This is a genomic window from Streptomyces sp. JJ66 (genome assembly GCF_019303495.1).
GTDB lineage: Bacteria > Actinomycetota > Actinomycetes > Streptomycetales > Streptomycetaceae > Streptomyces.
The window spans coordinates 1-47,663 of sequence record NZ_JAEVFI010000039.1; the positions used below are offsets into that span (position 1 = coordinate 1).

Genomic DNA, 47,663 nt, shown 5'->3' on the forward strand with positions numbered 1-47,663 from the left:
CGGATGCGGCGCCCGCCGTCGCGTCCGGGGCGGCGCCCGGGGCCGGGGCGGCGCCCGCTGTCGCGTCCGGGGTCGCGCCCGCCCGGCTCGCCGACATCGGCGCGCAGGCGCGGGTCAGCGAGGCGACCGTCAGCCGGGTGCTGAACGGCAAGGCGGGCGTCGCGTCCGGGACGCGGCAGAAGGTGCTCGCCGCGCTCGACGTGCTCGGCTACGAGCGCCCCGTGCGCCTGCGCCAGCGCAGCGCGGGCCTGGTCGGCCTCGTCATCCCGGAGCTGACGAACCCGATCTTCCCCGCGTTCGCCCAGGTCATCGAGCAAGCCCTGGCAGGCTACGGCTACACCCCGGTGCTCGGCACCCAGATGCCCGGCGGCGTCACCGAGGACGAACTCGTGGACCAGCTCGTCGAACGCGGCGTCACCGGCATCATCTTCATGTCCGGCCTGCACGCCGACCTCGCCGCCGACCCGGCCCGCTACGCGCGGCTCGCCGGGCGCGGCGTGCCGTTCGTCCTCATCAACGGCTACAACGCGGCGATCAGCGGCACCTTCGTCTCCCCGGACGACGCCGCCGCCGCGCACATGGCCGTGCGTCACCTGGCCGACCTGGGGCACCAGCGCATCGGGCTGGCCGTCGGCCCCACCCGCTTCGTGCCCGCCCGGCGCAAGGCGGAGGGCTTCACGGCCGCCGTGACGGAGGCGGGCCTGCAAGGGGACGTCCAGCACACGCTGTTCACCGTCGAGGGCGGCCACGCGGCGGCGGGCGCGCTGCTGGACGCGGGCTGCACCGGCGTCGTCTGCGGCTCCGACCTCATGGCCCTGGGCGTCGTCCGCGCGGCCCGCCAGCGCGGGCTGGACGTCCCCGGCGACGTCTCGGTGGTCGGCTACGACGACTCCGAGCTGATCGCGTTCACCGACCCGCCGCTGACGACGATCCGGCAGCCGGTGCGCGCGATGGCCCACGCGGCGGTGCAGTCGCTGCTGGAGGAGGTCGGCGGAAACCCCGTCCAGCGCACGGAGTTCGTCTTCCAGCCGGAACTGGTAGTCCGCGCCTCCACCGCGCTGGCGCCGGGCCGGTAGCAGGCCGCGGACGCGGCCCGGCGGGGGACGGATGGCTCCCGCGCCGGTGGGCCGGGGTGAGCGAGCCGCACCGGCACGAGCCGGACGGCACCAGCGATGTGGGGGAGCGCGGGCGAGAGGCGCGGGTCGCGGGGACACGGGCGGCGCGGGACGAGTGGTGCGCGGGAGCGAGCGAGCGGGTGCGCGGGGGCGGGCAGGCACATGGGACGCAGCTCACCCGATGCGGCGCGGGCAGGCGGGTACGGGTCAGTAACACGTACCCGCACCAGCCCCTGCCCGCGACCGTGAGAGGCTTCCGATGCTCATCTCGTTCCTGGCGCTGCTCCTGCTGGAAGTGCTGCTGGGCGCGTCGGCACACGCACCCGTCCCGCTGACCGCCGCCACCGTCGCCGTCATCGCCTGCGTCCTGCTCGTCTTCGGCGTGCGCGAGCGCCGCGCCCACAGCCGGGCCGCGCCCGGCGGCCACGTGGAGATCACCCCGTCCGCGCGGCGCCGGACCGGCCCGCGCGACACCGACGGCATGGCCGTGGCCGCCTTCGTCCTCGGTCTGCTGGGCCTGCCGTTCCTCAACCTCGTACTCGGCCCGTTCGCCTTCGTCCTCGCCCTGCTCGCCCGCCACCGCCGCACCACCCGCCGCCTGCCCGCGCTGGCCGGGATGATCCTCGGCATCGCCGACGTAGCCGTCTACGCCGCCCTCGCCACCGCCGACAACACCGTGGTGTTGAGCCTGGCGTAACCGCCACAGCATGCCACGGCGCGAGGGCATCTATGCGGTTCCACCCGGCTGCGTGGTGGCGCACACCGCCACCGCCCTGCCCGGCGGTCAGGGGCGAACGTGTGGCCACGAGGGAAGCACCGTTTGCCCGCTGCAACCTGCTGCAACCAAGTGGATACACGCCGTGGCAGCCCCGTAATCTCGTCCGGGCAAGCCGATCACGTCACCGGCGGAAAGCGAGTCACTATGAGCAGGGGCGGACGCCACTCCGGTAAGCCCGACACCTCCGACAGCGATGGGAAGCGGGATCGCCCACCGGGTCCGACCAAGCCGTACGAGCCCCCGAAAAAGTAAGGAGCACACGGGAGATGGCGGACCAGCAGAGCCTCGCGCACCTCCTGCGCGAGCGGGGCGTCGTGCCCGCCGACTGGGCGGCGACCGTGGCCGCCGTCGATCGTGGGCTGTTCATCCCGGCGCGTTTCGAGGGGAGCGACCTCACCGCCGACCCGGAGGGCTGGCACAGCGCCGTCTACGCCGACGCCCCGGTGGTCACGCAGGTCAACGACGGGCGTCCGACAGCGGCCGGAGATTTCCGTCTCAGCACGTCGTCATCCTCCATGCCGTCGCTCATGCTGGAGATGCTGACACTGCTCGACGTCCACGAGGGGCACCGCGTCCTGGAGATCGGCACCGGCACCGGATACAACGCCGCCTGGCTCTCGCACCGGCTGGGCGCGGAGAAGGTCACCAGCGTCGAATGGGACGAGGGTGTCCTGGCGTCGGCCAGGGCCAGCTTGGCGCGAGCCGGTCTCCACCCCACCACGGTGCTGGGCGATGGCAGGCAGGGCCACCCGCCCCGCGCGCCGTATGACCGCGTGCTCTGTACCTGCACCATGCGCGACATCCCGGCGGCATGGCTGACCCAGTGTCCCACCGGACGCATCGTCACTCCCTGGGGGAGCAGCTTCTTCAGCGGCTCCTTCGCCACGCTCGACGTGACGGACGGAGAGGGGATCGGCACCTTCTCTGGCTATCCCGCGTTCATGTGGGACCGTGCCCATCGCGCCGGCTCCGGGGACATCGCAGCCCCCCACCCGGGCGAGGAGGGGAAGCTGACCACGACTGATATCCCTCCGCAGAATGTGATCCAGGACGCGCCCGCCTTCTTCACGAGCCTGTTCCTCACCGACGTCCGCTACCGCTGGTGCGAGGCGGACGACGGCAGCGGCGAGGCGACCTTGTGGTTCCGCACGGACGACACGCGGTGCTGGGCCGCTGTCGAGTACGCGCCGGGACAGAACGTGTACGAGGTCGAGCAGTACGGTCCCCGCGCGCTGTGGGATGAGGTGCGGCAGGCGTACCTCCGCTGGCACGCTCTGGGCTGCCCACCGCGGTCCCGGTTCGGCTTGCATGCGACCGCCACTGGGCAGACCGTGTGGCTAGACGATTCGGCCAACGTCATCACCCAGCCCACCCCCGAACGCCCCCGTTGACCATGGACCCAGGAGTTCGCCATGACATTACGGTTTCTCGGCAAGGACCCCGAATCCGGTGACCACGGATCACCGGCCGTGTGGGTGGATGAGGTAACGCGCGACCTCGTCTTCCAAGGCTGGAAAGCGGACACCCCCACGCTCAGCGCGAGCATGCGGGACGTGGTGTTGCCCGCACACGAGGCCGTGATCCGCGTCCCCGCGCGGATGGTTCCCCTGCTTCGGGAGGCGCTCGGTGTCGCAGAGCTTGACTGACTTCACCGATCTCCTACGGGCGGTGCGGAAGTCCGCCGTGCACGTGGAGATGCGGGACACTTACGGGATGGCCAACGAGAACGCGGCCTACGAGAAGTGGCGGCGGGGCCACCGACTCGACCCCGGCGACCGGGCGTCATGGTGGCGCCCCTGGCTGGACGTGGTACAGGAGGTGACCCGCAAGGGCGTCGTCATGCGACGCGCCCGGATCGTGTCGGAACCGGCGAGCGAGTACATCCGCTTCGAACACTCCGGCACGTTCACCAACATCGCCGCCGGTGAGCAGGTGCGGTGGCTACCACGGCGCCAGACGTCTGACTTGGCCCTGCCCGGCAACGACTTCTGGCTCTTCGACCAACGACTCGTCCAGTTCAACGTGTTCGACGGGGACGGACGCTGGGTCCACACGGATCACGTGAGCGACCCGGCGGTCGTCCGGCACTGCGCCACGGCGTTCGAGACGGTATGGCAGCGCGCCGTACCTCATGAACAGTACGGTCTCTGACGCCATCCTGTGCGTATGTCCTCTTCCCCGCTCTCCAGCGCTCACGTCGCCCGCTCGGCCGTCGCGATCCGCCTGCTCGGCATGATGAAGGACGCCGGGCTCACAGGACACGACATTGCCCAGCGTTGCGGATGGCACAAGTCGAAGTCGTCCCGCATCGCGCAGGGCAAAACGATGCCGTCGGACGCGGATATCCGGGCCTGGTGCACGGCCTGCGGGGCGGAGGACCAGATCGCCGACCTCGTCGCCGCCTCGCGGAATGCCGAAGCGATGTACGTGCAGTGGAAGCAGTTGCACCGGAGCGGCATGCGCAACGTCCACGAGCGCACCCTGCCGCTCTATCAGCGCACCCGGCGCTTTCGCGTGTACGCGTCCAACGTTCTGCCGGGGATGTTCCAGACACGGGCGTACGCGACGGGGCTGCTTCACGCCATCAGGGACTTCCAGGAAACACCCGACGACGTGAGGCAAGCGGTCGAGGCGAGGCTCGCCCGATCACGTGTCGTGGGCGAGGGCGGCCGCAGTTTCGCCCTCCTCGTGGAAGAGGCCGTCCTGTACTACCGGGTAGCCGACGACGCCGCGATGTCGGAGCAGCTCCACTGCCTGATGCACGCGGCTTCCCAGCCCAACGTCTCCCTCGGTGTGGTTCCGCTCACCGCCCGGCGCACTGTGTGGCCGCTGGAAGCTTTCTACGCCTTTGATGACGTGCAAGTAGCCGTGGAGACGCTGACTGCCGAGATCAATGTGTCCTCACCCGGCGAAGTGCGCACCTATCTGCGTGCCTTCGCGCGGTTGTCCCAGGCTGCCGTGTACGGCGCCCAGGCCCAGGCCCTCGTCCGGCGGGCGCTCGCCTCACTTGACTGACGGGAGGGCGCGGTCGCTCAGCATGGGCGCTCCCCGGGATACGCCCACCCCGCCAGGCAGTCAACCTCCCCATCGCCGAGGCACATGCCTCTGACTGGAGTCTTCTTGTGATGTTCCCCGACCACCAGGTTGCCGCGTCGCTGCGGGGCGCACTTGCCCAGCGGCTGGCGGAGGACGGTAGCATCCGGTCCCCGCAGTGGCGGGCAGCGGTGGCGGACGTTCCCCGGCACGTCTTTGTGCCTGCCTTCTTCCGGCAGGTGCGGGGCGAGTGGGAGCGGGTGAGCGCCGACGATCCCGGCTACCTCACCGCCGTGTACGGGGACCACCCGCTGACGACCCAGCTCACGGCCGGGAGGCCGACGTCGTCTTCGAGCCAGCCGAGCCTCATGGTGGAGATGCTGGAGGCGCTGGACGTGCGCGACGGCGATCGCGTGGGTGAAGTCGCCACGGGGACGGGCTATAACGCGGGGCTGCTCTGCCACCGGGTGGGGGACAGGAACGTCGTCACCGTGGAAGTGGACCCCGGACTGGTCCGGTTGGCGCGGGAACGCCTGGCGCGGGTCGGCTACCAGCCGGAGGTGATCGCGGGGGACGCCCGGACCGGGCTCGGCGCGACCGCCGGGCTTGACCGGCTGATCGTGACGTGTGGCTTCGACGCCTTCCCGCATGCCCTGGCCTCCACGGTGAGGCCCGGCGGGGTGGTGGTCTGCCCCATCGGCTGGGGCAACGCCCGGATGGTCCTGGGCCACGACGGGAGCCTGGAGGGCCGGTTCCTGCCCGGAGGGGCGTTCTTCATGAAAGCGCGCGGGAGCTCCGCGCCCGGCGCGGTGCCTTACCCCGGAGAGCCGGTGTCTACCCAGCGCGGTACGACCGACGTCGATCTGGCGGAGACGCGGCAGGACGGTTTCCGGTTCGTCCAGGCTCTTGCCCTGCCCGGCCTCGGAGAGGCGGACGAAACGGAGGGCGGGTCACTCGTCGGCTACCGCGTGTGGAGGCGTGACGGCTCCTGGGCGCACGTTCTGGGCGGGGAGGTACGCCAGGGCGGCCCCGTCCGGCTCTGGGACGCGCTGGTGGGGCTGTACCGGTGGTACGTCATGTACGACCGCCCCTCCCGTGAGCGGTTCGGTATCACGGTCACGCCCCACGGCCAGCGCTGCTGGCTCGACTTCCCGCTCAACACGCTGCCGGATATCAAGGGGTGGCAGCCGGTGCGGCGGTGACCACGGGCCGAGCCCGGCCAGCTCACCGCGTCAGGGTGTTCGTCAGCAGGGCGAGGGCGAGCCTGCGCCGTTGCCCAGGGCCAGGGTGACGGCGGCCGTGGGGAGGGTCGAACAGCGCTGCCCGTGCTCGGGCGGCGGAATCCGTCATCAGGGGCTCCTGGTCCGGCGGGTGGACGTGTTCAGCAAGGTCACCACGTCGTCGTCGGTGAGCTGGGCGAAGTCGTCGTACCACTGCCCGACGGAGCCGAAGTCCCAGGGCGTGGCCAGGGCGACTACCTCGTCGGCCTCGCGCTCCAGCGCCTCCACCGCCTGCCGGGAGGCGACGGGCACCGCCAGCACGACGGCGGCGGGGCGGTGGTGGCGCAGCGCGCGCACGGCGGCCGTGGCCGTCAGGCCGGTGGCCAGCCCGTCATCCACCAGCAGGACCGTGCGGCCCGCCAGCTCCGGCGCGGGCCGGTCGCCCCGGTACCGGTCCTCGCGACGGTGCAGCTCCGTGCGCTCCCGGGCCACGTCCGGCGCCATGCGGTCCTCCGAGACGCCGAGGAACTCCAGCGCGCGCGGGTCGAACACCGGCGGGTCCTCGCCCGCCAGCGCGCCGATGGCCAGCTCGGGCTGGCCCGGGGCGCCGATCTTGCGGGCCACGAAGACGTCGAGCGGCGCGCTGACGCGCTCGGCGATCTCGGCGGCCACGGGCACGCCTCCGCGCGGCAGAGCGAGCACGAGGACCCCCGGGGCTGGGCCGTGACCGGGGCTGTGGCCGCCACTCGGTTCCGTCCCGTCGCCCAGGCCGGGACGCCTGCCCCGGCCGGCACCTTCGTCCCGCCGGGCGCCCTCGCCCAGACCCGGCCCGGCGGCCTCCCGCAGGTGCTCGTGCAGCCGGTCGGCGAGCTGCCGTCCCGCCTCCCGCCGGTTCGCGAAGCGCATGCTGGGGTGCCCCTTCCTCCGGCGTGCCCGGCCGAGCCAGCGCCGGGCACGGGCGGACGCGCCGTGCTCGCCGACGCCGCGCCTCCGCTGTCACCTTCCTGTCCGCTGAACGGGTAGCCGCGCGAGCACCGGCTAATCCCGGTCGTCCCCGTCCGGCGCCCGCGGTTCGCCGTGGGACAGGAACCAGTCCCGGGCCGCGCGCGACACCTGGTCCAGGGCGCCGGGCTCGGGAAACAGGTGGGTGGCGCCCGGGATGACGTGCGTGGTACACGGCGCCGCCAGCCGGTCGGCGGCCCACTGGTTCAGCTCCAGCACCTGTGCGTCCCGGCCCCCGACCAGCAGCAGTACGGGAGCGCGCACCCGGGCCAGGGCGTCCCCGGCCAGGTCCGGACGTCCGCCCCGGGAGACCACGGACCGTACGCGCTCGGGACGCTCGGCGGCCCCCACCAGCGCGGCGGCGGCCCCGGTGCTGGCGCCGAACAGGTGCGTGGGCAGCCCGGCTGTCGCCGCCCGCGCTCCCAGCCAGTCCAGGGCCACCACCACCCGCCGCCCCAGCAGCCCGATGTCGAACCGGTGCTCCCCGCTGGCCGCGTCCGCCGCCTCCTCAATCTCGGTCAACAGATCCATCAGCAACGTGCCCAGGCCGGACGCCTGGAGCCGCGCCGCGACCTCGCGATTGCGCGGACTGTGCCGGGAGCTGCCAGTGCCGTGCGCGAACAACACGATCCCGCGCGCCGACCGGGGTACCACCAGGTCCCCGGCCAGCAGCGCGGCACCGTCCGCCACCCGCACCGCCTCCGCCGCACCGGACATGCGCCACCTCCCGTCCCGCGGGCGACGCCCGCCTCGGCGCCGTCCTCCCGCCCCGTAGTAGCCGCCACCCCACCCGGTCTAACCCCAGGGAACGTGCCCACCCGCTGCGACCAGCCCGCACCGCCACGACGGGGCGGCCGCTGGAGGACGCGCAGGTTCCCTGGGCACGGCTGAAAGTCCTTGCAAGAGCTGCCGGGGGGAGTGCTGGCGCTGTGTTTCCCGGGTTGGTCAGAAGTATTGACCGGCGGTAAGGAGTCTTCTACGGTCTCTCGACGGAAGAGTTTCCATCAGATTTCACTTTGTTTCCAGCAAGGTGTTGCAGCGGCCCGTGGGCAGGGCCGACCCCTCACCGGCCCCACGGGCGCGCCACGCTGCCCCGGGCCTCGGCATCCACAACTCCCTTCAGGCAGGAGCACCCGTGGGTTTCAGGAGCAGGAGTACAGCCGTCGCGTTGGCCCTGGTGGCGGGCGGGGTGGGCGCCGTCGTCCCGGGGGCGGCGGCGCAGGCTGCGCCACCGGGCGGCAAGGACGTCACGGCGGTGATGTTCTCGTGGAGGTTCGACTCCGTCGCGCGGGCGTGCACCGACACACTCGGCCCGGCGGGGTACGGGTACGTGCAGGTGTCGCCGCCGCAGGAGCACATCCGGGGCGGGCCGTGGTGGACGGCGTACCAGCCGGTCAGCTACGAGATCGCCGGCCGGCTTGGCGGTCGCGCTGACTTCCGCGAGATGATCGACGCCTGCCACGCGGCGGGGGTGAAGGTGGTGGCGGACGCCGTCATCAACCACATGGCGGCGGACAGCGGCACCGGAACGGGCGGTTCGCCGTACACCAAGTACGGGTACGCCAAGGCCGGTTACGGTGACCACGACTTCAACGCCTGCCGCGACGACGCCATCGACTACCGCGACCGCTACCAGGTGCAGAACTGCGAACTGGTGGGGCTGGCGGACCTCAAGACCGGCTCGGAGTACGTGCGCCAGCGCATCGCCGACTACTTCAACGACCTGCTGGCGCTCGGCGTGGACGGGTTCCGTGTGGACGCCGTCAAGCACATACCGGCCGACGACCTGAAAGCCATCAAGGCGGGGCTCGACGACCCGGACGCGTACTGGAAGCAGGAAGCCATTCACGGCGCCGGTGAGGCCGTGTCCCCGAGTGAGTACCTGGGCACGGGTGACGTGCAGGAGTTCCGCTACGGGCGCGACCTCAAACGGGTCTTCCGGCACGAGAAGCTGGCGTACCTGGAGAACTTCGGCGAGGGCTGGGGGTACCTCGGCAGCGAGCAGGCGGCCACGTTCGTCACGAACCACGACACCGAACGGCTCGGCGACACCCTCACCTACCGGGACGGCGCCGACTACACCCTTGCCCACGTGTTCCTGCTCGCCTGGCCGTACGGCTCGCCCGACGTGCACTCCGGCTACGCGTTCAGCGACAAGGACGCGGGCCCGCCGAACGGCGGCACGGTGACCGCGTGCCACCAGGACGGCTGGGAGTGTCAGCACGCGTGGCGCGAGATCGCCTCCATGGTCGGTTTCCGCAACTCCGCGCACGGGCAGGGCGTGACCGACTGGTGGGACAACGGCAACGACGCCATTGCCTTCGGACGCGGCAGCGCGGCCTACGTCGCCCTCAACCACGAGCCCCATGCGCTCACCCGCACCTTCGACTCCTCGCTGGCGGCGGGCACCTACTGCGACGTCCAGCGCGGCACCCCGGTCACCGTGGACCGTTCCGGGCGCTTCACCGCCACACTCGCCCCGGACACCGCGCTGGCCCTGCACACCGGCGCCCGCGACTGCCGCGACACCGGCGTCTCGTTCGCCGTCGAGGCCACCACCCAGTGGGGCCAGCACCTTCACGTCGCGGGTGACTGCGCCGCGCTCGGCGGCTGGGACACCGGCGCCGCGCCGAGGCTGGACCCGGATGCCTACCCGGTGTGGAAACACGAGGTCGCCCTGCCAGCCGGAACATCCTGCCAGTACAAGTACCTCCGCAAGGACGGCTCGGGCGGCGTCCACTGGGAGAGCGGCGAAAACCGCTCCTTCACCGTGCCCGACGACGGCCGGGTGGTGCTGAATGACACCTGGCGCGGCTGACCTGTCCGCGCCCTTCCAGAACGCCCGCCCGGCCCCCGGCCCCCGCCCTCGCCCCCGTCACGTCGTTCCGCTGACGGGGCCGGGCGGCCCGCACCCGCCCTCACCCATCGCCCTGCGAGGAGAAACGATCCCGTGAGAGCCCTGCCCGTGCCCCGCCCCGCCCCGGGGTTCCCACGCGTCCCGGAGCGTCGCCGCCGTCTCGCACCCGCCACCGCCGCCGTGGCCGGGATCATGGCGACGCTCCTGGCCGCCTGCGGCCCCGGCAGTGACGCCGCCGCACCGCCACCGCCGGATACCCAGCTCGTCGCCGCCGCTGAAGCCCGCCACGACCTCACGCGCGTGCGGTCCGCCACCCCCGGCCACCCGCCGCCCACCACCGCCAGCGCCCCGGAGCTGGACCTCACCCAGGCCAAAGCCCACTGGATCGACGCCGACACTGTCGCCTGGAACACCGAGGCCCGCGCCGGCACCAGGACCCAGCTCGCCTACGACCACCAGGGCCGCATCACCGTGGACGCGGACGGCGCCCTCACCCACGCGGGCCGCTGGCTGCGCCTGCACCCCGTCCCGGGCGGCCTCACCGGGGAGCAGCGCGCGCGGTACCCGCACCTGGCCGGGCACGCCGCCTTCACCGTGGACGCCCGCGACCGCGGCCGGGTCCACAAGGCGCTGCGCGGCCAGCTCGTCGCCACCCAGCACGCGGCGGGCGGCGCCCTGCTCGCCGCGACGGGCGTGCAGCTCCCCGGCGTCCTGGACGACCTGTACGCCACCCAGGCGGCCAGTGCTGACCTCGGCCCGGTCTTCGACACCAGGGGCCGCCCCACCCTGTCGGTGTGGGCGCCCACCGCGCGGACCGTGGCCCTGGAGCTGGACGGCCGCACCGTGCCGATGCGCCGCGACGACGCCACCGGCGTGTGGAGCGTGCGCGGCACCCGGGGCTGGACGGGCAAGCCGTACCGCTACCGGGTGACGGTGTGGGCGCCGAGCGTGCGGCAGGTCGTCACCAACCAGGTCACCGACCCCTACTCCACCGCCCTGACCACCGACTCCCGGCGCAGCCTCGTCGTCAACCTGGACGACCCCGGCCTCGCCCCGCCCGGCTGGGACACCCTCGACAAGCCGCCACCGACGCCGATCGAGGACGCGCAGGTCCAGGAGCTGCACGTCCGCGACTTCTCCGCCGCCGACGTCACGGCCGAACACCGGGGCATGTACCTGGCCTTCACCGAGGACGACAGCGACGGCATGCGGCACCTGCGCCAGCTCGCGGACGCCGGAACGACCCACGTCCACCTGCTGCCCACCAACGACATCGCCACCACCCCCGAGCGCCGCCGCGACCAAGCCGTGCCCTACTGCGACCTGCCCGCGCTGCCCGCCGACTCCCCACGGCAGCAGGAGTGCGTGGGCGCGGTCCGCGACGAGGACGCCTACAACTGGGGCTACGACCCACTGCACTACACCGTCCCCGAAGGCTCCTACGCCACCGACCCCGAGGGCGCCAGCCGCACCCGGGAGTACCGCGCGATGGTGCGCAGCCTGAACGAGAAGGGCCTCGGCGTCGTCCTGGACGTCGTCTACAACCACACCTACGCCGCCGGGCAGGACGAGAAGTCGGTGCTCGACCGCATCGTGCCCGGCTACTACCACCGCCTGCTGGACGACGGCACCGTCGCCACCTCCACCTGCTGCGCCAACACCGCGCCCGAGCACACCATGATGGGCAAGCTCACGATCGACTCCGTCGTCACCTGGGCCAAGCAGTACAAGGTGGACGGCTTCCGGTTCGACCTGATGGGCCACCACCCGAAAGAGAACGTCCTCGCCGTCCGCGAGGCGCTGGACGCCCTCACGCCGGAGCGGGACGGCGTGGACGGCAGCGGCATCATCCTCTACGGCGAGGGCTGGAACTTCGGCGAGGTCGCGGACGACGCCCGGTTCGAGCAGGCGACGCAGGCCAACATGGCCGGAACCGGCATCGCCACGTTCTCCGACCGGGCCCGGGACGCCGTGCGCGGCGGCGGACCCTTCGACGAGCACCCCGGCGTCCAGGGCTTCGCCTCCGGCCTGTTCACCGACCCCAACGCAACCGGCGCGAACGGCACCAGGACCGAGCAGCGGGCCCGCCTGCTGCACTACCAGGACCTCATCAAGGTCGGCCTGACCGGCAACCTGGCCCGCTACCGCTTCACCGACAGCTCCGGCCGCCAGGTCACCGGCGCCGAGATCGACTACAACGGCTCCCCGGCCGGGTACGCCGCCGACCCCGGCGACGCGCTCGCCTACGCCGACGCCCACGACAACGAAACCCTCTACGACGCGCTCACCTACAAACTGCCCGCCGACACCCCGGCCGCCGACCGCGCCCGCATGCAAATCCTCGCCCTGGCCACCGCCGCGCTCTCCCAGGGGCCCGCGCTCAGCCAGGCGGGCACCGACCTGCTGCGCTCGAAGTCGCTGGACCGCAACAGCTACAACTCCGGCGACTGGTACAACGCCGTCCACTGGGACTGCTCCCAGGGCAACGGCTTCGCCCGCGGCCTGCCCCCGGCCTGGGACAACCAGGACAAGTGGCCCTACGCCGCACCCCTGCTGACCAACCCGGCGGCGCTGCCCGGATGCGCCGAGATCACCGCGTCCGCCGCCGCCTACCGCGACCTGCTGACGATCCGCTCCACGGAGGAGGCGTTCTCGCTCTCCACCACCGAGCGGGTGCAGCGGGAACTGCGTTTCCCGCTCTCCGGGGAGGGGGAGACGCCAGGTGTCATCACGATGCGCGTGGCCGGTCTCGTCGTCGTCTTCAACGCGACACCGCAGGAGCAGGCGCAGCGGCTGGACCCCACCGCCGGAGCGCGGTGGACGCTGCACCCGGTTCAGGCCCACGGCGCTGACGCGACGGTGAAGTCCGCGACGCACGACTCCGCCTCCGGCACCTTCACGGTCCCGGCGCGGACGGTCGCGGTGTTCACCGCGCGGTAGGACAAGCGCCGCACGAGAAAGGCCGGCCGGCCCACCCGTCAGCGAAGCCCGGGGGCGTGCGCCCGCCTGGTCTGATCGCGTCGCGGAGGCAGGAAGCGGAGGGCACCGCACGGGGCCGCCCGGCACCGGGCACCGCCGGTCAGTCGATGCGCCGCATCGGCTGACCGGTGACGCGGGCCAGGCAATCGAAGTCGCGGTCGGCGTGCAGCACAGTCAGCTTGTGGTGGGCCGCGGTCACGGCGACCAGCAGATCCACCGGGCTGGCGCTCTGCTGCCACGCTTGCCGCGCGAGGCGTTGCTGGAGGCTGGCGCTGTCCTGCCATGCCGAGTCGGGCACCAGGTAGTACGGGTAGGTTTCCCGCAGGAGAGCATCGGCCTCGAAGTAGGCTGCCTGCGAACCGACAGCCCGCAGGTATTCCTGCCGCACCGGCTCGCAGATGCCGACGAGCCCGGCGCTGAACGTCTCGTCCCAGGCCGGGCTTGTCTGGCTGCGGTAGTACCGGACAAGAGCACTCGTGTCCACGAGGTAGAGCTCAGTCATGCTGCCGTGGACGCCCCGGTGCCCCACCCCTCGTCGAAGGCGGAGAAGTCGATCTCGCCGTCCGCGACCAGCTCGCGCATGCGTGCGATGGCGGCAGCTCTCCGCCGACGGTCGATGATCTCCCGCAACGCGGCGTTGACGGTGTCCTTCTTCGTGCTGGTGCCCAGATGACGTGCGGCTTCGGCCAGGGCTTCGTCGTCCACGTCGATGACTGTGCGAGCCATGCGGCCACTCCTCTGATATCTAAACCGAGAAAAGTATACCTCTCGGTGGGTGGACCTGCGCGGCACCGGAGGTTCACCCACCGTGCGGAGTCCCCTGGCTACCAGCGCTACGGCACCAGCGGCTTCAGTGTGCCGCCGTCCTTGAGGGTCGCCGTCAGCTCCGCCTTCGCGCCCTGCTCGGTCTTGGCGGCCAGCTGCCGGGCGTCGGCGGACGCGTTCACGTCACCGGACGCCGTGATGGAGGTGACGCCCTCGCTGGCCGCCGCCAACAGGTACCAGCTGTCGCCGGTGGACTTCCACAGCACCCCGCTCAGCACCCGCGGCTCGCGCGGGCCGCAGGCCGGATCGTCCTCCACCTGCGCGGCTACCGAGCCCGGTGTGGCCGGGTCCTCGACGGGGGCCTGGAACTGCAGCAGCGTCTTCGCCCCGGCGCCGCGCCACGTCTCCGCCCGGGTGCACACCCAGCGGGCCGTGCCGTTGCTCTCCGGCAGCTCCTGCTCGGCGAACGCCCAGGTGTTGACCGACCGCACCCCGGCGCCCGCCATCGACGTCAGGTGGCACGCGGTACGGGCCAGCGCCGCGCGCGCCGCCTTGCTGGTCGCCGGGGCCAGCTCGGCCGCCGGGTTGCCACTGGTGAGCGCCGCGGGCGCCAGCTCGGCGAGGTCGGTCAGCAGGTACGCGCCCTGCCCTCCGGCCGACGTCACCTCCAGCGCGGGCCACGTCGTACAGCTGTCACCGCCGAACGGGGGGCCGGTGACGGGCTCGGTGACGCCGTCCGTGCGGCGCTTGACGGCGGTGGCCTCGGCGCCGGGCTTGAGCAGGTCGGTCACCGCCAGCCCGCTGACCCACGGGGCGAGCAGATAGCGGGCGTTGCCGTCGCTGCGGGTGAGCAGCACCGCGCTCGCGTCCTGGGCCCCGGCGGCGTCGGCGCGGGCGAAGTCCAGCCCCACCGCGCCCTTCGCGCCGCCCCGTGGCTCGGCGTACCGCACGATGCGCAGACCGTCGTACAGCAGCACCACCGAGGCGCCGTCCACCTCGCCGGCGTACAGCAGTTGCGGGGGACCGGCCGCCGGACCCGCGTACGTGCCCGGGGTCGCCGTCACGGTCACCTCCTCGCCCGGGCGGGCCCACACCGCGAGCGCCCGGCGCAACAGCTCCTCGTCCCCGGCGAGTTCACCGCGTGTGGGCCAGGCGGTGTAGTCCGTGCGCGCGGAGTCCCGCCAGGCGGCGGCCTGGACGCGGACCAGCTCACCCGGGTCCAGCGCGCGCTCGGCGGCCGGGTTCTGGGCGTAGACCGGAGCGGCGGCACCGTCGCGGCCCCAGGTGTCGCCCGGCAGACCCAGCAGCGCCCCGCACACCCCGAGCGCCACCACCGCGACCAGCGCGGCACGCCCGTGCTGGCGGCGGCGCATCAGGTCGGTCGGGCGGGCCTGGAGGGAACAGGCGTCGAACTCCGGGGACTCCAGCAGCGCCCGGTCCCGGCTGCCCGGGGGCGCGCAGACACCGTCCGCCTCCCGCAGCGCCTCCTCCGGCTCGGCGATCCCGGCGGCGTCCAGCAGCCGCACCACGTCGCCATCGGACAGCCGCTCCAGCTCGCGCAGCACGTATGCCGCCCGGCCCGCGTCGCTGACGGCGGCGAGCGCCTGTTCCAGCGCCACCTCGTCCGTGCCGCCCGCGCCGGGGAACAGCCGCAACCCGGCCACCTGCGGCAGCACCGGGCGGACCTTGGGCATCCAGCCCAGCTCCCACCGGCCCACCCGCGCCGGACGCGCCTGCTCCAGCGCCCCGCGCACCACCCGCAACCGCAGGTAGGCGTACCCGGTGTCCACCGCGCCCGGGTCCCGGGCGTCCAGGTCTGCCGCCTTACCGGCCGTGTCGCCGTGCTGGGTACCCGGGGCCTGCGCGTCGGCGTCGCGTTCGTCCCCGTCCTGCGCGCCGGTGTGCTGCGCGGCCGGGTCCTGCGCATCCCCGGCGGCTCGCTGCCGGGGAACCGGGGGCTCCTCCCCGGCCGCCTTGCCGCGCGGCAGCGCCCGCTGCGCCAGCGCGTGCGCGGTGAGCGCGCGCCGGTGGCGGCTCAGCGCCGGCGGCAACAGCAGATAGCCGAGGCGCACCAGCCTCGGGTAGTGCTCGACGAGCGCCGCCTCGGCCCGCTCAACATCCACGGGACCCGCGGAGGAAGGCTGGGGGGAGGAAGGCTGGGGAGAGGTCGCGTCCTTCAGAGCCACGCGCTGCGCAACGAGCGGCACGCCGCCGGGTCACGCACCGGCGGCGGTGAACCGCGCCGACTGACGGTGACCCACATCAGCACCGATCGGCCAGTACCGGCGCCCGGACGGCCCGGGACGGACGGTACCAGCACGCGGCGGCCCGCCCGGCGCTGCGTGCCGGACGCCCGGCGGGGGTCAGCACGGGGGTGACAAAAAGCGGGGCGGACGTGCGCCTATGGCGTACCCACGTGCCATGATGCCGGACACCGCACAGCGGCGGCGCCGGGCTCCTCCCCACCCGGCGTCTGCCTGCGGTAGGTGCGGTATGTCACGCGCGGGGGCCGGGCGCGCGGACCGCTCTTCCCTGTTGGAGGCCCACGCATGTCCGTCGACAGTCCTGCCCGCATATCCGCTCCCGGCCAGGCGGCTCCGCCCGGCACCCGGCCTCGTCCCGCCGGATGGCAGGCGCTGCGTCCGCTCCTGCTGCGGCTCCACTTCTACGCCGGGGTCCTCGTCGCGCCGTTCCTGCTCGTCGCCGCGCTCACCGGCGCGCTGTACGCCGCCGCGCAGGTCATCGAGCGCATCGTGTACGCCGACGTGCTGCACGTATCCCCGGGTGAGAGCCGGGTCCCGCTCGGCCAGCAGGTGACGGCCGCGCTGGACGCCCGCCCCGGTGGCGAACTGGCCGCGGTGTGGGTGGCCGACGAGCCCGGCGAGACCACCCGCGTCCTGCTCGACCACCCCGATGCTGATGCCGGGCGGCAGCTCGCGGTGTTCGTGGACCCCTACACCACGGAGATCACCGGCACGCTGTCCAGTTACGGGGGCGCCGGAGCCCTGCCGTTCCGTGCCTGGGTCTCCGAACTGCACGCCAACCTGGGGCTGGGCGAGCCGGGCCGCTTCTACAGCGAACTGGCCGCCAGCTGGCTGTGGGTGGTGGTGCTCGGCGGGCTCGCGCTGTGGTTCGCCCGCCGCCGTAAGCAGCGCGCACTGCGCGGTACGCGCGGACAGCGGCGGCTGATCGCCTGGCACGGCACCCTCGGCGTGTGGGTCGCGCTCGGCTTGCTGGTGCTTTCGGCGACGGGGCTGACCTGGTCGCGCTGGGCGGGCGAGAACATCGGCGAACTGCGCGCCCAGCTGGGCGGTACGAGGCCCACCCTGGACACCTCCGGCTCCGGCTCGGCAGGCGGACACGAGGAGCACACCGGCGGCGGAGGCAGCAGCGCCGCCGATGGCGTCGGCCTCGACCGGGTGCTGGCCACGGCGCGTACCGGGGAAGGGCTCAGCGGGCCACTGAACATCAGCGTGCCGCCGACCGCCGCCGACGGCACCCCGGGCGCCTACCTCGTCCGGCAGGCCGACCGGCAAGTCCCGCAGCGCCTCGACCAGATCGCGGTGGACGCCACTACGGGCGAGGTCACCGGACGGCTCGCCTTCGCCGACTACCCCGTACTGGTCAAGCTCACCTCCTGGGGCATCGGCGCACACGACGGCAGCCTGTTCGGGCTGGTCAACCAGATCGTTCTGTTCGGCCTCGCCCTGGCCACCGTCGTCACGCTGTGCCTGGGGTACCGCATGTGGTGGCGGCGGCGTCCGCCCCCCGCCGGGCGGCTGGCGCTCGGCGGACGCCCGCCCGCGCGCGGCACCTGGCGCCGGCTGCCGCCGCGTCTGCTGCTGCCACTCGTCGCGGTGACGGTGGCCGTGAGCTGGTACGTGCCGCTGCTCGGCCTCACGCTGGTGGCGTTCCTGGCCGTGGACGCCACACTCGGCGCCCTCGCCCGCCGCCGCGCCGCCCGCCCGGCGGCCCCGGCCTCCCCGGAACCGGCCTCTCCGGCAGCGGACGGTACGGAGACGGGCCGGGACACTGACGCAGTACGCACGGAGTCGGAGTCGGGCAGGGGTACCGGCATAGGCTGAGGCCCGTCGCGCGACGTCAATCAGGAGGAACACCGTGCCGCAGATCACCATCGACTACGCCGCGCCGCTCGCCGCGTCCTTCGACCGCCACGCCTTCGGGCTGGAGCTGCACGCGATCACCGAGTGCACCATCGGCGCGTCCGTGGCCGCCTGCAAGACCCGCTTCCGGCGGATCGAGGAGAGCGTCATCGCCGACGGCGACGGCAGCGTCGATATGGTGCACATCGAGGTCGCCGTCCTGTCCGGACGTACCCAGGACGCCAAGACGGAGCTGGCGCGTGCCGTGCTCGACCTCGCCCGCGACCGCGTCCGCCCCGCCCCCGGGCGGCGCCTGGACCTCTCCGTCCACATCGCCGACATGGACCGGCAGGTCTATGTAGCCCACCAGGAGGACGCCCGCGGCCAGGGAGTGCCCGCCTGACGTTCGGCGAACGCGAGGCCCCCGCCGACGCCGCCTATGCCCACGCTGGCGGACGCCCTGCTCATGCCGCCTTCACCCCTGCGACGCGGGTTCGCTCCGCGCGTCACCACATCCTCGCGGCCGCAGTAACCCGGCCGCCCGCGCGCCCGGCACCGTGCCGTCACCGCGCCGCCGCGCCGCACCGGGCGGCGAAGTCCGCCCGGGCGGCCGACGGCAGCCCGTACTCGAAGTCGCGCACGGCCTCCTGGGCCCGCGCGGACCGCAGCTCCGCCGCCGCCCGTGCCGCCTCCGCGCCCACCGCGCACGCCGCGTCCAGCTGCCCCAGGCCCACCCGGGCCGTGGCCAGCGCGACCCGGGTCAGCACGGCATCGCGGGTGCGGCCCGGCCCGCGCAGCCGCAGCGCCCGTTCCAGGTGTTCGGCGGCCGTGCGGAACTGCCCCAGATCCCGGTGGCAGTGACCAGCGTCGTCGGCGAGCCGGGCGGCGTCGAACGAACGCGCCCAGGGCGGCACCCCGTCCCCGTCCCCGGCGTCGGCCAGGGCCGCTTCCGCGCGGGCGAGGGCCGTCGCGGCGGAACGGGCGTCGCCCAGCACCGCGTGCCCGCGTGCCTCGGCCGCGTGCGGCAGCGCCCGCACCGGCCCGGGCGCGGCCCCGCCCATGCCCTGCTGCGCGACGCGTGCCAGCTGCACCGCCTCCCGGCCGTGCCCGAGGTGGACGGCCTGCCAACTCATCGTGACCAGCACGTACGCCCCGTACGCCCGGTCCCCGGCGGCCTGCGCGAGCCGCAGCGCCTGCACGAAGTAGCGCTGGGCCAACCCGTGCGCGGCGATGTCGTACGCCGTCCAGCCCGCGAGCCGGGTCAGGTCGGCGGCGGCGGCGAACAGGCGGCGGCCCAGCTGTTCGTCGTAGCTGCCGCGCAGCATGGGCTCGGCCTCGTGCTCCAGGTACCGCACCAGGGCCTGGCGCGCGTGCCCGCCGCCGTACGCGCGGTCCAGCGAGCGGAACAGCTCGGCGACGGAGCGCAGCGCGGTGACGTCCCCGGGGGTGACGCGCTGGCCCGGTGACCGCTCACCGAGTTCCGCGCCCCGCACCGGTGACCGCTCGCTCTCGCGCGCCTGGGCGGGCAGCCGCACCGCCGCACCGCGCGCCACCCGCTCGTCCGGCCGTCCGATCAGCCAGTCCCGGCTCGGCACGACAAGACCGGCCGGGGTGAACGCGATCTTCCGCAGCTCGCGGTGGCTGCCCGCGTCCTTGCGCCACAGCCCGCTGACGATGTCCACCGCCTCCGCGCTCGTCGCGGCGAACTCCAGCCCCGCGTACACCGGCGCGCACGGGTCCAGGCCGACGTCCTGCGCGGACAGCCGCCGTCCCAGCCGCCGGGTGAACACCTCGGCGATCAGCGCGGGCGTCGTGCCGCGCGGCTGCTGCCCGCGCAGCCAACGGGTGACGGACGTCTTGTCGTACCGCAGGTCGAGCCCGTGTTCCAGGCCCAGCTGATCGACGCGGCGGGCCAGGCCCGCGTGGGAGAAACCCGCCTCGGAGATGAGGGAGGCCAGCTGACGGTTGGGGGTGCGGTGCTGGGCGGGGCGGTCCCCGGGTCGTTCCGTCGACATCGGCTGTGCGGTCTCCTGCCCGTCGGTCTCCCCTCGGCCGGCCCGACGCCCACTGGCGCGGCGTCGCAACCGGCGCGACTGTAACCCTGTGACCAGCACCGTCCGGAGTATGCGCCCGGTATTCATCCATACGTGTGAGCCGGGGTGTGGGGCGCGACCGACGCGGGTGGTCCGGCGAGCGTCCGTGAGCCGTGCGCACCCTCGCGGGGAGCCCCCTGGGTCGTGGGGGGTGCCGCCGTACAGTGGTCGGGGTACGCGCGCGGAGACCCCGTGCGGGGTCCGCGCGGGTAACGCGGGGGCCGGGGAGTCGAGAAGGAGAGCCGCCGTGAGCGAGCTGCGCTATGTCCACCTGGGCTTCGGTGAGGACGCCGTCGAGTACACGGCGGCCTGGCAGCGGCAGCGCGAGGTGCACGCCGCCCGGTTCGCCGACGAGATCCCCGACACCTGTCTGCTGCTGGAGCACCAGCCCGTCTACACCGCCGGACGCCGCACGCTGGACAGCGAGCGCCCGCTGGACGGCACGCCCGTCGTGGACGTCGATCGGGGCGGCAAGATCACCTGGCACGGCCCCGGCCAGCTCGTCGGCTACCCGATCCTGAAACTGCCCCGCCCCGTGGACGTCGTCGCCCACGTCCGCCGGCTGGAGGAGGCACTGATCCGCGCCTGCGCGGAGTTCGGCGTCGAGACGACCCGGGTGGAGGGCCGCAGCGGCGTGTGGGTACTCGGCGAGGCGACCGGGGAGGGATCGCGGCAGCCGTCGCCCGGCGGGCTGGCCCTTGACTTCGACCCGCGGCTGAAAGCCCAGGGCGCCGAGCAGGACGACGACTACGACCCGCGGCTGGTGGGCCCCGAGTACGCGCCGTCCAACGCGGGACAGCGCGGCGAGGACCGCAAGCTGGCGGCCATCGGCATCCGCGTCGCCAAGGGTGTCACCATGCACGGCTTCTCGCTCAACATCGCCGCCGACAACACCTCCTTCGACCGCATCGTTCCCTGCGGCATCCGCGACGCCGGTGTGAGTTCCCTCTCCGGCGAGCTGGGCCGCGAGGTCGCCGTCGCCGAAGTGGTACCCGTCGTGGAGAAGCACCTGCGCGCGGTGCTGGAGGAGGCCGTACCGCTGCCCCGGGCCGTGTGACGCCCCGCCCGGGACGGCCCCACGCCTCCGGGCGGCGCCGGGACTGTCGTCCACGGTGGGCTACCCAGCGGTAGTCCACAGCCTTGTTTCCCAACGTTTCCACCGGCCCACCGGGGTGGGAGGGGGTGCGAGCAGGGGGCGTACCCTGGGACGCGCCGAGGAATCGAAACCTGAGGAGCCGGACGTGTCCGCTGTCGCACCCGACGGTCGCAAGATGCTCCGCCTGGAGGTCCGCAACAGCCAGACCCCCATCGAGCGCAAGCCCGAGTGGATCAAGACCCGGGCGAAGATGGGACCGGAGTACAACGCCCTCCAGTCCCTGGTGAAGCGCGAGGGTCTGCACACCGTCTGCCAGGAGGCGGGCTGCCCCAACATCTTCGAGTGCTGGGAGGACCGCGAGGCCACGTTCCTCATCGGCGGCGAGCAGTGCACTCGGCGTTGTGACTTCTGCCAGATCGACACCGGCAAGCCCGCCGAGCTGGACCGTGACGAGCCGCGCCGCGTCGCCGAGTCCGTCCAGCAGATGGAGCTGCGCTACGCCACCATCACCGGCGTCGCCCGTGACGACCTGGAGGACGGCGGCGCCTGGCTGTACGCCGAGACCGTCCGGCAGATCCACACGCTGATGCCCGGCACCGGCGTCGAACTGCTGATCCCCGACTTCAACGCCGTCCCCGAGCAGCTGGCCGAGGTGTTCTCCTCGCGCCCCGAGGTGCTCGCGCACAACGTGGAGACGGTGCCGCGCATCTTCAAGCGCATCCGCCCCGCGTTCCGCTACGAGCGCTCGCTGGAGGTTCTCACGCGGGCCCGTGCGGACGGGCTGGTCACTAAGTCGAACCTGATCCTCGGCATGGGCGAGACGCGCGAGGAGGTCAGCCAGGCTCTGCGCGACCTGCACGAGGCGGGCTGCGAGCTGATCACCATCACCCAGTACCTGCGCCCCACGCCGCGCCACCACCCGGTGGAGCGCTGGGTCAAGCCGGAGGAGTTCGTGGAGCTCCAGCAGGAGGCCGAGGAGATCGGCTACGCGGGGGTCATGTCCGGGCCGCTGGTCCGCTCCTCCTACCGCGCGGGGCGCCTCTACCAGCAGGCGATCGACCGCCGCGCCGCGCAGGACGCCGAAACGGCCGCCTGACCCGGGCCGGTGCCGCTGGCTGCTCTCGCCCCCCAGAGCGGCCACCGGAGCACCGGAGCCGGAGGCTGACACCGGGGCGGGGAGCCGAGGCCGGGCTTCCGCGTCCGCTTGGCCTGAAGGACGCACCCCGTTTTGACCGTCAGCTCATCCGGTGGTAACACCGTAGGGTGATGCTGGGTTCACCGACCGCGCACGACGTGCCCGTGACGCCCACCGCGCCGGGGGCCCGCGTCGGACATCACGCACCACGTCAGCGCACCCTCGGCCACCACCTCCGGAGGTTCCCGCCATGGTCATCCAGGCTGCCGCGCCCACGCTGTCCGCGCACCAGCTCGACGCCGTCACGGTGACGGCGGACCGCCCCACCTTCTCCGACGCCCTGCGCGCCCTGGAGACGGTGCTGCTGCGCGGCTCCGGGCACCGCACGGCCCGTCGCAACGCCTGGACCGCCGTGCTGGAGGACCGCCGTCGGGCCCAGGACCGGCGGGAGGCCGCGCACGTGCTGGAGGCCGCGGCGGAAGGCTCCTCCCCGGCCACGTAAACTTCCTTCCATGGCGAGGAAGGAAAAATCCGAGAACCCAGGGCGTCTCAAGCAGATCGCCCTGACCTACAAGATGACCAGGCGGGCGGACCGCTGGATCGGGCTCATCCTGCTCGGCGTGGGGCTGGTCACCTTCGGCGTCGTCCTCGGGATCGGCTTCCTCATCGGGCACCCGGTCTACCTCGGCATCCTGGGCTTCCTGCTGGCCTTCCTCGCCGTCGCGATCATCTTCGGCCGCCGGGCCGAGCGTGCGGCGTTCGGGCAGATGGAAGGCCAGCCGGGCGCGGCCGCCGCGGTGCTGGACAACATGGGACGTGGCTGGGTGGTGACGCCGGCCGTGGCCATCAACCGCAGCCAGGACGTCGTCCACCGCGCCGTGGGCCGTGCCGGTGTGGTGCTGGTCGGCGAGGGCAACCCGAACCGGCTGCGCGGCCTGATGGGCTCGGAGCGCAAGAAGATGTCCCGCCTGCTCGGCGATGTCCCGGTGCACCAGGTGGTCGTCGGCAACGGCGAGGGCGAGGTGCCGATCAAGCGGCTGCGCCAGACGCTGGTCAAGAAGCCGCGCGTCCTGGCCGGGCACCAGGTCACCGAGGTCAACGACCGCCTGCGCGCGGTGGGCGACCTGATGAGCAACATGCCCATCCCGAAGGGCCCCATGCCGAAGGGGATGCGCATGCCCAAGGGTCCCAGCGGCGGCCGCCGCTGACCGGGCTTCTCGTTACTCGAACTCGTGGCCAGTGCTCCACCCTTCAGGGTGGAGGTGCAGGGCATCCTTGCGTCGGCGGCCCGGAGGGGCGCAGCGCCACTGCTAAGGTCGCCTGGTCCGACAACAGAGTTGTCGGACCTACCGCCGGACGGGCGGGAGGTAAAGCCTGTGGAGACCTGGTAAGGCCGCTCCTCACCGAGCGGCACGGGTCCGTGAAGCAGGAACCCGCGGTGGCACCGCGTAGCGGTGCGGACCGGAATCGTCGCCCCTTCAGGGCGACGAGGACGTCAAGAAACGCCAGCGTGCTCCCACGCTGGTGTTTCGCTTGCCCCAGGTACCAGCGCGGGGGCGAAGCCCATGCGGACGCGAACCGGGCACAGCGCACCGGGCGGGAGCCAGCACCGCTGCCCACAGCGCGCTCCCGGGGACGTACCCCGGACGATCGGGCCGATCCCGAATTTCAGAAGCGCACCTGCACCGCGCCCGCGAGCCGATCGTGCAGCCCGCGCGAGTCCCGGTCCCACACCAGTGCCGGGATGACCAGCAGCAGCAGGACCGTGCGCAGCAGGACGCGCGGCACCGAGAGCCTGCCGCCGTTCACGGAGACGACCCGCAGCCCCACGATGCGCTTGCCCGGCGTACACCCCACTGTGCTGAGGGTGAGGAACGACATGACGCCGAACACCACCAGCGCCCAGTTCCCCGCGTCGCGCGAGCCCTCGCTCGCGAGCAGGCCGTAGGCGATCAGCAGGCACAGCAGCCAGTCGATGAAGATCGCCGCGAAGCGTCGGCCCACCGGCGCGATCGACCCCGAGCCCTCTCGCGGAAGGCCGAGCCGCTCACCGCGGTAGCCGAAGTCGATCCCCATGTCCTCGGCCGCGGCACGCGGTCCCGAGAGCCATGATCCGATGGCCTGCCTTTTGTCCACCCGAACACGGTAACCCGGCCGCGCCATCCCCTGTCCGGCGGCCACCCGGGCTGACCGGACCACCCGTGCCACCGGGCCGACCGGCCGCGTCACCCCGGCCACCACCCCACCCACCTCACCTGAACGTATGCAACCGGGCCTGCCCGCGCCTGCGCCACTCCATCTGACCGCGCGGTAACCGGCGCCGGGCGGTTCGTCCGGTTAACATCGGCGAAACAATCGGGTCATGCTGGAGAAATCCCGCCTGCCTAGGGTCGAGGAACAGCGGACCACCGCACTTGGGCTGCGACCTTAAGCTGCAATCCCGTCCCGTCGCGGCGGGACTAGGAGGATTTGGATGTTCCAGAACGCCGACGACGCCAAGAAGTACATCGCGGACAACGACGTCAAATTCATCGACGTCCGGTTCTGCGACCTTCCCGGGATCATGCAGCACTTCACGGTTCCGGCCCCGACGTTCGACCCGGCCGAGAACCTGATGTTCGACGGCTCGTCGATCCGCGGCTTCCAGGCCATCCACGAGTCGGACATGGCGCTGGTGGCCGACCTGTCCACGGCCCGCCTGGACCCGTTCCGCAAGGACGCGACCCTCAACGTCAACTTCTTCATCCACGACCCGATCACCGGTGAGCAGTACAGCCGTGACCCGCGCAACGTGGCGAAGAAGGCCGAGGCATACCTCGCCTCCTCCGGCATCGCCGACACCGCGTTCTTCGGCCCGGAGGCCGAGTTCTACGTGTTCGACGACGTCCGTTTCGAGACCAAGGCGAACGCGGGCTACTACCACATCGACTCCGAGGCCGGGGCCTGGAACACCGGCGCGATCGAGGACGGCGGCAACCGCGGCTACAAGGTCCGCTACAAGGGCGGCTACTTCCCGGCCCCGCCGGTTGACCACTTCGCCGACCTGCGCGCGGAGATCTCCCTGGAGCTGATGAAGGCCGGTCTGGAGGTCGAGCGCCAGCACCACGAGGTGGGCACCGCGGGCCAGGCGGAGATCAACTACAAGTTCAACACCCTGCTGGCCGCCGCCGACGACCTGATGCTGTTCAAGTACCTGGTCAAGAACGTCGCCTGGCGCAACGGCAAGACCGCGACCTTCATGCCCAAGCCGATCTTCGGCGACAACGGCTCCGGCATGCACGTCCACCAGTCCCTGTGGAACGGCGGCGAGCCGCTGTTCTACGACGAGCAGGGCTACGCGGGCCTGTCGGACACCGCCCGCTACTACATCGGCGGCATCCTCAAGCACGCCCCCTCGCTGCTGGCCTTCACCAACCCGACGGTGAACTCCTATCACCGCCTGGTCCCCGGCTTCGAGGCCCCGGTCAACCTGGTGTACTCGCAGCGCAACCGCTCCGCCGCGATGCGCATCCCGATCACCGGCTCGAACCCGAAGGCCAAGCGCGTCGAGTTCCGCGCCCCGGACCCGTCCTCCAACCCCTACCTGGCCTTCTCCGCCCTCCTCATGGCTGGCCTGGACGGCGTCAAGAACAAGATCGAGCCCGCCGAGCCGATCGACAAGGACCTCTACGAGCTCGCCCCCGAGGAGCACGCGGGCGTCCCGCAGGTCCCGACCTCCCTCCCCGCCGTCCTGGACGCCCTGGAAGAGGACAACGAGTACCTGCAGGCAGGCGGCGTCTTCACCGCTGACCTGATCGAGACCTGGATCGACTACAAGCGCACCAACGAGATCGCCCCGATGCAGCTCCGCCCCCACCCCCACGAGTTCGAGCTGTACTTCGACATCTAAACCGATTGGCTCTCGGTTGGCCCGGACCCCTCGCCCTGTGGCGGGGGGTTCGTCGTTTCGGCGGACCCGTGTCGGGGGCGTAAACGGGGGGCGGTAGCATCATCTGAGCGCTGCCTAGCTCGAAAGATGAACTGTGACTGTCAACGACGACGCGTTCACCAACTGGAAATGCCGCGAGGAGATCGCGGAGTCAATGATCCCGATCATCGGGAAGCTGCACCGTGAGCGGGACGTGACGGTTCTGCTGCACAGCCGCTCCCTGGTGAACAAGTCGGTGGTCAGCATCCTGAAGACCCACCGCTTCGCCCGGCAGATAGCCGGGGAGGAACTGTCCGTCACGGAGACGATGCCGTTCCTCCAGGCCCTCACCGCCCTCGATCTCGGCCCGTCCCAGATCGACATCGGCATGCTCGCCGCGACGTACAAGACCGACGACCGCGGGCTGTCGGTGGCGGAGTTCACCGCGGAGGCCGTCGCCGGGGCGACCGGGGCCAACAAGATCGACCGTCGCGAGCCGCGGGACGTCGTGCTCTACGGGTTCGGCCGCATCGGGCGGCTGCTCGCCCGGCTGCTGATCGAGAAGGCCGGGTCCGGCAACGGGCTGCGGCTGCGGGCGATCGTCGTGCGCAAGGGCAAGGGGCCCGACCTCGTCAAGCGCGCCTCGCTGCTGCGCCGTGACTCCATCCACGGCCAGTTCCAGGGCACCATCACCGTGGACGAGGCAAACAGCAAGATCATTGCCAACGGCAACGAGATCAAGGTCATCTACTCCGATGACCCGACGGCGGTGGACTACACGGCGTACGGCGTCAAGGACGCCATCCTCATCGACAACACCGGCCGGTGGCGCGACCGCGAGGGGCTCTCGAAGCACCTGCGGCCCGGCATCGACAAGGTGGTGCTGACGGCTCCGGGCAAGGGCGACGTGCCCAACATCGTCCACGGCGTCAACCACGACACCATCAAGCCGGACGAGCGGATCATCTCGTGTGCGTCCTGCACCACCAACGCGATCGTTCCGCCGCTGAAGGCCATGGCCGACGAGTACGGCGTCGTGCGCGGCCACGTCGAGACCGTCCACTCGTTCACCAACGACCAGAACCTCCTGGACAACTACCACGGCTCCGACCGCCGGGGCCGCTCGGCGGCGCTGAACATGGTCATCACCGAGACCGGGGCCGCCTCAGCCGTCGCGAAGGCGCTGCCCGACCTGAAGGCGAAGATCACCGGCAGCTCGGTGCGGGTGCCGGTGCCGGACGTCTCGATCGCCATCCTCAACCTCCAGCTCGGACGCGGGGCCGAGCGCCAGGAGGTGCTGGACTACCTGCGCAACGTCTCGCTGATGTCTCCGCTCAAGCGGCAGATCGACTTCATCAGCGCCCCGGACGCGGTCTCCAGTGACTTCATCGGCTCGCGCCACGCCTCGATCGTGGATGCCGGTGCCACCAAGGTGGACGGTGACAACGCGATCCTCTACCTCTGGTACGACAACGAGTTCGGCTACTCCTGCCAGGTCGTGCGCGTCGTCCAGCACGTCTCCGGCGCCGAGTACCCGACGTACCCGGCCCCGGTGGCCTGACCCGCCGGACCGCTCCGGTCGTCACTCCGGTCGCCATGAGGGCCGCCACCTCCATACGGGTGGCGGCCCTCCGTGCGTCCTGGCCACGGTTTTGCGGGAACGGCAAGGCTGCTTGCCGGGGCCGTGGTGGGGCGCGCAGGCTCGGGGCGTCCGCAGGGCGTTCCCACGATGAGGAGCTTGGCATGGCGTCGCATCACCACCAGCACGACGGTGCTCACCACCCGTACACGGATAGCGAGTGGGAGGCCCTGGCCGAGCAGTTGGAGCAGGAGGCGGAGCTGTACGCGGGATGCTTCCGGGAGGCGGGCCAGTGGCTGCGGGAGCTGCGGGGGAGCGCGGCAGGGCGGGTGGTGGACGTCGGGAGCGGCCCCGGGGTCGTCGCCTGCGAGCTGGCGCGGGCGTTCCCGGACGCCGAGGTCGTCGCCGTGGACCAGGCGGAGGGGCTGCTGGAGCGGGCGCGTGGGCGGGCGCGGAAGCTGGGCTTCGGGGACCGGGTACGCACGCGGCGGGCCGAGCTGCCGGAGCAGTTCCGTCAGCTGCCGCAGGCCGACGTGGTGTGGTCCCGCCACGCCGTGCACCACCTGGGCGACCAGCAGGCGGCTCTGGACGCGCTGGCGGCGACGGTGCGGCCGGGTGGCCTGCTGGCCGTCGTCGAGCGGGGGCTGCCCGCGCGGTACCTGCCGCGCGACATCGGGCTGGGACGCCCCGGCTTGCAGGCGCGGCTGGACGCGGCCGCCGAGGACGGGTTCAGCGCGATGCGCGCGGAGCTGCCCGGCACGGTGTCCACGGTGGAGGACTGGCCCGGGATGCTGACGCGCGCCGGGCTCACGCACGCCGGAACGCGCAGCTTCCTCACCGAGTACCCGGCGCCGCTGGAGGAGCGGGTGCGCGCGTACCTGCACATGCGCCTGACCCGCACGGTGGAACAGTCCGGTGAGTGGCTTGACGCTGAGGACCGGGCCACCATCGAGCGCCTGCTGGACCAAAGCGATCCGGCCGGTCTGCCGCACCGCCCCGACGCGTTCCTCCTCACCGCCACCACCGTCCACGCCGCCCGCGCGGCGGGGTAGGGCCGGTCCACCCGGCAAAGGAGCGGCGGCGTACGATCGGCCGGTTCCCGCCTGTTCGAGGAGTTGCGTCCGGTGACCGCTGTCCTCCCGCCGCCGCGTGCGGCTTCCGGCCTGCTGTCCGTGCGGCGCGTGCCCCGGGTGGAGGACGGTGAGCGGCTGGACGCTCTGCTGTGGGAGGCCGGGCCGGGCTGGCGGATGATCAGCAGCGCTGTTCTGGGCGGCGGGCTCGGGGAGCGTGCCTGGGTCCTCAATGCGCAGGTCTCGCACGGTTACCGGCGTACCGATCCGGCCCGGCACCTGGCCGCGCTCGCGCACGGGGCGGGTGCCACGGGGCAGGGGGTGGGACTGATGACGGCGGCCGCGGTGTCCGCCTACGCGTGGGCGGGGGACGGCGGGACGGAGGCGGTCGCGACGGCGGGGGTGGACGTGCGCGGGTGGGCTGCCTCCCCGGTGCCGGGCAGCGCGGAACCGGCCGGTCCTGGCACGATCAACATCGTCGTCGCCGTGCCGGTGGCGCTGACGGACGCCGCGCTGGTCAACGCCGTCGCCACGGCGACCGAGGCCAAGGTGCAGGCCCTCCTCGACGCCGGGTACGACTGCTCGGGCACCCCCACCGACGCGGTGTGTGTCGCCGCGCGGACGCCGCTGCCCGGCGGTGAGGTGCACGCGTTCGCCGGTCCCCGCGCGCTGTGGGGCGCGCGGCTGGCGCGCGCCGTGCACCGGGCCGTGCACGCGGCCGTGCCCGCCTGCCCCTGACGCCGCCAAAGCCCCTGCGGCGCCCTACCCGAGCAGGGCGCCGAGCGATGGTTTTCAGCCAAGCGCGAAGGGGGCCGCATACCGGTGGATGGCACGGGCACACGGCTCCGCGTCAGAGAGGTTGACGGAAAGGGTGGGGTTCGCGGTGTTCGTGCGCAACAGGGTGGGCAGAACGGCGGCGCTCGCGGTGGCCGGGGTGGTGGCGTGTGTGCCGCTGGCCGCGTGCGGGAGCGACGACGGGGCCGAGGGCGGCGACGGCAAGCAGTCGAGCGAGCCGGCGGGTGGGCAGCAGGCCGGTGGCGACACCGAAGCGGTGCGCGCCGCCTACGACACGACGTCGAAGGAGGAGTCGGCCACTTTCACGCTGAAGTCGGTCACCGAGGCCGGGTCGGAGAAGGTGGAGGCCAGCGGCGAGGGAATGCTCGACTTCGCCAGCGGCGAGAGCGAGATGACGATCACCGCGGAGGGGACGGAGATCGAGCAGCGCGTGGTGGACGGCGTGCTGTACCAGAAGCTGCCGCAGGACCAGACGCCCGCGTCGGGCAAGCCGTGGGTGAAGATCGACCTGGCGGAGCTGGCGCAGACGCAGGGTGTGAACGGCGGCTCGCAGCCCAACAACCCGGCGGCGACGGCGGAGTTCGCCAAGGCGATTTCCGAGGAGGACGTCAAGGAGCTGGGCAGCGAGGAGATCGAGGGCGTCAACACCACGCACTACCGGGTGGAGATCGACGTCGCGGAGCTCGAACAGGGCGAGCAGCTGCGGAAGACGCTTGGCGAGGCGATTCCGATGGAGCTGTGGCTGGATGAGGACGGCTTGATCCGGCGCCAGCAGCTGGAGCTGACGGTGCGGCCTCCGGAGGGCGCCTCCCAGAGTGCCTCCGCCGCGCCCGACCAGGCCACGGTCCGCACGGTGATGACCTTCAGCGACTTCGGCACGGACATCTCCGTGGAGGCGCCGCCCGAGGGAGAGACCACCGACATGACCGAAGAGGCCGGGCAGCAGGGACAGCCGGAGCAGCAGTAGGGGACAGCCGCAGGACAGTACCGGAGCGAGCTGCCGCTCCTGCGTGCCGGCCACACGGCTGGAGCGCGCCTGCTGCCCCGCGCTGATGTCTGCGACAGCGGTTCCGCAGCGGTGCCGTGGCGGCCTTCGACGAGCTCGTCACGGCGCCGCGTGCGGCGCTGCCCGGGGTGGCGTGCGCGGTGTCTGCTACTTCGTGGCCACGATGAGGGGGGACGCGGCGAGGACGTCGAGGGTTTCGACCGTGCGGAAACCGGCGGCGGTGAGCCAGGCGCGGTAGGTGCTGAGCGGGAAGACGTCGCCGTGCTCGGAGAACAGCAGCAGGTCGGTGGCGGCGAACACCAGGGGGAGGTCCGGGGCGGTGCGGGCCTCGTTGGGCAGCCAGTCGCCGATCAGCAGCGTGCCGCCCTCGCGCAGCGCGGCGTACGCCTTCTCCAGCAACCTCGGACCCCACCGTGGCCCCTCGGTGTGGACGATGTACCCGAGGGTCACCAGGTCGTAGCCGGTACCGAACTCGACGTCGCGGAGGTTGCCGCAGCGGTGCTCGTAGCGGTCGGCGACGCCGAAGCGTGCGGCGTGGGCGCGGGTGACCTCGGTGACCTCCGCGTGGTCCACCGTCGTCACCCGGGCCTCGGGCTGGTCCAGGGCGAAGGCCAGCGACCACGCTCCGGACCCGGCGGCGACGTCGAGGATGCGGCGGATGCCCGCGCGGGTGGGTTCCGGCAGGGCGGCGACGGCGGCGCGCGCGGCGCCGAAGCTCATCGGGAACCAGGCGGAGACCAGGGCGGGGAAGTTGGCCTTCCCGTCCTGCTCCTCCTCCCAGCGCGCGGTGGGCTCGCCGGTGCGTACGACGTCCGTGAGGCGCGGCCACCGCGACCACAGGGTGCGCGTCTCGTGGCACAGGTCGCCCAGGTAGGAGGGCGAGTCGCGGACGAGGAAGCGGCGGGCGGCCGGGGTGAGGGTGTAACGGGGCTGCGTGATAGGGGTGTTGGTGCCTTCCCCGGCAGAGTCTGGCGGGGTCGCCGGGTCGAGGTAGCCGAGCGCGATGAGGGCGTCCAGCAGGCGGCGTACGCCGCGCGGGTGCGCGCCCGCCGCGGTGGCGACAGCCTCGGCCGTGCGGGCACCGGCCGCGAGATGGGAGAAGAGGTCGAGTTCGACGGCGGTGACCAGCACTTGCGTCGCGCGCGGAGCCCACAGGTCGTCGATGATCTGCTCCGGGGTGACGAAACCGCCGCCGGACGCCTCGCCGCCCTGGCTGCCGCTGCCGTCGTCGATCGCCTCGCTCACCACATCCGACTCCTTTCGACTTTGCTCACTTAACGCGCTTATCTTGCCTGACGATTACTGTTGATGATCGGATCGTTACGATACTGGTCGGCCGGTCGAACGCGGGGTGGGCGCGAGCGCGTTGCCGGGCCGGATGCCTGAGTCGTTGAGATGGGGATGAGACATGACCGCCAGGAGCCCGCACACCACCGGTCCCAGCGCGCTGAGCCTGCTGGACATCCTGCGTGACCGGGTGGAGGGGGACCCGGACTCCGTCGCCTTCACCTTCCCGCGCTTCGACGAGCGCACCGGGCTGGAGCTGCCCGCCACGCACCTGACGCGCGGGCAGCTCGACGCGCGCGCCCGTGCCGTCGCCGCGACCTTGCAGGCGCACGGCGCGGGCAAGGGCCGCGTCCTGCTGCTGCTCCCGCCCGGACCGGATGTCGTCGCCGCGCTGTTCGGCGGCTTCTACGCGGGCTGCTGCGTGGTCACCTGCGCGCCGCCGCAGGGCGAGGCCACGCGGGAGGAAAGGTATCTGCAGATCGGCGCGGACGCCGACGTGGCGGCCGTCGTCGTCCACAGCGCGCGGCGCGCCGAGTTGCAGGCGGCCTGGTCGGCGTCCACCGCGCCGGACGTGCCGTGGCTGGAGATCGACGGCAGCGGCGGGGCGGCGCCCCAGGACTGGATACCGCCCGTCGTCAGCGGCCGCGACCTGGCGCTCCTCCAGTACACCTCGGGCTCCACCGGCCTCCCCAAGGGGGTGATGGTCTCCCAGGACAACCTGCTCGAACAGCTCCGCGTCTTTAGGGACCAGGCCGAACTCCCCGACGGCGCGGACGTGGTGACGTGGATGCCGGTCTACCACGCGCTCGGCATCGCGGGCACGGTCACCCTGTCGCAGTTCGTCGGCGGCCGCTGCACCGTGCTGACGCCGGACGACTTCATCGCCGAACCGTTCCGCTGGCTCAAGGCCGTCTCCGACGCCACCGCGCCCGTCTTCAGCTGCGGCCCGAACTTCGCCTACGACCGCTGTGTCGAACGCGTCACGCCCGAGCAGCGCGCCCAGCTCGACCTCAGCCGCTGGCACTCCGCGTTCAATGCCGCCGAGCGCATCCAGCTCCGCACCATCGAGGCGTTCACCGAGACGTTCGCGCCGCACGGCTTCCGGCGCGAGGCGTGGTTCCCCGGCTACGGGCTCACCGAGGTCACGCTCGGCATCTGCGGACGCCGTGGCCCGAGGCCCCTGGCGCTCACGCTGGACGCGGCGGCGCTGGAAGCCGGACACGCGCGGTCTGCCGACGCGGCAAGCAGGGCGGACGCCGCCGGTGACGCGGCGCCTGTGGCCGACGTCGCCGCGCACCAGACCGACACCGCGCACCAGACCGACACCGCGAACCCGGCCGCCGCCGCGCACCAAGCCGTCGCCGCGACCCCCGCCGACACCGCGAACCCGGCGGACGGTGCCGCGCGCACCGCCGACGCCACCGCGCACCCGGCCGCCGCCGCGCGCACGGCCCACCTCGTCGGCTGCGGTGTGCCGCACCCGCGCGTGCGGCTGCGCATCGTGGACCCGGCCGCGTACACCGAGTGCGCCGAGGGCGAGGTCGGCGAGATCTGGGTGGCGGGCGCGGTCGTCAACCAGGGCTACTTCCGCCGCCCCGAGCAGACCGCCGAGACCTTCGACGGCCGCCTCGCTGACGGCGACGGCCCCTACCTGCGCACCGGTGACCTCGCGTTCCGGCACGGGGACGAGATCGTGGTGTGCGGGCGGCTCAAGGAGCTGATCATCATCCGGGGCCGCAACATCCACCCGCAGGACGTGGAAGCCGCCGCCCGCCGCGCCCACCCGGCGCTCGCGACGGCACCGGCCGCCGCGTTCTCGGTGGACGCCGACGAGGGTGAACGGCTCGTGCTGGTGCAGTCCGTCACCGACCCGGCCGGCCCGGAACTCGACCTGCCCGCGCTGGCCGCCGCCGCCCGGAGCGCGGTCGCCGCCGACCAGGCGGTCGAGCCGCACGCCGTCGTGCTCGTCACGCCGGACCAGATCCCGATGACCGGCAGCGGCAAGATCCGCCGCACCACCTGCCGCCAGAGCTACCTGGACGACGCGCTCAAGACCCTGCACGTGAGCGAGGCCCCCGCACCCGCCACCACGGGCGGCCCCGGCCCCGAGGCCGCCGGTCCCGCCGGACAGCCCACCACCGAACCCGCCGCCCCGGCCACCCCGTTGCGGTCCATGACGCTCGCGCTGCCCGCCGAGCTGCGGCCCCAGGTGCTGGCCGCCGAGATCCGGCGCCGTATCGCCGCCGGGCTCGGCGTGGAGCCGGAGGCCGTGGCCCCGGACCAGCCGCTCGTGCGGCTCGGCCTGGAGTCGCTGCGCACCGTCGAGCTGCGCCAGGCGCTGGCCCGCGACTTCCACGTCACCCTGCCGCTCGCCGAGTTCCTGCGCGGCACGGTCGAGGAGCTGGCGGCCCGTATCGACGCCGGGCTGCGCACCGACGCCCCCGGCGATCCCGGTGCCGACGCCGCCCCCCGCGACGCCACCGGTCCGCAGCTCACCCCCGACCCCGGCGCCCGGCACGAGCCGTTCCCGCTCACCGAGATCCAGCACGCCTACCTCGTCGGCCGGGGCAGCGGCTACGACCTCGGCTCCACCTCCATCCACCTCTACACCGAGTACGACACCCCCGCGCTGGACCTGCCCCGGCTGCGCGAGGCGCTGAACGCCCTGGTCCGGCGGCACGAGATGCTGCGGGCCGAGGTGCGCTCGGACGGCACGCAGCGCATCCTGCCCGCGTCCGAGACGGGTGAGGTACCCGTCACCGAGTACGACCTGCGCGGCACCGACGCCGACCGGCGCGCAACCCACCTGCGGGAGCTGCGCGCCGAGCTGAGCCACCAGGTCATGCCGCTGGACGCCTGGCCCCTGTTCGATGTCCGCGTCACCTGGACCGGTGGCCCGGGGGCCGAGGACACCCGGGCCCGGGTGCACATCGGCATCGACCTGCTCGTCGCCGACGTCGCCAGCGTCCGCCTGTTCTTCCTCGAACTCGGCGACCTCTACACCGACCCGGGCGCCGACCTCCCCCCGCTCACCGTCTCCTTCCGCGACTACGTGCTCGCGGCCCGGCACCTGCGCGACTCCGATGCCTACACCCGCGACCTGGCCTACTGGCGCGAGCGCGCCGAGACGCTGCCGCCCAACCCACGGCTGCCGCTGCGCGTCCACGGTGAAGTGGCCTCCGACGGCCCCGTCCGCCGCACCCGGCGCGCGGCCCGGCTGGACGCCGCCGCCTGGTCCCGGGTCCGCGAGCGCGCCGCCGCCCGGGGCCTCACCCCGTCAGCCGTGCAGCTCGCCGCCTACGCCACCGTGCTCGGCACCTGGTCCCGTGACGGCCACTTCACCGTGGACGTGCCGCTGTTCAACCGGCACCCGCTGCACCCCGACATCGACCGGATCATCGGCGACTTCACCACCGTCACCCTGCTGGAGATCGACCTGCGTCCCGGCGGCGGATTCACCGCGCTGGCCGAACGCGTCCAGCGGCAGCTGTGGCAGGACCTGGAACACCGGCTGGTCAGCGGCGTCGAGGTGATGCGCGAGATCACCCGCGAACGCGGGCTGCCTGCCACCGACTTCGCCTCCGTCGTCTTCGCCAGCGCCCGCGAGCAGGGCCGCGACCAGGAGTTCGCGCACGGCGAGCTGGGCGCGCGCTGGCTGGGGGAGACGGTGTACGCGGTCTCGCAGACGCCGCAGGTGCTGCTCGACCACCAGGTCTACGAGGACCGGGGTGCGCTGTCCTTCAACTGGGACGCGGCCGAGGCGGTGTTCCAGCCGGGCGCGCTGGACGCCATGTTCGACGCCTACACCCGGCTGCTGCACGCTCTCGCCGCCGAGGACGAGGGTGCCTGGGACGCGCACGGCGCCACCACCACCATGCCGGACGCGGACCGGGCGCTCATCGCCGCCGCCAACGACACCGGCGGCCCGCTGCCCGAGGGCCTGCTGTGCACCGGCTTCCTCCAGCAGGCCGCCGCCCACCCCGGGCGCACGGCGGTCGTCGCGGCCGGGCGCACCCTGACCTACGGCGAGCTGCACCGGCACGCCTGCCGCCTCGGGCACCGGCTGCGGGCGGCGGGCGCGGCCCCCGGGCGGCTGGTCGGCATCGCGCTGGGCAAGAGCGTGGAGCAGGTGGTCGCGGTGCTGGCCGTGCATCTCGCGGGCGCCGCGTACCTCCCCGTCGATCCGGGGCTGCCGCCCGCCCGGCAGGACTGGCTGCTGGAGCACTCCGGCGCGACGCTGCTGCTGACACCGGGCGAGCCCGCCGGGCGGACGTGGCCCACGGGCGTCACCACGCTGCCCGTCACGCTGGACGCCGATGATGCCCCGGAGCCGGGGGCGCCCGGGGAACAGGCGGAGCCGCTGGAGCCTGTGCAGGCGCCGGACGACCTCGCCTACGTGCTCTACACCTCCGGCTCGACGGGCACCCCCAAGGGCGTCGCCGTCTCGCACCGGGCGGCGCTGAACACCGTCGCCGACTTCGCCGACCGGTGCGGGCTGGGGCCCCGGGACACGGTGCTCGGGGTCTCCGCGCTCGGCTTCGACCTCTCCGTCGCCGACCTGTTCGGCCTGCTCGGCGCGGGCGGCACCGTCGTGCTCCCGGAACCGGACGCCACCGGTGACCCGGGTCGCTGGCTGGATCTGATGGCCGAACACCGCGTCACCGTGTGGGACTCCGTACCGGCGCTGCTCCAGATGCTCGTAGACGACGCTAGTCACAGCACCGCCAGTCCCAGCACCTCCACTCACGGCATCGTGCGGCAGCCTGACGAGCACTCCGGCACCGCGCCGCGGCCTCACCCCGCGTTCGCGCACCTGCGGGCGGTGTGGCTGTCCGGTGACTGGGTGCCTGTGGACCTGCCCGGACGGCTGCGCGCGCTCGCGCCTGGGGCCCGGGTCACGGCGGCCGGTGGTGCCACGGAGGCCGCGATCTGGTCCGTCGCCCACGAGGTGGTGCCCGAGGACGCCGGGCGGGACTCCATCCCGTACGGCACGGCGATGCGCAACCAGACCATCGACGTGCGCAACGACCGGCTGGAGCCGTGCCCCGTCGGCGTCACCGGCGAGATCTGCATCGGCGGTACCGGACTGGCCGACGGCTACTGGCGTGACCCCGAGCGCACCGCCGCCGCCTTCGTCACCGACCCGGCCACCGGGGACCGGCTCTACCGCACCGGCGATCTCGGCCGCTGGCTGCCGCACGGCGAGATCGAGATCCTGGGACGCGAGGACCAGCAGGTCAAGATCCGTGGGCATCGCATCGAGCTGGGCGAGATCGAGGCGGTGCTGCTGCGCCAGCCGGAGGTGAGCGCCGCTGCGGTGACCGTCATCGGCGGGAACGGCACCCCGCGCCGCCTGGCCGCCGTCGTCGTCCCCTCGCACGCGCCGCAGGCCCACGCCGCCGCCGAGGACGCCGCCGTCCACGCGGGCGCCGGTACCGGCGCTGACGTGGCCGGGAGCGCCGGGGGAGCCGGGAGCACCGAGGGAGCCGGGAGCGCCGACGCCGCCTACCGCGAGCCCTTCGGTGACGTCATCGCCGACCCGATGGAGCGCCTTGCCTTCAAAGCCCGCCGCCTGGGCCTGCGCACCGATCTGCCCGGCCCCGCGCACGCCCTGCCCGGCGCCCGGCCCACCGCCGCCCCGGCCCGGGCCAGCCACCGCGCGTACGCCCCCGAGCCCGTCTCCCTTGACGCGCTCGCCCGCCTGCTGGAACCCCTGCGCGCCTACGAGGGCGGCGCGCTGCCCAAGCACCGGTACGCCTCCGCGGGCGGCCTCTACCCGGTGCGGACCTACCTCTACCTCGCCCCCGGCCGCGTCACCGGGCTGGACGGCGGCGTCTACTACCACGACCCGCGTGCACACCGGCTGGTCCGCGTCACCCCGGGCGCGGCACTCGACGCGGAGGTGCACGTCCCGGACAACCGGGAGCTGTTCCGAGAGGCCGCGTTCTCCGTCCTCTTCGTGGCGCGGCGCAGCGCCGTCGATCCCCTCTACGGCACCCGCGCCCGCGACTTCTGCCTGCTGGAGACGGGCCAGATGGCGCAGTTGCTGGAGGAGGCCGCCCCCGGCAGCGGGCTCGGCCTTTGCCAGGTCGGCGTGCTGCACGCCACCGAGGGGCTGCGCCGCGCGCTGGCCCTCGGTGCCGACGACGAGCTGCTGCACGGCCTGCTGGGCGGCGGACTCCTGCCCCCGGGCGCGTCCGCTGAGGCCCAGCCCGCTGGGACCGGGCGTCAGCAGCCGCTTGAGGTACTGCTGCGGGAGCGGCTCGCGGCGGTGCTGCCCACACCGCTCGTCCCGGCCGCGTTCACCGAAGTGCCCCGGCTGCCGCTCACCCCGCGCGGCAAGCTGGACCGGGCCGCGCTGCACCGGCTGGCGGCGGACGCGGCGACCCCGCGCACTCCGGCGGCCGGTGCCTCCGCCGGCGCCCGGCCCCCCGAGGCCCCGCCCGCCGACGGCGCGGGCTCCGACGCCGAGCGCGCGATCCTCGGTGTCCTGCGCACCGAGCTGCGCCTGGACACCGTCACCGTGCACGATGACCTGCTGGACCTGGGCGTGGACTCGGTGGTCATGGTCCGCCTGCACCGGGCCATCCAGACGGCGCTGGGACGCACCTTCCCGTTGGCCACGATGTTCGAGCGGACCACCGTGCACCAGCTGGCCAGCCACCTCGCGGAGTCCGACGCGGCCCCGTCACCGTCCGCGCCGGACGCGCCCGACACCTCCGGCGCGCCCGCCACACCGCCCGCGTCCGCCACCCCTCCGCCCGCCCGCACCCGAGCCGAACGCCGCCGCGCCGCCCGGCGCCAGGTCTAGTGCCGCGTCAGCCAAGGTTCGCCCCGTCGCGCCTCCCCCAGCCTGGCGGCTGGGCGGTGCCCCCAGGCACGGCGCCTCGCGGCGTTGCCGAATCGACCGAGTAGGCCCACTACGAGGTCGATCCGGCGCCTTGCGACGCACCGCACCGGACGCCGCTCCTTGACGGGCAAACCCTGACTGACACGGCACTAGCGAGGACCGCCATGACCCACCCCACCCCGGCACTCCGCCTGTTCTGCCTGCCCTACGCGGGCGGTGCGGGCCGCATCTACGCCGACTGGCGGCAGGCGCTCCCGGCCACCGTCGAAGTCTGCCCCGTCGAACTCCCCGGCCGTGGCACACGGTTCACCGAGCCGGTGCACACGGCACTGGAACCGCTGATCGACGACGTCGCCGCCACCGTCACCGCCGGGCTCGACCACCCCGGCCAGCCGTACGCGCTGTATGGGCACAGCTTCGGCGCGGTCGTGGCGTTCGAGACCGCGCGGCGCCTGCACGCCCGGGGCCGCCCGCCCGCCCGGCTCGCGGTCGCGGCCTTCCGCTCCCCGGGCATGCCGCCCGCCGCGTCCCCCCTGTCCGAGCTGCCCGACGCCGAGTTCCGCCGCTTCCTCGGCGACCTCGGCGGCACCCCGCGCGTCCTGCTGGAGGACGAGGCGTTCATGGAGCTGATGCTCCCCGTCATCCGCGCGGACTTCCACCTCGCCGAGACCTACGGCAACCGGCCGGACGCCCGCGTCGGCTGCCCGCTCGTCATCTTCGGCAGCGCGGACGACCAGCGCTTCACCCTGCCCGAGGTGCGCGGCTGGACGCACCACACCACCGCGTCCGCCACCTTCCACCAACTCCCCGGCGACCACTTCTTCCTCCACAGCCACCGCGACCTGCTCCTGAAACACCTGGCCACGGAGCTGACCAGCTGACCCGCCCCAGGCTGCCCCTGCCCTCGCCCCCGGGCGGGGAGGGGCAGCCTGGCCACCCGCCACCGCCGCTGGCCGCCCGGAGCGCTGGGATCTCAGCAGGTCACAGCCGGTCCCGGCGGCTCGGGAAGCCGTTGTCAGTGGGGTCTGCGAGGATGACGAACAGCTGGAGAGCTTGGGCGAGGAGAGGGCGCGACGCGATGGCGGAGAAGGCGGCGAACCTGGTCAGCGAGGATTTCCCACGGCTGGCCGACCCGTTCCGGCGCGAGCTGCTGGCGCACTGCTACCGCATGCTGGGCTCGGTGCACGACGCCGAGGATCTGGTGCAGGAAACCTACCTGCGGGCCTGGCGGGCATTCGACTCGTTCGAGGGCCGTTCCTCCATCCGCACCTGGCTGCACCGCATCGCCACGAACACCTGCCTGGACGCGCTGGCCAGCCGCAGCAGGCGGCCCCTGCCCACGGGGCTGGGCGCGCCGAGCGCGGAGCCGCGTGAGGAGCTGGTGGAGCAGCGCGAGGTGCCCTGGCTGGAGCCGGTGCCGGACGCTCTGGTCGGGGCGGACGGGGCGGACCCGGCCGCCGTCGTCACCGGGCGGGAGAGTATCCGGCTCGCCTTCATCGCCGCCTTGCAGCATCTGCCGCCCAGACAGCGCGCGGTCCTGCTGCTGCGGGACGTGCTGAGGTGGCGCGCCGCCGAGGTCGCCGAGCTGCTGGACACCACGGTGGCGTCGGTCAACAGCGCGCTCCAGCGGGCCCGTGGCCACCTCAGGCATGCCGCCCTGGTCGAGGACACCGTCGTCGAGCCCACGGGGAAGGAACAGCGCGAACTGCTCGACCGGTACGTCGCCGCCTTCGAGACGAAGGACGTGGCGGAGATCGTCAAGCTGTTCAGCCAGGAGGCCATCTGGGAGATGCCGCCGTTCACCGGCTGGTACCAGGGCCCCGCCGCCATCGGCGAGCTGATCGACACCCGCTGCCCCGGTGGGCCAGGCGACATGCTGCTGGTGCCCACGGCGATGAACGGCCAGCCCGCCTTCGGCCTCTACATGCGCGGGGAGGACGGCGCGTACTGGCCGTTCCATCTCCAGGTGCTCACGCTCACCGGCGCCGGTGTCGCGCACGTGGCCGCGTTCTTCGAACCGAAACTGTTCGCCACCGCCGGGCTGCCGGAGTTCCTGCCCGCCCGCCCGGCGGACTGATACCCGGGAGGTCCGACGTCGTGGACGCCACCCTGCTGCGCCTCGTCGGGGCGGCGACGGCCGCCTACGGGCTGCTGGTCAGCGCCCGCCCCCGGCTGCTCGCCCGCCCCTCCGGGCTGGTGGACGCCACCGGCCACACCGCTCCCGCGACGGCGATCGCGCTCGGCCCGCTCGCCTGGCGGGACGCGGCCAGCGGGCTGGCGATGCTGACCGCGCCGAACGACACCGCGCTGCGCACCGCCACCGCCGTGCGCATAGCCGCCGACTTCGGTGACGCCGTGCTGCTGGGGCGCACGCTGCCCGGCCGTACCCGGCGCTGGGGCGCGGTGGCTGTCTCCGTCGGCTGGGGCTCGCTGTCGGTCGCCGGGCTGCTGCGCACCCCGCCCCGGCGCTCCGGGGCGGGGTGCGGTGCGCGGCGTAGGGGGGTGGGGCGCTGTGCGGGGAATCGCTGAGCGGCGCGGCTGAGTGGCAGGCGGGCGGGTCGCCGGACGCTGGGCAGGGCGGGCGTTCCCGGCAGAAGACGGGGTAGGTGGCAATCCGGAGCGGCCGTGGGGCCGAATCGCCAGAGAGACCCCGCACCTGCGGGGATGATCCGGAGGCAACCACCCGTGGAACACTCCCGCTACGCGCTGTACTCGTCCCCCTCCGAGCCCGGTGCTCTGGTGCTGCTCCTGCACGGCGGCCGGTCTCAGGCGCTGGAGGCCCCGCCCAGGCCGAACCTGCCCGGCCTGCGGATGCGTCCCTTCGCCCGTGCGCTGGCCCGCTCCTGCGCCGGGCTGCGGCCCGTGGTGGCGCAGGTCCGCTACCGGCACCGGGGCTGGAACGGCGAGCGGGCCGACGCCGCGCGGGACGCCGAGGCCGCGCTCGCCGAGCTGGTGCGGCGGCTGGGTCCGGTGCCCGTGGTGCTCGTCGGCCACTCCATGGGCGCCCGCGCGGCCCTGCGCGTCGGGGACCACCCTCAGGTACGCGGCGTCGTCGGGCTGGCACCGTGGTGCCCGGCGGGGGAGCCCGTCGCGCACCTGACGGGGCGGCGGCTGGTGCTGCTGCACGACGAGAGCGACCGCATGACCGATCCGCGCGGTACCTGGTCCCTCGTCGCCCGGGCCCGCCTGGCCGGGGCGTCCGCGTGCGGCGTCGTCCTCGGGGGCAGCGACCACGCGATGCTGCGCCGCGCGGGTCTGTGGCACCGGCTGGCCGCCACCGTGGCGCGCGGCCTGTTCGACCCCGGCACGCTGCCGCCCGCCGTCGCCACCGCGCTGGCGGCCACCGGGCAGGACGCGCCCGGCCTGCTCACCCCCGCCCACGTTCTGGACGCCGGTGCCACCACGCCGCGACCGGAGGACACCTCGCGCCGCGTCCGCTGAGGCGGCCCGGCGTGCGGGTCGCCGTCGCGCGGGAGCTGGCAGGCGTTCCGCATGGTCAGGCGCTAGCTGTAGTGATCCGGAGCGTGGTGCGCGCGGGCGGCTGATCGGCGGGTGGCCGCGCGGTTGACCAGGTGGGCGGCGAGGAAACCGAGCGAGTTCAGCGCCGTGTGGGCCAGCGCCGGGGCCAGCAGGCTGCCACTGCGCCGCCGCAGCAGGCCGAACCCGACACCCGCGACCGTGGTGACGGCGACGTTGCCCGCCACCGTGGCGAGCCGTCCGGGACCGGAACGCGGGTCGTCGCCGGTGCCCGTGGCGCGCCGGGTGGTGGTGGCGTGCCCGGAGTCGGTGGCGGGACGGGGGACGCCGCCCGCGTTCAAGCCCGCCGCGCTCGCGCGAGCCAGCGCCGGATTCGCCTCCGCCAGCGCTACGGACGGCATCACGTGCCACAGCCCGAACAGGGTGGCGGCCATCGCGTCCGCCCGCCGTCGGCCGTAACGGGGTGCGAGCAGGGTGGGCAGCACGCCCCGGAAGGCCCACTCCTCCAGCAACACCGTGCCCAGCGGCACGTCCACGAGCGCCTGCCGCAGCACACCGGGGAGCGTGGGCTCCGCCCGGCGGTCGGCGAACAGGCGGCGCGTTCGGGGGAGCGCGGCGCCCACCGCGTAGACGCAGGCCACCGCCACGCCCGACACCGCGCCGTACCGCACGCCACGCCGCGCCTGCGGTACGCCCAACCCCACCTGCGCCCGCGTCAACCCCGCCCGCCGGGCCACCCCGGCCAGCGCCACGGTGGCCACCACCGACACCGCGATCCCCGGCGCTGGCCCCACTCGCGGCTTCACCACCTGCGCGGCTCCCAGGACCGCCACCGCCACCCGCACGCCTGCCATGCGGTGACCCTCTCACGTCCGCACCCGCCCGATCCCGCGCACCCGGCGCCGCTCCCCACGGGCTGGTGCGGGGAGCGGCGTCGGTGTGAGGGATTCGCCTCCTTAATCCGTGCCGTGACTCATGTGGCTCGCTTGACGCGCATCGCCGCCACCGCGCACGCGATGCCCAGGCAGAAGGCGAGCACGCCGAGAATGATGTTGTTCCAGATGACGCCCGCGTCGGGGCTGGTACCGACGATCCACGGCGAGATGAACAGCCACACGCCGATGGCGCTGATGGCCCAGCTCATCCCGTACATCCGCTCGGGAGCCATCGTGAAGCCCAGAGCCATCAGGCCCAGGGCCACACCGATAATCAGGTTGTGGGTGGCCAGCGCGGCCTGGTTGCCGGAGAAGTTCACCACCCACGGGGAGACGGCGCAGTACAGACCGAGCAGGAACACCGGCCCGTCGACAAACGCCACGTCCTTGCCGCCGAGCATGCGCTCGTAACGCTCCCGCATCTCGGAGACATCGGGGTGACCTGCCAGATCTTCCCTGCGGTGGGAGACGCCTTCTCTACGGTGTGAGACGTCGGCCATGCGACTCGCCCCCTTAGGACTCGGCTACAGCAGGCCTGATCGCCACTTTCATTGTGCGCCTGTATGCCCCAAAGCGACAGATAAAGAGCATAACGTCTCGTACCCGTCCAGTAGGCAGGGAGAAGTTACTTGCCCTGGCCAGCCCCTGGCGGGCCGATAAGACTGCTTGCGGTGGCATAGAGCCACACCGGCCCGTCACCGCGCAGAGGGGGTCTTCGCCGCCCACGGTGCGCCCCGGCCAAGTGCACCGAGCGGACGGTCCGGGAGGCTCTTCACGCGGCGAGCTGGCGCGGGCGCTGGCGTCACGCCGTCAGCAGGACGCCCGCGTACGCGCCGCCCGCGATGACGGCCCAGGCGGCGGCGCCGAGGGCGGCGAGGCGCCAGCCGGTGCGGGCGAGCGAGGGCAGGTGGACGCCGGTGCCGAGCCCGAACAGGGCCGCCGCCAGCAGCACTTCGCGCAACCCGGCGGCGGTTTCCAGCAGCCCTGGGGGCAGCAGACCGGTACTGCGGACGGCGGCCAGGGCGAGGAACCCGGCCACGAACAGCGGCACCAGCGGCGGACGCCGGCCCGTGGTGCCGTGGGTGTCGTCGCCCGCACCGTGCTCCCGCCGCCGCCAAGCCGACACGCCCACCGCCGCCACCATCGCGGCCAGCGGCGCCAGCAGCACCACCCGCATCAGTTTCACCAGCACGGCGTCGGCCAGCGCCGCGTCACCGGCGGTCTGCGCGGTGGCCACCACCTGGCCGACGTCGTGGACGCTCGCGCCCACCCAGCGGCCGAACGCGGCGTCCGTCAGCCCCAGTGGCCCGTGCAGCAGCGGCAGGACGGCGATCGCGAGCGTGCCGCACAGCGTCACCAGCGCGACGGAGGCGGCCACGTCCCGCTCGGCACTGCGCCGCCCCTCGCTGACCGCCGCGATGGCCGAGGCCCCGCAGACCGCGTAGCCGGTGGCGACGAGCAGCGGCTGGTCACCGGGCAGGCCGAGCCGCCGGCCCAGCCACAGGGTGCCGCCGAACGTCGCGGCCACGACCGCGAGGACCATCGTCACCGTCGCCCAGCCGAGCCCGAGCACCGCGCCCAGGCTGAGTTCGAGCCCGAGCAGCACCACCCCGGCGCGCAGCAGCCGCCGCCCGGCCAGCGTCAGCCCGGCACGCCCCCGGGACCGCGCGAACCCCCGCGACCACGGCAGGTGCGCGGCGCCGACGCCCAGCACGAGCGCCGCCGTCAGCACCGGCACGGCCGGGAGCAGCAGGTGCACCCCCCACGCCGCGACGACCCCGCCCGCGACGAGCCCGAGCCCCGGCAGCGGCCCCGCCCCGCCGCGCCGCCCCCCGGGACGCGGGCGCACGCGGCCTCCCGCTGCCCGCCCGGACTCCGCACCTGGGGCTACCGGCTGCTGGGCCGGGGAACGCCGGGCCACCGGTCGCCGCTCGCCTGTTCCGTCACCGGGGCGGGAACCGAGGACCGCCATCAGGCGTCGGCCGGGACGTCGTAGACGCGCCGCACGCTGGAGCCGAGCCGGGAGACGTCCGCGCCGTAGACGTGCAGGGATATCGCCCGCCGCGTACCGCCGTTGCGCACGCGGTGGATGTCGCCGGGCGGGGCGAAGCCGCACACCGCGCCGGGGGCGTTCACCACGTCCTCGGTGGCCACCAGCCGGGCGCGCCGCCCGGGTGCGGCGGCGGGCAGCAGCCGGTAGCGCCGCTCGTGCTCCTCGCCGGTGTGGACGCCGGTGACGCACCACGCGACGTGGTCGTGCACGGGCGTGCACTGGCCGGGCAGCCACACCAGCGCGACGAGGGAGAAGCTGCCGTCGTCCTCGGCGTGCAGCAGATGCTGGCGGTAGTGGTCGGGGTCGCCCTGGCACTGCGCGGACGTCAGCAGGTCCGCCGCGCCCAGCTGGGGCGTCAGCTTCTTCCCGACGAGGCGGGCGGTGACGTCCGGCGGCAGGCCGAGGGCCACGACCGCGCGGATTTCCTCGACCAGCGTGGCGAGCCGCCCGGTGACCCGGGGCACGCGAGCCGTGCCGGAACCGGGGCCAAAAGCCGTGCCGGTACGGGTGTGGGCGGTGGTGGAGCCGGGGGAAGGGGGCATGCGGGCAGCGTCACCGCGCCGCGTCCCGCACGTCCAACGAGGGTTTCTTCACCCATCCCAAACCCCGCTGATGGCCGCGCGGTCAGCAGCCGACGCGGTTCTCCGCCACCGTCCGCAGCTCCCGCAGCACCAGTGCCGTCGCCGGAGTCTCCAGGTGCTCGCGCAGCACGTAGGCGGAGATGTGACGGCGCGAGGCGGGGTCCAGCGCGCGGCCCACCACCTTGCGGTGCACCAGGAAGGACAGCACGAGCCCCGGCATCATCGCGATGCCGAGACCCTCGGCCACCAGGCTCTGCACCACCAGGTTGTCGTCCGTGGCGAACGCGATGTCCGGGGCGAAGCCCAGCTCGGCGCACTCGTGCAGGAAGTTGGCGCGGCAGCGCAGGCATCCGGCGATCCACCGGGCGTCGGACAGCTCCGCCAGGCGCACGGCGCGGCGCCTGGCCATCGGATGCTCAGCGGGCAGCAGGACCGTCAACTGGTCCTCCAGCAAGGGGGTCTCCACCAGCTCCGGCGGCACCTGTTCGCGCAGCCCCGGGTAGGTGAACGCGAGGGAGATGTCGGCCTCGCCGCGCACCACGCGGTGCAGCGAGTCGGGCGGTTCGCTCTCCTGCAACTCCACGCGTACCCCCGCGTGCCCGCTCGCCAGCCGGGCCAGTGTCTCCGGCACCAGCGTCGCGCTCGCGCTCGGGAACGCGCAGACCCGTACGCGGCCGGTCCGCAGGCGGCGCAGCGCGGTGAGCTGCTGCTGCGCGACGGTCATGCTGTCCAGGATCGACCCGGCGTGCCGGGCCAGCGCCTCGCCCGCCTCCGTCAGCCGCATACGGCGTCCGGCGCGCACGAACAGCGGCGCGCCCACGCCGCGCTCCAGCGCCCTGATCTGCTGGGTGATCGCGGGCTGGGTGTAGCCCAGCGCCCGGGCCGCCGCCGTGTAGGAGCCGGTTCGGACGACCTCGTGGAACGTCCGGAGGTGCCGCGATTCGAACATGGGCGAACGATAAGCGGAACTTGGGTGCACCGAACCGGCGGAATCCGGCCAACGGACGGACTGCGCCAGGAGCGAAACCGCCCTCCGTTCCTCACCTGTGGCCGAGCGCGGCTACCGGGTCTATTCGCAGTGCACCGGGCTTCAGCCCGGTGGTGAAGCGAATCTGAGAACTGCTTTGACCTCGGCTGTGTGCACCGATCCGGGCTGTTCACCTCAGCCCAGGTCAAAGCGGCCGGTGTTGCTGCTCGATGTACTGCTTCACGGTGCTGAGTGGTGCGCCGCCGGCGGACCCGGCGAAGTATGAGCCGGACCAGAGTCGTTGTGCCCGCCAGTAGTGGCGGGCGAGGTCGGGGAACTCTTGGCGCAGCCGCCGGGAAGAGACGCCCTTGAGGCTGTTGACCAGCCTGGACACGGCCACCTTCGGCGGGAAGTTCACGAGTAGATGGACGTGGCTGTTTCCACCGTTGAACTCGACCAGCTCGGCCTCGAAGTCCTCGCACACGGCCCGCATGATCTCCTCGCACCGCNGCACCGCGTCAGGTGCCGGTCGGCGAAGACCTTGTGCCGGTACTTCGTCACAAAAACCAAATGGACATGCATGCGGAAGACACAGTGACGACCAGTGCGAATGTTGTCATCGATAACCATAAACCAACTGTGTATCCTGATCCGCGTGCAGCTTCGGTACAGCTTCCGCCTGTACCCGAACGCCGGTCAACGCACGGCGCTGGCCAGGGCGTTCGGGTGCGCACGGGTGGTTTACAACGACGCCCTCCACGCCCGGGAGACCGCCCGCAGCGAAGGCAGGCCATTCCCGAAGACCGGCGACCTGTCGAAGCGGCTCATCACCGAGGCGAAGAACACCCCCGAGCGGGCATGGCTCGGCGAGGTGTCAGCCGTCGTGCTGCAGCAGTCGCTGCGCGATGTGGATGCGGCGTACCGGAACTTCTTCGACGGGCTGAAGGGCAAGCGCCCCCGCATGGGCGCACCCCGGTACA

General features: G+C 73.2%; 39 protein-coding genes and 1 pseudogene. 26 read left to right on the top strand and 14 right to left on the bottom strand.

The window, feature by feature from the left end; genetic code table 11:
• Positions 1 to 95: 95 nt before the first annotated feature.
• The 7 genes from JJV70_RS20935 (at position 96) to JJV70_RS20965 (ending at position 6,128) form a co-directional block, all read left to right on the top strand.
• Positions 96 to 1,076 carry a LacI family DNA-binding transcriptional regulator gene (locus JJV70_RS20935; protein ID WP_219049628.1) on the top strand — a complete coding sequence of 327 codons (981 nt, stop codon included), beginning with the start codon at positions 96 to 98 and terminating at the stop codon, positions 1,074 to 1,076.
• Between the two features lie 520 nt (positions 1,077 to 1,596).
• Positions 1,597 to 1,812 (top strand): DUF4190 domain-containing protein, encoded by a 216-nt coding sequence (locus tag JJV70_RS20940; RefSeq protein ID WP_257574323.1) that lies wholly within the window; start codon positions 1,597 to 1,599, stop codon positions 1,810 to 1,812.
• Positions 1,813 to 2,159: 347 nt separating this feature from the next.
• On the top strand, positions 2,160 to 3,284 hold the full coding sequence (locus tag JJV70_RS20945; RefSeq protein WP_219049595.1) for a methyltransferase domain-containing protein: 1,125 nt from the start codon (positions 2,160 to 2,162) through the stop codon (positions 3,282 to 3,284).
• Between the two features lie 21 nt (positions 3,285 to 3,305).
• Complete coding sequence (locus JJV70_RS20950) at positions 3,306 to 3,539, top strand: hypothetical protein (RefSeq protein WP_219049596.1); 234 nt, start codon at positions 3,306 to 3,308, stop codon at positions 3,537 to 3,539.
• Positions 3,520 to 4,044, top strand: a complete 525-nt coding sequence (locus JJV70_RS20955) for a DUF6879 family protein (RefSeq protein WP_219049597.1) — start codon at positions 3,520 to 3,522, stop codon at positions 4,042 to 4,044. Before JJV70_RS20950 ends, JJV70_RS20955 begins: the two co-directional genes overlap by 20 nt.
• Before the next feature lie 15 nt (positions 4,045 to 4,059).
• Positions 4,060 to 4,908, top strand: coding sequence for a helix-turn-helix transcriptional regulator (locus JJV70_RS20960; protein ID WP_219049598.1), 849 nt, complete (start codon positions 4,060 to 4,062; stop codon positions 4,906 to 4,908).
• A 110-nt stretch (positions 4,909 to 5,018) separates the two neighbouring features.
• Complete coding sequence (locus tag JJV70_RS20965) at positions 5,019 to 6,128, top strand: methyltransferase domain-containing protein (protein ID WP_219049599.1); 1,110 nt, start codon at positions 5,019 to 5,021, stop codon at positions 6,126 to 6,128.
• Between the two features lie 147 nt (positions 6,129 to 6,275).
• Here the strand turns inward: JJV70_RS20965 and JJV70_RS20970 are convergent, their stop codons facing one another.
• A complete protein-coding gene (locus JJV70_RS20970) occupies positions 6,276 to 7,052 on the bottom strand; it encodes a phosphoribosyltransferase (protein ID WP_219049600.1) in 777 nt (258 codons plus the stop codon).
• A 132-nt stretch (positions 7,053 to 7,184) separates the two neighbouring features.
• Positions 7,185 to 7,865, bottom strand: coding sequence for a dienelactone hydrolase family protein (locus tag JJV70_RS20975; protein ID WP_219049601.1), 681 nt, complete (start codon positions 7,863 to 7,865; stop codon positions 7,185 to 7,187).
• Between the two features lie 541 nt (positions 7,866 to 8,406).
• On the opposite strand from JJV70_RS20975, the gene JJV70_RS20980 reads away from it, so the two are divergent.
• Together JJV70_RS20980 and pulA are read left to right on the top strand one after the other, a co-directional pair.
• On the top strand, positions 8,407 to 9,966 hold the full coding sequence (locus JJV70_RS20980; protein WP_257574325.1) for a carbohydrate-binding module family 20 domain-containing protein: 1,560 nt from the start codon (positions 8,407 to 8,409) through the stop codon (positions 9,964 to 9,966).
• A 132-nt stretch (positions 9,967 to 10,098) separates the two neighbouring features.
• Positions 10,099 to 12,945: a pullulanase-type alpha-1,6-glucosidase gene (gene pulA, locus JJV70_RS20985; protein ID WP_308294939.1), complete on the top strand. Its 2,847-nt coding sequence runs from the start codon at positions 10,099 to 10,101 to the stop codon at positions 12,943 to 12,945.
• A 139-nt stretch (positions 12,946 to 13,084) separates the two neighbouring features.
• On the opposite strand, the gene JJV70_RS20990 is transcribed toward pulA, so the two are convergent.
• From JJV70_RS20990 to JJV70_RS23025, 3 genes are all read right to left on the bottom strand, one after another.
• The gene (locus JJV70_RS20990; protein WP_219049603.1) at positions 13,085 to 13,486 is read right to left on the bottom strand and encodes a PIN domain nuclease; all 402 of its coding nucleotides are present in this window, start codon (positions 13,484 to 13,486) and stop codon (positions 13,085 to 13,087) included.
• The gene (locus tag JJV70_RS20995) at positions 13,483 to 13,710 is read right to left on the bottom strand and encodes a type II toxin-antitoxin system VapB family antitoxin (protein WP_219049604.1); all 228 of its coding nucleotides are present in this window, start codon (positions 13,708 to 13,710) and stop codon (positions 13,483 to 13,485) included. Before JJV70_RS20995 ends, JJV70_RS20990 begins: the two co-directional genes overlap by 4 nt.
• Before the next feature lie 107 nt (positions 13,711 to 13,817).
• A complete protein-coding gene (locus tag JJV70_RS23025; RefSeq protein WP_308294940.1) occupies positions 13,818 to 15,872 on the bottom strand; it encodes a hypothetical protein in 2,055 nt (684 codons plus the stop codon).
• A gap of 426 nt (positions 15,873 to 16,298) precedes the next feature.
• Here JJV70_RS23025 and JJV70_RS21010 point away from each other — a divergent pair, with 426 nt between their 5' ends.
• Entirely contained in the window at positions 16,299 to 17,834 is a 1,536-nt protein-coding gene (locus tag JJV70_RS21010; RefSeq protein ID WP_219049605.1) for a PepSY domain-containing protein, read from the top strand.
• A 34-nt stretch (positions 17,835 to 17,868) separates the two neighbouring features.
• A complete protein-coding gene (locus JJV70_RS21015; protein ID WP_219049606.1) occupies positions 17,869 to 18,255 on the top strand; it encodes a 5-carboxymethyl-2-hydroxymuconate Delta-isomerase in 387 nt (128 codons plus the stop codon).
• A gap of 160 nt (positions 18,256 to 18,415) precedes the next feature.
• Here JJV70_RS21015 and JJV70_RS21020 read toward each other — a convergent pair whose 3' ends face one another.
• A complete protein-coding gene (locus JJV70_RS21020; protein WP_257574320.1) occupies positions 18,416 to 19,867 on the bottom strand; it encodes a regulator in 1,452 nt (483 codons plus the stop codon).
• A gap of 325 nt (positions 19,868 to 20,192) precedes the next feature.
• Between JJV70_RS21020 and lipB the strand changes: the two genes are divergently transcribed.
• From lipB to JJV70_RS21040, 4 genes are all read left to right on the top strand, one after another.
• Positions 20,193 to 21,002 (top strand): lipoyl(octanoyl) transferase LipB, encoded by an 810-nt coding sequence (lipB, locus tag JJV70_RS21025; protein WP_219049607.1) that lies wholly within the window; start codon positions 20,193 to 20,195, stop codon positions 21,000 to 21,002.
• A 184-nt stretch (positions 21,003 to 21,186) separates the two neighbouring features.
• Positions 21,187 to 22,137, top strand: coding sequence for a lipoyl synthase (gene lipA, locus JJV70_RS21030; protein ID WP_219049608.1), 951 nt, complete (start codon positions 21,187 to 21,189; stop codon positions 22,135 to 22,137).
• A 289-nt stretch (positions 22,138 to 22,426) separates the two neighbouring features.
• Positions 22,427 to 22,678, top strand: a complete 252-nt coding sequence (locus JJV70_RS21035) for a hypothetical protein (protein WP_219049609.1) — start codon at positions 22,427 to 22,429, stop codon at positions 22,676 to 22,678.
• Positions 22,679 to 22,688: 10 nt separating this feature from the next.
• Positions 22,689 to 23,384 carry a DUF4191 domain-containing protein gene (locus tag JJV70_RS21040; RefSeq protein WP_219049610.1) on the top strand — a complete coding sequence of 232 codons (696 nt, stop codon included), beginning with the start codon at positions 22,689 to 22,691 and terminating at the stop codon, positions 23,382 to 23,384.
• Between the two features lie 460 nt (positions 23,385 to 23,844).
• On the opposite strand, the gene JJV70_RS21045 is transcribed toward JJV70_RS21040, so the two are convergent.
• Positions 23,845 to 24,312 (bottom strand): RDD family protein, encoded by a 468-nt coding sequence (locus JJV70_RS21045; RefSeq protein ID WP_219049611.1) that lies wholly within the window; start codon positions 24,310 to 24,312, stop codon positions 23,845 to 23,847.
• A 337-nt stretch (positions 24,313 to 24,649) separates the two neighbouring features.
• On the opposite strand from JJV70_RS21045, the gene glnA reads away from it, so the two are divergent.
• From glnA to JJV70_RS21070, 5 genes are all read left to right on the top strand, one after another.
• The gene (gene glnA / locus JJV70_RS21050) at positions 24,650 to 26,065 is read left to right on the top strand and encodes a type I glutamate--ammonia ligase (protein ID WP_219049612.1); all 1,416 of its coding nucleotides are present in this window, start codon (positions 24,650 to 24,652) and stop codon (positions 26,063 to 26,065) included.
• Positions 26,066 to 26,198: 133 nt separating this feature from the next.
• Positions 26,199 to 27,644 (top strand): glyceraldehyde-3-phosphate dehydrogenase, encoded by a 1,446-nt coding sequence (locus JJV70_RS21055; RefSeq protein WP_219049613.1) that lies wholly within the window; start codon positions 26,199 to 26,201, stop codon positions 27,642 to 27,644.
• 182 nt (positions 27,645 to 27,826) lie between these two features.
• Positions 27,827 to 28,714: a trans-aconitate 2-methyltransferase gene (locus JJV70_RS21060; RefSeq protein ID WP_219049614.1), complete on the top strand. Its 888-nt coding sequence runs from the start codon at positions 27,827 to 27,829 to the stop codon at positions 28,712 to 28,714.
• Positions 28,715 to 28,786: 72 nt separating this feature from the next.
• Positions 28,787 to 29,470 (top strand): adenosylcobinamide amidohydrolase, encoded by a 684-nt coding sequence (locus JJV70_RS21065; RefSeq protein WP_219049615.1) that lies wholly within the window; start codon positions 28,787 to 28,789, stop codon positions 29,468 to 29,470.
• 145 nt (positions 29,471 to 29,615) lie between these two features.
• Complete coding sequence (locus JJV70_RS21070) at positions 29,616 to 30,494, top strand: hypothetical protein (RefSeq protein ID WP_219049616.1); 879 nt, start codon at positions 29,616 to 29,618, stop codon at positions 30,492 to 30,494.
• Between the two features lie 186 nt (positions 30,495 to 30,680).
• Here the strand turns inward: JJV70_RS21070 and JJV70_RS21075 are convergent, their stop codons facing one another.
• On the bottom strand, positions 30,681 to 31,778 hold the full coding sequence (locus tag JJV70_RS21075; RefSeq protein ID WP_219049617.1) for a class I SAM-dependent methyltransferase: 1,098 nt from the start codon (positions 31,776 to 31,778) through the stop codon (positions 30,681 to 30,683).
• A 163-nt stretch (positions 31,779 to 31,941) separates the two neighbouring features.
• Between JJV70_RS21075 and JJV70_RS21080 the strand changes: the two genes are divergently transcribed.
• The 5 genes from JJV70_RS21080 to JJV70_RS21100 all read left to right on the top strand — a co-directional run bounded on the left by JJV70_RS21080 (position 31,942) and on the right by JJV70_RS21100 (position 42,111).
• Entirely contained in the window at positions 31,942 to 38,631 is a 6,690-nt protein-coding gene (locus tag JJV70_RS21080; RefSeq protein WP_219049618.1) for a non-ribosomal peptide synthetase, read from the top strand.
• A gap of 203 nt (positions 38,632 to 38,834) precedes the next feature.
• Positions 38,835 to 39,551: a thioesterase II family protein gene (locus JJV70_RS21085; protein WP_219049619.1), complete on the top strand. Its 717-nt coding sequence runs from the start codon at positions 38,835 to 38,837 to the stop codon at positions 39,549 to 39,551.
• 197 nt (positions 39,552 to 39,748) lie between these two features.
• Complete coding sequence (locus tag JJV70_RS21090) at positions 39,749 to 40,747, top strand: sigma-70 family RNA polymerase sigma factor (protein WP_257574321.1); 999 nt, start codon at positions 39,749 to 39,751, stop codon at positions 40,745 to 40,747.
• 20 nt (positions 40,748 to 40,767) lie between these two features.
• Positions 40,768 to 41,199, top strand: coding sequence for a hypothetical protein (locus JJV70_RS21095; protein ID WP_308294941.1), 432 nt, complete (start codon positions 40,768 to 40,770; stop codon positions 41,197 to 41,199).
• 156 nt (positions 41,200 to 41,355) lie between these two features.
• Complete coding sequence (locus tag JJV70_RS21100; protein ID WP_308294942.1) at positions 41,356 to 42,111, top strand: alpha/beta hydrolase; 756 nt, start codon at positions 41,356 to 41,358, stop codon at positions 42,109 to 42,111.
• Positions 42,112 to 42,173: 62 nt separating this feature from the next.
• Here JJV70_RS21100 and JJV70_RS21105 read toward each other — a convergent pair whose 3' ends face one another.
• The 6 genes and pseudogenes from JJV70_RS21105 to tnpA all read right to left on the bottom strand — a co-directional run bounded on the left by JJV70_RS21105 (position 42,174) and on the right by tnpA (position 47,313).
• Positions 42,174 to 43,001 (bottom strand): CPBP family intramembrane glutamic endopeptidase, encoded by an 828-nt coding sequence (locus JJV70_RS21105; RefSeq protein WP_219049622.1) that lies wholly within the window; start codon positions 42,999 to 43,001, stop codon positions 42,174 to 42,176.
• A gap of 119 nt (positions 43,002 to 43,120) precedes the next feature.
• The gene (locus JJV70_RS21110) at positions 43,121 to 43,582 is read right to left on the bottom strand and encodes an SPW repeat protein (protein ID WP_219049623.1); all 462 of its coding nucleotides are present in this window, start codon (positions 43,580 to 43,582) and stop codon (positions 43,121 to 43,123) included.
• A gap of 302 nt (positions 43,583 to 43,884) precedes the next feature.
• Positions 43,885 to 44,931, bottom strand: coding sequence for a putative sulfate exporter family transporter (locus JJV70_RS21115; RefSeq protein WP_308294943.1), 1,047 nt, complete (start codon positions 44,929 to 44,931; stop codon positions 43,885 to 43,887).
• A gap of 122 nt (positions 44,932 to 45,053) precedes the next feature.
• Positions 45,054 to 45,677: a cysteine dioxygenase family protein gene (locus JJV70_RS21120; RefSeq protein WP_219049625.1), complete on the bottom strand. Its 624-nt coding sequence runs from the start codon at positions 45,675 to 45,677 to the stop codon at positions 45,054 to 45,056.
• An 82-nt stretch (positions 45,678 to 45,759) separates the two neighbouring features.
• A complete protein-coding gene (locus tag JJV70_RS21125) occupies positions 45,760 to 46,665 on the bottom strand; it encodes a LysR family transcriptional regulator (protein WP_219049626.1) in 906 nt (301 codons plus the stop codon).
• A gap of 223 nt (positions 46,666 to 46,888) precedes the next feature.
• Positions 46,889 to 47,313 (bottom strand): annotated as a pseudogene (gene tnpA, locus JJV70_RS21130) (IS200/IS605 family transposase).
• A gap of 25 nt (positions 47,314 to 47,338) precedes the next feature.
• On the opposite strand from tnpA, the gene JJV70_RS21135 reads away from it, so the two are divergent.
• Positions 47,339 to 47,663, top strand: a 325-nt coding sequence (locus tag JJV70_RS21135; protein WP_219049627.1) for a helix-turn-helix domain-containing protein, incomplete at its 3' end; no start/stop codon positions are given.

What these genes read in the sequence shown, in the direction of transcription:
- JJV70_RS20940 (WP_257574323.1), top strand. Translation starts at nt 1,597, where the DNA reads ATGGCCGTGGCCGCCTTCGTCCTCGGTCTGCTGGGCCTGCCGTTCCTC.
- JJV70_RS20945 (WP_219049595.1), top strand. Translation starts at nt 2,160, where the DNA reads ATGGCGGACCAGCAGAGCCTCGCGCACCTCCTGCGCGAGCGGGGCGTC.
- JJV70_RS20950 (WP_219049596.1), top strand. Translation starts at nt 3,306, where the DNA reads ATGACATTACGGTTTCTCGGCAAGGACCCCGAATCCGGTGACCACGGA.
- JJV70_RS20960 (WP_219049598.1), top strand. Translation starts at nt 4,060, where the DNA reads ATGTCCTCTTCCCCGCTCTCCAGCGCTCACGTCGCCCGCTCGGCCGTC.
- JJV70_RS20965 (WP_219049599.1), top strand. Translation starts at nt 5,019, where the DNA reads ATGTTCCCCGACCACCAGGTTGCCGCGTCGCTGCGGGGCGCACTTGCC.
- JJV70_RS20970 (WP_219049600.1), bottom strand. Translation starts at nt 7,052, where the DNA reads ATGCGCTTCGCGAACCGGCGGGAGGCGGGACGGCAGCTCGCCGACCGG.
- JJV70_RS20975 (WP_219049601.1), bottom strand. Translation starts at nt 7,865, where the DNA reads ATGTCCGGTGCGGCGGAGGCGGTGCGGGTGGCGGACGGTGCCGCGCTG.
- JJV70_RS20980 (WP_257574325.1), top strand. Translation starts at nt 8,407, where the DNA reads ATGTTCTCGTGGAGGTTCGACTCCGTCGCGCGGGCGTGCACCGACACA.
- JJV70_RS20990 (WP_219049603.1), bottom strand. Translation starts at nt 13,486, where the DNA reads ATGACTGAGCTCTACCTCGTGGACACGAGTGCTCTTGTCCGGTACTAC.
- JJV70_RS20995 (WP_219049604.1), bottom strand. Translation starts at nt 13,710, where the DNA reads ATGGCTCGCACAGTCATCGACGTGGACGACGAAGCCCTGGCCGAAGCC.
- JJV70_RS21010 (WP_219049605.1), top strand. Translation starts at nt 16,299, where the DNA reads ATGTCCGTCGACAGTCCTGCCCGCATATCCGCTCCCGGCCAGGCGGCT.
- JJV70_RS21020 (WP_257574320.1), bottom strand. Translation starts at nt 19,867, where the DNA reads ATGTCGACGGAACGACCCGGGGACCGCCCCGCCCAGCACCGCACCCCC.
- JJV70_RS21035 (WP_219049609.1), top strand. Translation starts at nt 22,427, where the DNA reads ATGGTCATCCAGGCTGCCGCGCCCACGCTGTCCGCGCACCAGCTCGAC.
- JJV70_RS21040 (WP_219049610.1), top strand. Translation starts at nt 22,689, where the DNA reads ATGGCGAGGAAGGAAAAATCCGAGAACCCAGGGCGTCTCAAGCAGATC.
- glnA (WP_219049612.1), top strand. Translation starts at nt 24,650, where the DNA reads ATGTTCCAGAACGCCGACGACGCCAAGAAGTACATCGCGGACAACGAC.
- JJV70_RS21060 (WP_219049614.1), top strand. Translation starts at nt 27,827, where the DNA reads ATGGCGTCGCATCACCACCAGCACGACGGTGCTCACCACCCGTACACG.
- JJV70_RS21080 (WP_219049618.1), top strand. Translation starts at nt 31,942, where the DNA reads ATGACCGCCAGGAGCCCGCACACCACCGGTCCCAGCGCGCTGAGCCTG.
- JJV70_RS21085 (WP_219049619.1), top strand. Translation starts at nt 38,835, where the DNA reads ATGACCCACCCCACCCCGGCACTCCGCCTGTTCTGCCTGCCCTACGCG.
- JJV70_RS21090 (WP_257574321.1), top strand. Translation starts at nt 39,749, where the DNA reads ATGGCGGAGAAGGCGGCGAACCTGGTCAGCGAGGATTTCCCACGGCTG.
- JJV70_RS21105 (WP_219049622.1), bottom strand. Translation starts at nt 43,001, where the DNA reads ATGGCAGGCGTGCGGGTGGCGGTGGCGGTCCTGGGAGCCGCGCAGGTG.
- JJV70_RS21110 (WP_219049623.1), bottom strand. Translation starts at nt 43,582, where the DNA reads ATGGCCGACGTCTCACACCGTAGAGAAGGCGTCTCCCACCGCAGGGAA.
- JJV70_RS21120 (WP_219049625.1), bottom strand. Translation starts at nt 45,677, where the DNA reads ATGCCCCCTTCCCCCGGCTCCACCACCGCCCACACCCGTACCGGCACG.
- JJV70_RS21125 (WP_219049626.1), bottom strand. Translation starts at nt 46,665, where the DNA reads ATGTTCGAATCGCGGCACCTCCGGACGTTCCACGAGGTCGTCCGAACC.